Origin of the sequence: Mucilaginibacter terrenus (assembly GCF_003432065.1) — a bacterium.
Taxonomy (GTDB): Bacteria; Bacteroidota; Bacteroidia; order Sphingobacteriales; family Sphingobacteriaceae; genus Mucilaginibacter; species Mucilaginibacter terrenus.
The window spans coordinates 403700-461370 of sequence record NZ_QWDE01000001.1 but is presented as its reverse complement, the minus strand read 5'-3'; the positions used below and the strand labels follow the sequence as shown (position 1 = coordinate 461370).

The 57671-nt window shown below is 44.0% G+C and carries 43 protein-coding genes (2 of these 43 running past the window's edge); 25 read left to right on the top strand and 18 right to left on the bottom strand.

Annotated features, from left to right (window positions below):
• From DYU05_RS01930 to DYU05_RS01870, 13 genes are all read left to right on the top strand, one after another.
• Positions 1 to 864, top strand: the 3' portion of a protein-coding gene (locus tag DYU05_RS01930; protein WP_117381297.1) for a glycosyltransferase family 1 protein. It extends 321 nt beyond the left edge of the window; 864 of the gene's 1185 nt are visible here — the last part of the coding sequence; the start codon falls outside the window, past its left edge; it ends in the stop codon at positions 862 to 864.
• A gap of 53 nt (positions 865 to 917) precedes the next feature.
• Entirely contained in the window at positions 918 to 1622 is a 705-nt protein-coding gene (locus DYU05_RS01925; RefSeq protein ID WP_117381296.1) for a DUF421 domain-containing protein, read from the top strand.
• Position 1623: 1 nt separating this feature from the next.
• On the top strand, positions 1624 to 2310 hold the full coding sequence (locus tag DYU05_RS01920; RefSeq protein WP_117381295.1) for a YetF domain-containing protein: 687 nt from the start codon (positions 1624 to 1626) through the stop codon (positions 2308 to 2310).
• Between the two features lie 69 nt (positions 2311 to 2379).
• Positions 2380 to 2871, top strand: a complete 492-nt coding sequence (locus DYU05_RS01915) for a BON domain-containing protein (RefSeq protein ID WP_133300146.1) — start codon at positions 2380 to 2382, stop codon at positions 2869 to 2871.
• A gap of 390 nt (positions 2872 to 3261) precedes the next feature.
• Positions 3262 to 3690, top strand: a complete 429-nt coding sequence (locus DYU05_RS01910) for an EthD family reductase (RefSeq protein WP_117381293.1) — start codon at positions 3262 to 3264, stop codon at positions 3688 to 3690.
• Positions 3691 to 3896: 206 nt separating this feature from the next.
• The gene (locus tag DYU05_RS01905) at positions 3897 to 8072 is read left to right on the top strand and encodes a hybrid sensor histidine kinase/response regulator transcription factor (RefSeq protein ID WP_133300145.1); all 4176 of its coding nucleotides are present in this window, start codon (positions 3897 to 3899) and stop codon (positions 8070 to 8072) included.
• Positions 8073 to 8433: 361 nt separating this feature from the next.
• A complete protein-coding gene (locus DYU05_RS01900; RefSeq protein ID WP_205771768.1) occupies positions 8434 to 11622 on the top strand; it encodes a SusC/RagA family TonB-linked outer membrane protein in 3189 nt (1062 codons plus the stop codon).
• 19 nt (positions 11623 to 11641) lie between these two features.
• A complete protein-coding gene (locus tag DYU05_RS01895; protein WP_165851978.1) occupies positions 11642 to 13339 on the top strand; it encodes a RagB/SusD family nutrient uptake outer membrane protein in 1698 nt (565 codons plus the stop codon).
• 119 nt (positions 13340 to 13458) lie between these two features.
• On the top strand, positions 13459 to 16827 hold the full coding sequence (locus DYU05_RS01890; RefSeq protein WP_117381290.1) for a VCBS repeat-containing protein: 3369 nt from the start codon (positions 13459 to 13461) through the stop codon (positions 16825 to 16827).
• A complete protein-coding gene (locus tag DYU05_RS01885) occupies positions 16824 to 18146 on the top strand; it encodes a vanadium-dependent haloperoxidase (protein ID WP_117381289.1) in 1323 nt (440 codons plus the stop codon). Before DYU05_RS01890 ends, DYU05_RS01885 begins: the two co-directional genes overlap by 4 nt.
• 1 nt (position 18147) lies before the next feature.
• Positions 18148 to 19272 carry a glycoside hydrolase family 43 protein gene (locus DYU05_RS01880; protein WP_117381288.1) on the top strand — a complete coding sequence of 375 codons (1125 nt, stop codon included), beginning with the start codon at positions 18148 to 18150 and terminating at the stop codon, positions 19270 to 19272.
• Complete coding sequence (locus tag DYU05_RS01875; protein ID WP_117381287.1) at positions 19272 to 20882, top strand: FG-GAP repeat domain-containing protein; 1611 nt, start codon at positions 19272 to 19274, stop codon at positions 20880 to 20882. Before DYU05_RS01880 ends, DYU05_RS01875 begins: the two co-directional genes overlap by 1 nt.
• Before the next feature lie 7 nt (positions 20883 to 20889).
• Positions 20890 to 23283 carry a sugar-binding domain-containing protein gene (locus tag DYU05_RS01870; RefSeq protein ID WP_117381286.1) on the top strand — a complete coding sequence of 798 codons (2394 nt, stop codon included), beginning with the start codon at positions 20890 to 20892 and terminating at the stop codon, positions 23281 to 23283.
• 112 nt (positions 23284 to 23395) lie between these two features.
• On the opposite strand, the gene DYU05_RS01865 is transcribed toward DYU05_RS01870, so the two are convergent.
• Genes DYU05_RS01865 through DYU05_RS01830 form a run of 8 tightly spaced genes read right to left on the bottom strand, consistent with a single transcriptional unit; the run spans position 23396 to position 37529 of the window.
• A complete protein-coding gene (locus DYU05_RS01865; protein ID WP_117381285.1) occupies positions 23396 to 24595 on the bottom strand; it encodes a glycoside hydrolase family 76 protein in 1200 nt (399 codons plus the stop codon).
• 11 nt (positions 24596 to 24606) lie between these two features.
• On the bottom strand, positions 24607 to 26973 hold the full coding sequence (locus DYU05_RS01860; protein ID WP_117381284.1) for a GH92 family glycosyl hydrolase: 2367 nt from the start codon (positions 26971 to 26973) through the stop codon (positions 24607 to 24609).
• A gap of 38 nt (positions 26974 to 27011) precedes the next feature.
• Entirely contained in the window at positions 27012 to 28238 is a 1227-nt protein-coding gene (locus DYU05_RS01855; protein WP_117381283.1) for a glycoside hydrolase family 76 protein, read from the bottom strand.
• Positions 28239 to 28298: 60 nt separating this feature from the next.
• Positions 28299 to 29417: a SusE domain-containing protein gene (locus DYU05_RS01850; protein ID WP_117381282.1), complete on the bottom strand. Its 1119-nt coding sequence runs from the start codon at positions 29415 to 29417 to the stop codon at positions 28299 to 28301.
• A gap of 21 nt (positions 29418 to 29438) precedes the next feature.
• On the bottom strand, positions 29439 to 31070 hold the full coding sequence (locus DYU05_RS01845; protein ID WP_117381281.1) for a RagB/SusD family nutrient uptake outer membrane protein: 1632 nt from the start codon (positions 31068 to 31070) through the stop codon (positions 29439 to 29441).
• Positions 31071 to 31098: 28 nt separating this feature from the next.
• A complete protein-coding gene (locus DYU05_RS01840) occupies positions 31099 to 34248 on the bottom strand; it encodes a SusC/RagA family TonB-linked outer membrane protein (RefSeq protein WP_117381280.1) in 3150 nt (1049 codons plus the stop codon).
• Between the two features lie 45 nt (positions 34249 to 34293).
• Positions 34294 to 35718 carry a sugar porter family MFS transporter gene (locus DYU05_RS01835; protein WP_117381279.1) on the bottom strand — a complete coding sequence of 475 codons (1425 nt, stop codon included), beginning with the start codon at positions 35716 to 35718 and terminating at the stop codon, positions 34294 to 34296.
• 5 nt (positions 35719 to 35723) lie between these two features.
• A complete protein-coding gene (locus tag DYU05_RS01830) occupies positions 35724 to 37529 on the bottom strand; it encodes a class I mannose-6-phosphate isomerase (protein WP_235853935.1) in 1806 nt (601 codons plus the stop codon).
• Positions 37530 to 37800: 271 nt separating this feature from the next.
• On the opposite strand from DYU05_RS01830, the gene DYU05_RS01825 reads away from it, so the two are divergent.
• Positions 37801 to 38529 carry a GntR family transcriptional regulator gene (locus tag DYU05_RS01825; protein ID WP_117381278.1) on the top strand — a complete coding sequence of 243 codons (729 nt, stop codon included), beginning with the start codon at positions 37801 to 37803 and terminating at the stop codon, positions 38527 to 38529.
• Positions 38530 to 38718: 189 nt separating this feature from the next.
• On the opposite strand, the gene DYU05_RS01820 is transcribed toward DYU05_RS01825, so the two are convergent.
• The 4 genes from DYU05_RS01820 to DYU05_RS01805 form a co-directional block, all read right to left on the bottom strand.
• Positions 38719 to 39621 (bottom strand): Nif3-like dinuclear metal center hexameric protein, encoded by a 903-nt coding sequence (locus DYU05_RS01820; RefSeq protein ID WP_205771766.1) that lies wholly within the window; start codon positions 39619 to 39621, stop codon positions 38719 to 38721.
• A gap of 106 nt (positions 39622 to 39727) precedes the next feature.
• Entirely contained in the window at positions 39728 to 40249 is a 522-nt protein-coding gene (locus DYU05_RS01815) for a c-type cytochrome (RefSeq protein ID WP_117381277.1), read from the bottom strand.
• 97 nt (positions 40250 to 40346) lie between these two features.
• On the bottom strand, positions 40347 to 41189 hold the full coding sequence (locus tag DYU05_RS01810) for an SDR family oxidoreductase (RefSeq protein ID WP_117381276.1): 843 nt from the start codon (positions 41187 to 41189) through the stop codon (positions 40347 to 40349).
• 119 nt (positions 41190 to 41308) lie between these two features.
• Complete coding sequence (locus DYU05_RS01805) at positions 41309 to 42523, bottom strand: BaiN/RdsA family NAD(P)/FAD-dependent oxidoreductase (RefSeq protein WP_117381275.1); 1215 nt, start codon at positions 42521 to 42523, stop codon at positions 41309 to 41311.
• Between DYU05_RS01805 and DYU05_RS01800 the strand changes: the two genes are divergently transcribed.
• The 6 genes from DYU05_RS01800 to DYU05_RS01775 all read left to right on the top strand — a co-directional run bounded on the left by DYU05_RS01800 (position 42522) and on the right by DYU05_RS01775 (position 47821).
• Positions 42522 to 43145, top strand: a complete 624-nt coding sequence (locus DYU05_RS01800; RefSeq protein ID WP_117381274.1) for an NADH-quinone oxidoreductase subunit A — start codon at positions 42522 to 42524, stop codon at positions 43143 to 43145. The genes DYU05_RS01805 and DYU05_RS01800 overlap by 2 nt on opposite strands.
• Positions 43135 to 43614, top strand: a complete 480-nt coding sequence (locus DYU05_RS01795) for an NADH-quinone oxidoreductase subunit B (RefSeq protein WP_117381273.1) — start codon at positions 43135 to 43137, stop codon at positions 43612 to 43614. Before DYU05_RS01800 ends, DYU05_RS01795 begins: the two co-directional genes overlap by 11 nt.
• A gap of 104 nt (positions 43615 to 43718) precedes the next feature.
• A complete protein-coding gene (gene accC, locus DYU05_RS01790) occupies positions 43719 to 45197 on the top strand; it encodes an acetyl-CoA carboxylase biotin carboxylase subunit (RefSeq protein ID WP_117381272.1) in 1479 nt (492 codons plus the stop codon).
• A gap of 146 nt (positions 45198 to 45343) precedes the next feature.
• Entirely contained in the window at positions 45344 to 46021 is a 678-nt protein-coding gene (locus tag DYU05_RS01785) for a cytochrome c biogenesis protein (RefSeq protein ID WP_117381271.1), read from the top strand.
• Between the two features lies 1 nt (position 46022).
• Positions 46023 to 46232 carry a CcmD family protein gene (locus tag DYU05_RS01780; RefSeq protein WP_117381270.1) on the top strand — a complete coding sequence of 70 codons (210 nt, stop codon included), beginning with the start codon at positions 46023 to 46025 and terminating at the stop codon, positions 46230 to 46232.
• 152 nt (positions 46233 to 46384) lie between these two features.
• Complete coding sequence (locus DYU05_RS01775; RefSeq protein WP_117381269.1) at positions 46385 to 47821, top strand: Glu/Leu/Phe/Val family dehydrogenase; 1437 nt, start codon at positions 46385 to 46387, stop codon at positions 47819 to 47821.
• A 62-nt stretch (positions 47822 to 47883) separates the two neighbouring features.
• Here DYU05_RS01775 and DYU05_RS01770 read toward each other — a convergent pair whose 3' ends face one another.
• Complete coding sequence (locus DYU05_RS01770) at positions 47884 to 48540, bottom strand: NAD(P)-dependent oxidoreductase (RefSeq protein ID WP_205771764.1); 657 nt, start codon at positions 48538 to 48540, stop codon at positions 47884 to 47886.
• Between the two features lie 224 nt (positions 48541 to 48764).
• Between DYU05_RS01770 and DYU05_RS01765 the strand changes: the two genes are divergently transcribed.
• The 5 genes from DYU05_RS01765 to DYU05_RS01745 all read left to right on the top strand — a co-directional run bounded on the left by DYU05_RS01765 (position 48765) and on the right by DYU05_RS01745 (position 54162).
• Positions 48765 to 50396 (top strand): sensor histidine kinase, encoded by a 1632-nt coding sequence (locus DYU05_RS01765; RefSeq protein WP_165851976.1) that lies wholly within the window; start codon positions 48765 to 48767, stop codon positions 50394 to 50396.
• Complete coding sequence (locus DYU05_RS01760; protein ID WP_117381267.1) at positions 50389 to 51087, top strand: response regulator transcription factor; 699 nt, start codon at positions 50389 to 50391, stop codon at positions 51085 to 51087. The genes DYU05_RS01765 and DYU05_RS01760 overlap by 8 nt, the downstream gene beginning before the upstream one ends.
• Before the next feature lie 88 nt (positions 51088 to 51175).
• Entirely contained in the window at positions 51176 to 51532 is a 357-nt protein-coding gene (locus DYU05_RS01755) for a BlaI/MecI/CopY family transcriptional regulator (RefSeq protein ID WP_117381266.1), read from the top strand.
• 11 nt (positions 51533 to 51543) lie between these two features.
• Positions 51544 to 53490: a M56 family metallopeptidase gene (locus DYU05_RS01750; protein ID WP_117381265.1), complete on the top strand. Its 1947-nt coding sequence runs from the start codon at positions 51544 to 51546 to the stop codon at positions 53488 to 53490.
• Positions 53491 to 53820: 330 nt separating this feature from the next.
• A complete protein-coding gene (locus DYU05_RS01745; RefSeq protein WP_117381264.1) occupies positions 53821 to 54162 on the top strand; it encodes a hypothetical protein in 342 nt (113 codons plus the stop codon).
• Between the two features lie 130 nt (positions 54163 to 54292).
• On the opposite strand, the gene DYU05_RS21385 is transcribed toward DYU05_RS01745, so the two are convergent.
• The 5 genes from DYU05_RS21385 to DYU05_RS01725 form a co-directional block, all read right to left on the bottom strand.
• Positions 54293 to 54613: an acyltransferase family protein gene (locus DYU05_RS21385; RefSeq protein WP_262511244.1), complete on the bottom strand. Its 321-nt coding sequence runs from the start codon at positions 54611 to 54613 to the stop codon at positions 54293 to 54295.
• Positions 54610 to 55398, bottom strand: coding sequence for an acyltransferase family protein (locus DYU05_RS01740; RefSeq protein WP_262511243.1), 789 nt, complete (start codon positions 55396 to 55398; stop codon positions 54610 to 54612). Before DYU05_RS01740 ends, DYU05_RS21385 begins: the two co-directional genes overlap by 4 nt.
• Before the next feature lie 218 nt (positions 55399 to 55616).
• Positions 55617 to 56162, bottom strand: a complete 546-nt coding sequence (locus DYU05_RS01735) for a DUF4199 domain-containing protein (protein WP_117381263.1) — start codon at positions 56160 to 56162, stop codon at positions 55617 to 55619.
• A 26-nt stretch (positions 56163 to 56188) separates the two neighbouring features.
• Entirely contained in the window at positions 56189 to 56857 is a 669-nt protein-coding gene (locus DYU05_RS01730) for a hypothetical protein (RefSeq protein ID WP_117381262.1), read from the bottom strand.
• A 2-nt stretch (positions 56858 to 56859) separates the two neighbouring features.
• A protein-coding gene (locus tag DYU05_RS01725; protein WP_117381261.1) for a dihydroorotase crosses the window boundary here: on the bottom strand, positions 56860 to 57671 show its 3' portion. The gene runs 448 nt beyond the window's last position; 812 of the gene's 1260 nt are visible here — the last part of the coding sequence; its start codon lies beyond the right edge, outside the window — the gene reads right to left on this strand; the stop codon is at positions 56860 to 56862.

Below are 57671 nucleotides of genomic sequence, written 5' to 3'. Positions count from 1 at the left end.
AAAGACCTATCTGAATATGCATTTTGGTATTACACTCCTATGGCGCTTGATTTCAGCCGTAAATACTCTCCTGATCTGATCATATTTGATTGCATGGACGAATTATCAGCATTTAAGTTTGCGCCGGAGGAATTAAAGAATCTTGAAAAAGAAATGCTGAGCAAGGCGGATGTAGTATTCACAGGCGGTCATTCTTTGTACGAAGCAAAAAAGAATCAGCATGCCAATATACATGCTTTTCCTAGTAGTATAGAGAAAGAACACTTTGCGAGAGCGAGGGAAATAACTGAATGTCCGGAAGATCAGGCGCACATCAGCGGACCGAAACTTGGTTTCTACGGCGTAATTGATGAACGCTTTGATATTGAATTAATAAGAGATATTGCTAACGCACGTCCTGAGTGGCAAATATGCCTGATAGGCCCGGTGGTTAAGGTTGATCCTGAGACGCTACCCCGCAACAAGAACATCCATTACCTTGGTCCAAAAAGCTACCAGCAATTACCAGAATACCTGGCACACTGGGACATTGCACTAATCCCTTTCATGCTGAACGAATCTACAAAGTTCATCAGTCCAACAAAAACTCCTGAATACCTGGCTGGCGGCAAACCAGTTATATCAACTCCGATTAAGGATGTAATAAATCCTTATGGCAAGAACAGCCTGGTGCACATTGCAAATGATGCACAAGGATTTATTGAAGCAGCTGAAATGGAATTAAGCAACAACCAGAAAGCGAAATGGCTGTCCAAAGTTGACTCTCATTTGAAACAAAACTCATGGGATAAAACCTGCAGCAACATGCTTCATCTAGCAAAAGAAGTGATCAACAGGAAAGCTTATTCATCAATCGCACAGTAAGGCGTATCAAACATTAAGTTTTTGATGCAGGTGCATAGCTTGATTGAAATGTTATGAAAAAAGAGGCCATTCACTTTGATGACATCTATCGCATACTTATAGGTAACGCTCCACCCATCTTTCTTTTAGAAGTGTTCTTGCGTACGCTGGTTATCTACGTAACCCTCCTGTTCGCTATTAGATGGCTTGGCAAACGCATGAGCGGTCAGTTAACTATTATGGAACTGGCGGTAATGCTTACGCTCGGTGCTATCATTTGTGTGCCAATGCAAATACCGGACAGAGGCTTATTACAAGGAATTGTATTACTTATCTGCGCGGTCTGGCTTCAAAGGGGAGTAAGTTATCTTGGTGTCAAAAGCACTAAAATTGAAGACTTCACCCAGGGTAAGCTAAGCATGCTTATAAAAAACGGTGTGCTTGAGCTGGATGAACTCAGAATAAACCGCATTTCTCACAACCAGCTATTTTCTCAACTACGTCAGCTCAACGTATTTAACTTGGGTGAACTGGACAGAGTTTACCTGGAGGCAAATGGTGTTTACAGCATATTTAAATCTGATGAACCAAGGCCCGGCTTGCCGATACTACATGTTGATGACGCAGAAATTGTTGAGAAACAACAACATGCAGGGAATAACGAAAATGAGAACAAACCGCTACAGGCTTGTACCAATTGCGGCAACGTACAGCCCGAACAAACAGTAGCCAGGTGCGGGGTATGCGGCAACGATAATTGGATTAAAGCAATAGTATAATATGCAGCCAGATCAGATTAAGTTAGAAGACTGGAAACGCATATTGATTGGCGATGTTCCATCAAGCTTTTTTTTAGAGTTAGTTATACGGTCCATTATTATTTTTTTACTGTTGCTGTTTTCTATGCGATTGATGGGCAAACGCATGAGCGGTCTGTTAAGCCGCAACGAATTGGTGGCCATGGTATCGTTGGCTGCTGCTGTTGGCATTCCTTTAACTGCGCCGGATCGCGGCATTTTACCTGCGTTTATAATCGCACTGGTAGTAGTTTTTATCCAACGATGGATTTCCGCGAGGGCGATGTCCAACTCAGACTTTGAGCAGTTTGCACTTGGGAAAATGGATGTGCTGGTTAAAGATGGCGTGATAGACCTGAAACGGATGGAAAAGGTGAGAGTTTCCCGCGAACGTTTGGTAGCGCAATTACGTTCACAAGGGGTAAAACAACTCGGCACTGTTAAACGGCTTTTCATGGAGGCAAATGGTTCTTTTACCTTGATCCGCACGGAGAATAGCACTCCGGGGCTTACGTTGCTCCCGCATTGGGACAAAGAGTTTAATGACCGCCTTAAGCATCATCAGGAGTTGACTACCTGCGAAAATTGCGGACTAACTATAAAAACTGAAGAAAAGCCGGAAAAATGTCCGCACTGTGGTTCACACGATTGGACTACTGCGGTTGAATAACCGCAATACCAATCAGGATTTAACTAGCCCTTGTTAAAACTACAAGGCCTGCGTGAGTACCCAAAAGTTATGAATATAATTAAAGCGTTTAAAGCCTCTTCAGCCCGTCTATCAGCCATTCTCGTACTTACGGGTTTAATGGTGTCTGCTGGTTGTACCACCACCGATAAGGACATTAAAGCAGAGATCACCCAACTAGCTAAAACAGATGTTAATTTTGCCGATGTAAAGTACACTGTTGAAGATAAAAGAGTAACGCTTACAGGAAGCTGCCCTTCAAAAAAGTCGAAGGATGAGGTAGAAAAAATAATAAAGGGAATACGTGTTGTAAAAGATGTGGTTAGCCGGTTACAAATAGCGCCGGTTACGCTAACTAACGCTTTCCCCATAAAGCAAGGTGTAGATAGCATATTAGCGGGGTACCCCACAGTAATAGCTGATGTAAGCGAAACGGAAGTAACCCTGTCCGGCAAAATCACAAAGCCGGAAGTAGTTCCGCTTTTAACCGCTATCCGAAAATTGAATCCGCCCACTATTAACAACAAGCTTCAGGTAAAATAACCTGAAGCTTGTTGCTTTAATAACGAAGAGGATCGACGGTAGAATTCCCTACTTCCCAATCAGGTGTCCCGCTTAGGAAGTGGGACAAGCGAGACACCTTAAATCATTAAAAGCCTGACTTATACACATTTGCGCCAATAAAGCGGGACACTGCGGGACACTGCGGGACAGTACAAAAGCTTCAGGTTATCAATCATAACAATTTCACTAATAGCAACTTATACGTTTACTGACTGTTTTTAAAAAAATTGATGGGACACCCTGGATTTATTAATTGGGACACTCTTTGAAGGCTTGATAATATAGAAAAATATCTAAATTGTCTAATGTTTAAGATTTGGTTGTCAGCTTGAAATTTTCAACCGAACTTCACCAATAAAAAGCCGCAATATGAAGATTATAGCCATTATCTCCTTTTTGATTTTAACATCCGGTTATGCCGCATTTAGTCAGGAAAAGCAAAATAGTGACACCAAAGAGCGCAATATGGCTGTTGCTGAGAAGGGCTTGATCAAAGTAACGGTTATGTACCCATACGCAGAAGGCAAAAAGTTTGATATAGGGTATTATGAAACTAAGCATATGCCTATGGTTGCCGGTTTTCTTGGATCAAACCTGGTGAAATATACAATTGAAAAAGGATTGGCCAATGGCATGCCCAATCAACCATTACCCTTTGCAGCAATCGGAACGTTTTACATCAGGAACCTTAAAGATTATCAATCAGCTGTTGGTCCACATAGAGACGCTATCAGAGCCGATTTTGCCAATTACACGGATATAGTTCCTACAATTTTGGTAAGTGAAGTTGTAAGATAATCTTGTACATAACATAGCTTTATGGTTATGTATTGCACAAACGCGCGCGGTTTAACACTCGTACCCCCCTTCACTTATAACCTCATCAAGTTTGTCGTTTAAGGTAAAACATACACGTGCCTTTGCCTTAAAAACAAAATATTTTGCCGATAAAGTTTATAAATGCTAATTTGACATTTATAAACCAGGGTAAATCTGCCACGCTTATGAGAAAACTTATACTAACTGCACTTGGTGTATTGCTTAGCATGTGCAATTTTGCGCAAACCACACCCAACAGAAAGGTTATAAAGTACTCGCTAAAAGATGGCCTTTCCTTCGGTTTTGTAAACAGCATTATACAAGATAATAAAGGTTTTATGTGGTTTGCTACCGCAGATGGCCTAAACCGGTTTGATGGCATAAATTTTAAAGTTTACAAGTACGACCCAACTAAACCAGAAGGCCTTCCGGGAAACTATCTTGAAATGATGTTTAAAGATCCGCAGGAAGAAATATGGGTATCAACCCGCCGCGGCTTGTTTAAGTTTAATACCAGTACCGAGCAATTTACCCCATTCTACTTAACGGGTAATCCGGCTGACCGCATCAATAGCGTTAATCACATTTCTGTTGCTGATAAAAATACTTTATGGTTTTCGTGCAACAACCTGGGCATGTTCTCTTACAACAAAAACACCCGGCAAATAAAGGAATTTAGCAAGCGCAACGTGCCCGCCATGTCCAACAATAGCATAAGTATGTCACTCCAGGATTCGCACGGGCTGTTATGGCTGGCAGAACAGGGTGGCACATTATCTGTTTATCATGTAAAAAGCGGCGTAATCTTAAGTAAAGCAACGGAAGTTGATGCAAGCAGGGTAAAAGCCGGGCGTTTAAACGCCATCTGCGAAGATCATAATCAAAATGTCTGGATAGGCACCAGCCAGGGCCTCGCCTATTACGTCCGCAACGAGAATAAATTTTATTTAATCAACGGCCCAAAACATCATCTCCGCAGCAACTATTTCTATTCGCTTTTAGAAGACAGCCAAAAAAATCTGCTTATTGGTTTGCAGGATGGTGGCTTGTATAAACTGGACCTGCAAGAGCTGCAAAAGACCACTCCCGAAAAAATTGGCATAGAACCGGTAAGATCAGAAGACAACTACAACATTACCGAGCGGACAATCCAGTCGTTATACCAGGATAAGGACAATAACGTTTGGGCGGGCACCTACGGCGACGGCATTTACATGGTGAGCAGCGTACCGGAAAAATTTATGAAGTTTCAAACCAAGCAAACCAGCGGCTACAGCACCAGCCTGCTGAGATACTACGGTATGTGCCTTGATGCTGATGGTTTGTTATGGCTGGGCAGCGATGGAGACGGCATTTACAAAAAGAACCTTAACGGAGATGTTTTAAAGCATTATTATGCCGACGGCAAAAACGGCTCGTTAACCAACAACGCAATACTATGCGCGGCAAAAGACAACGCGAATAACCTATGGTTTGGCTCGTATGAGCAGGGATTGTTTAGGTACGACAAACCTACAGACAAGTTCATCAACTTTACACACAGCGGCGGCAACCCGGCCAGTTTGTGTTCCAATGATGTTAGGGTGATATACCCTGATTCACACAATAGCTTGTGGATAGGTACAAATGGTGGTGGCATAAGCCGGATGGCAGGCAATGGAAATACCTTTATAAACTACAACAACGGCAACAGCTCTTTAGGGAGCAACAACATTAGGGCTATCTGCGAAGACAACGACGGCAACTTGTTTATAGGCACTTATGGCTCGGGGTTGTGGTATTACGACAGGGTTAAAGATAAGTTCTCCAATATTTCTGCTGATAAACAGATGGCTGAATATCTGCCAAGCAGGGTAATATATTCTTTGAAGATGTATCCTGGTAACAAATTGCTTATCGGCACAGAAGACGATGGCCTGCTTTTTTTCGATATTAAAACAAAAAGCCTGAGCCGTATCACCGAAGCTAACGGATTGGCCAACAATACCATTAATGCTATACAGCCTGATGAAGATTACAATATTTGGGCAAGCACCAACAAAGGCATCTCCAAAATAGATGTTAACGGTAAAATAGTCAACTATGATGCCTCTAACGGGTTACAAACCGGCCACTTTAGCCCTAATGCGGTGATGTACAGCCTTAAGGATAAGTTTATTTGTTTTGGCGGTACCGAAGGCTACAACATCTTTTTTCCACAACAGGTAAAAACCAGCAGCTTTAAACCAAATATTGTGATTACAGCCCTTCAGCTATTTGGCAAAGAAGTAGAGGTTGGTAAGAAGGACAACATCCTGACGGAGGTAGTTGCCGACGCGAGGCAAATAACCCTGAAGCCCGATCAGTCTGTATTCTCTATACAGTACGCTGCGTTAAATTATGCCTATACTGATAAAAGTGAATTTGCGTACCAACTGGAGGGGCTTGACAAAAGCTGGAACTATGTAAAAAACCAAAAGTCTGCTACTTACCGGTACCTTAACCCGGGCACTTACAATTTTAAGGTCAAGGCAGCTAATCAGGACGGGGTATGGTTTGATAATTATACGTCTTTAAAAATAGTGATACTGCCGCCCTGGTATAAAACGTGGTGGGCATACCTCTGCTACTTTGTTATTGGTGCCGTTTTGGTATACTATTACCTTCGCTATAAAAGCAATCAGGCAAGGCTTAAGTACGAAATACGCATAGCCAATATATCTGCCGAAAAAGAGAAAGAACTGGTAGAAAAGAAGCTTTCATTCTTTACCAATATATCACATGAGTTTCGTACGCCGCTTACACTCATCATAAATCCGGTAAAGGAGATGATCGCCAATAATAACGATGAGACCGATAACATCAACAACCTGCATCTTATCTACCGCAACTCAAGAAGGTTACTTAGCCTGGTAGATCACCTCCTTCTGTTCAGAAAGGCAGATACCGACGGCGACAAGCTCAAAGTAGTTAAGCTTAATTTTGTGAATCTTTGCCGCGAAGTTTTCCTTTGCTTTAGCTTTCAGGCTAAAACCAAAAACATCAATTTCAATCTCGAGTGCAGCTTAGAGACTATAGAACTTTACGCGGATAGAGAAAAGATGGAAATTGTGCTGTTTAACCTTCTTTCTAATGCAATTAAATTCACACCAAAAGGTGGCAGTGTATGTTGTACCCTTACCGAAGATGAAAAAGGCGTAAACCTTTACATTAAAGATAGTGGCGCAGGCATACCGCCAGGCACCGGCGATCAGCTTTTCGACAGGTTTTATCAGGTACAGGACGCAGCGCAGTCACAGCCCGGCTTCGGGATAGGGCTTTACCTCGTAAAAATGTTTATAAACAGCCACAAAGGGGCAATCAGTTATGAAAGTAAACCTGGTGACGGCACTACATTTAAAATTGAGCTCCTAAAGGGCAAGGAACATTTTGGAAGCGCTTTTGTATTTGAAGACGTAGTGGAAACATCAGTTTTCCTGGATGAACTGATGGATTTTAACGAGCCGGAAACAGTTGTTTTAGAAAGCATTAACACGGTAAAGGTAAACACCTATGATACTTTGCTGGCAGCCAAAAATACCATGCTTATCATAGAAGATAACCTACAGATAAGGCAGTATGTAAAACAAATTTTTCAAGCAGAATTTGAGGTATTTGAAGCAGACAACGGGCTTGATGGCTTCGAAATGGCAAGTAAACTTATCCCATCCATTATCATTTGCGATGTTATGATGGATGGAATAAGCGGTATTGAGTTGTGCAGCCGGGTAAAAGAAGATGTCGCGCTGAATAATATTCCCGTAATTTTATTGACCGCCAGTACCCTGCCGGAGATAAGGCTGAAAGGTATAGAGGGCGGCGCCGACGATTACATAACAAAACCCTTCGAGAAGGAGGTATTAATTGCCAGGGTTCACGGTCTTTTAAGGAATAAAGAAAACCTGCACAAATACTTTTATAACGAGATTACTTTTAAGACGAACGACTTTAAAATATCAGCTGATTATAAAGAATTTTTAGAGAAGTGTATCAAAATTGTAGAGGAACATCTTGAAGACAGAGATTTCTGCATTAAAGATGTGGCTGACAGGATTGGAATGAGCCATTCTAACTTCTATAAAAAGATTAAATGTATATCGGGCAGTTCTGCAAATGAGTTCATCAGGTTTGTACGCCTGCGCAAATCTGCAGAGCTTATGATCACTACAGACTGCTCTGTTGCCGAGGCCGCCTACAAAGTGGGCATTAATGATAAAAAATATTTCAGGGAAAAGTTCAGTAAGCTTTTCGGGCTTAACCCGTCGGACTATATCAAAAAGTTCAGGCAGCCTTATCACAACCAAAACGTGCGCAGTATAGCCAATAGTCGGCGCAACTCCTAATATAAAAAAAGCCCTTGCCACCTTGGTAAGGGCTTTTTTTTACGATATACCCCCGCTACAAATCCGAGTTTACCCCCTTTTCAAATGCGCTGATATCATCAAATTAGCGGTACCAATTATTACCTGTATAAATAACAGTAAATAAATTTTTGCCTTAAGGTTGTTGCTGCTGCTATCCGCACATAAACTCCTTTAATCCTTATGCAACTATTTGCTACCTGGTTATACGGCTGTTCTTTCAATTAAAAACCAACATTAACCAAATAAAACAAAAATTATATGAGAAAGGCTAGCAACTTATAACCAATTACCGATCCTTTTAAACTTAAAGCAGCATTAATTATCACCTAAAAAACCAACTATGCAACATAACTTACTTAAACCTTTTTACCGGCCAAAGTTTAGCAAAGCGGCAATTTGCGCTCTTGCTGTGCTGATGTGCCTGGGAAATGTTACTTATGCTCACAGCGGCCCCTATGCTATCTCCGCAGCAGCCAACGTGCCACCTATAACCATTAAGGGAAAGGTTATTGATAAAACAACAGGCGAATCGCTGGTGGGTGTAACCATCAGGGTTAAAGATGGTACAGGCGGTGTGGTAACCGATGTGAACGGCGACTTTACCCTAACCGCCCCCGACAACGCTACGCTGATAGTGTCCTACATTGGTTACGAAACTTCAGAAATTGCCGTAGGTGGACAAACTGTACTGAGCATACGCCTGCAACCTGCCGGCAAAAACCTTAACGAGGTTGTTGTAGTAGGCTATGGTACCCAGAAAAAAACATCTACCACGGCAGCTGTATCTACATTAAAAGCCAAAGATATTGCGCTAAAACCAGTTGTAAACATCTCTAATACATTGGTAGGCCGTGTGTCGGGCTTAATTGTTACCCAAAGCAGCGGCGAACCTGGTTTCGACGGATCAAACATACAAATCAGGGGAACAGGCTCATTGGGCGGCAGCGCACCTTTACTTGTAGTAGACGGCGTACCGCGCGACTTTACCCGGTTAGACCCAAATACCGTTGAAACTTTAACCATATTAAAAGATGCCGCCGCTGTTGCACCTTATGGTGTTGCCGGAGCGAATGGTGTAATTTTGGTAACTACCAAAAGAGGACGAGTAGGGTCACCTACCCTTACTTACAACGGCTATGTTGGTTTTCAAAACCCTACCAAGGTGCCAAAGTTTGTAGGCTCATATGAGTACGCGCTGATGCGTAACGAAGCCAACAAGAACGAAGGACAGCCGGTGGCTTACACCGCTGAAGAGCTGCAAAAATTTCTGGATCATTCAGATCCGGACAGGTATTCAGATGGCCATCCTTTACAAGAGATTATCAAACCTAACCGCCTGCTTACCTACCACAACCTTACCTTGTCAGGTGGTGCCGAACGTATAAAGTACTTCGCATCCCTAGGCTACACGCATCAGGATGGTATGTGGGATCCCACCTATCTCGATAAATACAATGGATCAATAAATTTAACAGCCGATGCTACTAAAACTACCAAGGTTTCATTATCTGTAAACAAATGGGTAGAAGATCAGCACTTCCCGGCACAAAGCGCAGGTACAATTATTGGCCAGGCGCAAAGGCAGGCACCTACTACACCGGTATACTATAGCAATGGCTTGTGGTCCGGCTACATCGGTCAGTCGTTAATCGGCGAGATCTACCATAGCGGTACTCAGTTTAACGAAAACCCGGGCCTGCAAACGCAGTTTACTATAGAGCAGCAACTACCTATAAAGGGGTTAAGCTTAAAGGGTGTTGCCAGTTATGATGAAGGGCCCGACGCATTGTTCCCTGGGCAAACTAATTCATTCCAGCGTACATATGCCACCCCTATCCCCTTCTACAATCCGGACTTTAGCACTACCCCTTACACTTTCAAAGAAGGTATACAGGGTAACTCAAAAGCAAGTTTTACGCAGTCATACGCGCAAAACCACTCTTTTACTTACCAGGGTTTGTTAAACTACCAGGGTAATTTTGGAAAAAACTCCATTACTGCATTAGGCGTTGTGGAATATCGCCGGGTAAAATATCAAACGTTCAGCGCTACCCGTATCAATTATAACCTTGATCTGGACGAGTTGAACTACGGCGGACCTGCTCCGTCAGATGCTACTAACTCTGGCTTTTCAAACGGGCAAAAACAGTTAGGTTATGTTTATAGGGTAAGTTATGCCTATAGTGGTAAATACCTGCTGGAAGCTGCCGGTCGTTATGATGGTAGTTACCTGTTTGGCCCGGGTAAACGCTTTGGTTTCTTTCCTGCGTTCTCAGCCGGATGGCGTCTATCAGAAGAGAAGTTCATTAAGGACAACTTCAACTGGATAGATAACCTTAAACTTCGTGCATCATGGGGCCAGTCTGGTGCTTATCCACGCCAGGGAGGCGGCATCAGAACATATGATTACCTAAGCCCTTACAACGTTTACGGTAACTCAGCTGTACTAAACGGAAGCGCTACACAAGGCATATACGAGGCTCTGCAAGGTAACCCTAACATCACCTGGGAAAAATCAGTAAAGACGGACGTAGGCTTTGAAGCCACGTTATGGAAAGGCGCTTTAAGCATCGAAGCCGACTACTTTTCAGACAAAAGATCAAACATGCTTGTGGGTGTTTCCGGAGCTTTACCAGGTGAGTATGGTATAGGACTGGGATTCGAAAACGGTGGAGAAATGGTAAACCGCGGTGTCGACCTCACCGTAAGCAGCTCTCACACATTCTCCAATGGTTTACGCTTAGATCTTACCGGAACTTTTACGTATGCCCGCAACAAACTGCTTAAGTTTTTTGAGAACGGCGCAACCTTTAATAACCCTAACCGCAGGCAAACCGGCAGGCCATTGGGTACGCAGTTTGGTTTAGAAGCGTTAGGCTATTTCTCTGCAAACGATTTTAATGCCGACGGATCCCTGAAGGCAGGTATTCCTGTTCCATCTTTTGGTGTTGTAAACCCAGGAGATATACGTTATGCTGATATAAGCGGACCAAACGGCACACCTGATGGTAAAATAGATGCAAATGACAACACGGTAATAGGCCACCCGCAAACACCGGAGATCATCTACGGACTTGAGCCACGCATTGCCTTCAAGAACTTTGATCTCGACGTATTGTTCCAGGGTACTGCAAACTCAAGCATCAACCTTAACAGCTACTTCGTTCAGCCATTCGCGGCTTCCGGTTCTCCGTCGGAACTATCGTTTACAGAATACTGGACGCCGGAAAGGACCAACGTGCTTTACCCAAGGTTAACAGGTACCCCTACACCGAACAATACGCAAACATCGTCATGGTTTTTGCGCAACAACGCTTACCTCCGCCTAAAAAGCGCCGAGATTGGCTACACCTTTTCAAGCAAATTATTGCATAACAAGATCCAGTCGCTCAGATTGTACCTGGCAGGCCAAAATATATTTACCTGGACACCAAACATCAGGGAGACCATTGACCCGGAAAACAGCGGCAGCAATCAAAACTATTATCAACAGCGCGTGATCTCGGTGGGTGTTAATGCTACTTTTTAATATTAATAATTTAGAAAAGATGAAACAGAGATATAAGATATATACACCAATACTTTTACTGGCTGTGCTTGCCATAAGCTTCAGCGCCTGTAAAAAAGACGGTTTTCTTGAAGTACCGCCAAAAGGTGCGTTAACTGATGTTACCACTTTCAGCAGTGAAAGCAATGCAGATCTATTCTTAAACGACATATACAATCAGTTGCCCGATCTAAATAACGAGTATCAAACTTCTGAGCAGTATTCAGATAACAGCTTCTGCGGTGCAGCATGGGAGACCGGCCAATCTGTAGTACGGGCGGGCTCTATAAATCCAAACAACGTGCCAACAGGTCCAGGCACCAACGTTGGGCCGGGGATGTGGGATTGGGAATCAAACTACACCAAGATCAGAAAGTGCAACGTGTTTTTACAGCAGGTTGAAAAGTACAAAACAAACTTTTCAGCTGACTGGATTAAACAGCGTACTGCCGAGGTTACCTACCTGCGCGCATTCTTTTACATGTGCTTATTTGAAAGCTACGGCGGCGTACCTTTAATCACCGTTCCGCTGGATAATAAAACGCAGGGCGATGACATATTCTTCGGAAGAGGTACTACTGATGAAACGCTTGCTTTTATAGAGAAAGACTGCGATGCAGCGGCTGCCGTATTGCCGTTGACAGCATCACAAGCAGGCAGGCCTACCAAAGGTGCAGCACTGGCCCTTAAAGGGTGGGTTGAGCTATTTGCTGCCAGCCCGCTGGCAAACCCAAGTAACGACGCTACAAAATGGGCTAAAGCCGCTGCTACCAATAAAGAGGTAATGAACCTGAACCAGTATTCCCTTTTTCCGGATTACGCGGCTCAGTTCCTAGCTGTTAACAATAACAACAGCGAAACCATCTTTGCACGTCAGTACGCTACTCCTGCAAAAGGCGGCCACCGCGAGGGCTACCTGGGGCCGGTAAAGGTGAACGGTGTACAGCAAGCCTGGGGCAATCTTGCGCCAACACAAGGCCTTGTGGATGACTACAGCATGGATAACGGCTTGCCAATAACTGATCCGGCTTCGGGGTACAATCCGCAGGATCCGTACAAAAACCGCGAGCAGCGCTTTTATAAATCGATCATTTATGATGGTTCTTCATGGCAGGGCGATGTTATTACAACCCGTGTAGGTGGTAATAACGAAGTTGACCTGGGCTCTAACAGCGACATTACCAATACAGGTTATTACGGAAGGAAGACCCTGGATGAATCCATACTCGGGCAAACCAGCTTAAACCTGGGTGCCAGCACGGCAAACTTTATTTACTTCCGCTACGCAGAAGTATTGCTGAGCTATGCGGAAGCACAAAACGAAGCTGCCGGACCGGATGCATCAGTTTATGACGCGGTGAACAAAGTAAGAGCCCGCTCGGCCCTGCCTGGTGTGAAACCCGGCCTTAATCAATCGCAAATGCGCGACTACATACGCCGTGAACGCCGTATAGAGCTTGCCTTTGAAGATAAGCGATGGTTTGATATCAGACGTTGGAAAATTACGGCAGGTGCTACAGGGGTGCTGAATACACCGGTATACGCAATGAAGATTGTGAAGGACCCGGCAACCGGAAAACTTACCTACACTCAGGTTAAAATATTCCAGAATGTTTACTTTGATCAGCAAAACTGGATGCCTATACCACAGGTAGAAATAGACAAGAACAAAAAGCTTGTACAAAACCCCGGATATTGATTACATATATATTGGTTGGATCGCGCCCCGGATGTAAAAGTCCGGGGTTGCGATTTTTTACGGCAGGTGGTTTTTGTGATTGTTCTGTTTAACTTAAGCCTGTTGTTTAGCTTATTTCTATGCAAAAATATTTCCTCTCTCCTGGTCAATTTACTTATTCCTATTCAGCCAACTTGCACAAGAAGCTTTGGTTGTGCCTGATCGCCGTTCTTGCGCTTTTCAGCTGCGGAAGATCTCATAAGGACGAACAGCAGACCCACACTTTATTTAAGCTGTTAAGCCCTCAGCAAACACATGTAGATTTCAGTAACACCCTTACTGAAGGTTTAAATACCAACGTTTTAATGTACGAGTACTTTTATAACGGTGGCGGTGTTGCTATAGGTGATCTTAACGGAGACAATCTGCAGGACATCTATTTTACCGGCAACATGGTAGATAACAAACTTTATTTAAATACCGGCCACCTGCAGTTTAAGGATATTACTACCTCTGCTGGTGTGGCTGGTCGTCCAGGTCCGTGGAAGACCGGGGTAACTATGGCGGATGTAAATGGCGATGGCAAGCTGGACGTCTATGTTTGTTATTCTGGCAAAATACGGGCGGAGAAGCGGGTCAATCAATTGTTCATCAATCAGGGTAACGATAATAACGGTACTCCGCTATTTAAGGATATGGCAGCGGAATATGGACTAAATTTCCCATCATTCAGTACGCAAGCTTATTTTTTTGATTACGACCGGGACGGCGACCTGGATATGTTGCTGGTTAACCATAATGCGCAGCGAATTAACAGCCTTGATGATGTATCTGTTAAGGTTTTAATGAACAAACCGGATGCGGAAGCCGGTATACGGCTACTACAGAATAACAATAATCGATTTAGCGACATTACTGCAAAAGCGGGTATTATAAATACTTCACTTTCTTACGGCTTGGGTGCCGGTATAGCAGATGTTAACAACGATGGCTGGCCGGATATCTACATCTCTAACGATTACAACGTACCGGATAGATTGTACATTAATACAAACGGAAAGTTCACAGATCAGCTGCCAAAGCAAATTGGCCACACTTCCTTTTACTCAATGGGTAATGATGTGGCGGACATTAACAATGATGCAACACCCGACATCTACACGCTTGATATGCTGCCGGAAGACAACAAACGGCAGAAATTATTATTTGGTGCAGATAACTATGAGGCGTTTGACTTAAACCTGCGTGTTGGCTTTTATTACCAGTACATGCGCAATATGCTGCATCTGAATAACGGCAATAATACATTCAGCGAGGTGGGGCAACTATCGGGCGTTTCTAATACAGATTGGAGCTGGGCGCCACTATTTGCCGATTATGATAACGACGGATGGAAAGACCTTTTTGTGAGCAATGGCTACACCCGCGATTACACCAATATGGACTTTTTGAAGTATATGGGCGACAATCTTCGTGACCGGCGTGTGATGCGACAGGACCTATTGAACATAGTTAACCAAATGCCCTCTTCCAAAGTGCAAAGCTACTTGTTTAAAAATGATGGTAACCTTGGCTTTAGCAACACCAGTTCGGCATGGGGAGTTACCCAATCATCCAACAGCAACGGAGCCGCCTACGCCGATCTGGATAACGACGGCGACCTTGACCTGATTGTAAACAATATAAATCAGCCTGCTTTTATATACGAAAGCGGGGCAACCACTCAAAACAAAAATCATTTTCTCGAGATCAACTTAAAAGGAAATACAGGTAACACCCAAGGCATTGGCGCAAAAGTCACCATCTATAAAGGCAACAAAAAGCAGTATCTGCAGCAAATGCCTACCCGGGGCTTTCAATCAAGTGTTACACCTGTGCTTCATTTTGGATTAGGGACAGATAGCGGTATAGACTCTTTACGAATAACCTGGCAGCAAGGTGGTACGCAGCTGTTAACTAGCATAAAAGCAAATCAGCGTATCACCATCAGTGAAAAAGATGCTGTGAAGACAACAACGCGGGTAAACAGTATAGTGCCGGTGTTTAAAGAGGTTAGCTCCCCTATTTCGGCTACCAAAAACATCAACACAACTAATGACTTTAAGCGGCAGCCGCTATTAACCAATTCGTTGTCGTTTTCTGGCCCATGCCTGGTGAAAGCAGATGTTAATGGCGACGGATTGGAGGATGTATATGTTGGTGGCGATAATGGTCGTCCGGGTGCACTTTACCTGCAGCAAAAAGGTGGCGGCTTTATATTGAAACCTACATCAGCTTTCATAGCAGACAAAGCAAGTACCGACGCTGCAGCAGTGTTTTTTGATGCCAATGGCGATGGCAAGCCTGACCTGTATGTAGCCTCCGGCGGCTATGGAGATTACCTGCCGGATGACGCCGCGTTGCAGGATAGGCTTTATCTTAACGATGGGAAGGGCAACTTTGCTAAGGCAACGAACGCTCTCCCTAAAATGTTGAGCAGTAAAGGTTGTGCAAAAGCAGCTGATATAAATGGCGACGGGAAAATAGACCTATTTGTTGGAGGACGCGTGATACCTGGCAGATACCCTGAAACTCCGCAAAGTTATCTGCTGATTAATGATGGCAAAGGCAACTTTAGTGATAAAACCGCTCCGCTGGCTCCAGCATTGCAACATATAGGGATGGTGACAGATGCGGCGTGGGCAGATATGAATGGCGATAAAACGCCCGACCTTGTGGTAACAGGTGAATGGATGCCGATAACCATTCTTATTAACAGTGCAGGCAGGCTTACGGATGAGACTACCAAATTTTTAAGCAAGCAATACACCGGATGGTGGAACTGCATAAGCGTAAGCGACATTAACAATGATGGACATCCTGATATTATAGCGGGCAACCTTGGCCAAAACACCCAGTGTAAAGCTACAGACAAAGAACCTGCTGAATTATATTACAAAGACTTTGACGACAATGGCTCGATAGACCCGATACTTTGCTTTTACATTCAGCACAAGAGCTATCCGTACGTAACGCGTGATGAACTGCTGGATCAGATCAGCATGATGCGTACCCGCTTTCCTGATTACAAAAGCTACGCGGATGCAACAATAAACCAGGTTTTTACTACCGAAGAAATGAGTGGTGCCAAACGTTTAACGGCCAACCATCTTTCGACAGTTTGCCTGCTAAGTAATAAGCAAGGCAAACTTCAAGAAACTGCATTACCTGTCCAGGCCCAATACGCGCCTGTATATACCATAACTATGCTTGATTTTGATAAAGACGGCAAAGAAGATATGCTGCTTTGCGGAAATATAAACCATGCCCGCATACGGTTTGGAAGGTACGATGCGAATTATGGCACCCTGCTAAAAGGAGATGGTAACGGACACTACGCTTATGTAAGCCAGCTTCAATCCGGGTTCAAGTTGTCGGGAGACGTAAGAAGTGTAGTGCCGCTTAGTAATCTGATCCTTTTCGGTGTAAATCAAAGCGGTATTAAAGCTTATAAACTAGCTGGTAAATGAAAAAGCAATTTATTTTGATGGTGCTGGTGGGGTTATCTGTGATCATTAATAGTTGCGGCAACACCGCTAATCCTAAACTTACGGCTAACGATATTGCTAAAGTGATTGACGGGATGACCGATTTGATGATCCATGATGTAACTAATCCTCCCCTCGCATCGCGGTTTTTTACTTATACCTGCTTGGCTGGTTATGAGGTTGTATCTCAAAATGATAAAAAAACCAAAAGCCTGCACGGCGTGCTGAACGAGTATCCTGTTATAGATAAGCCAGCCCGGTTTAAAGAATACGACTATCACCTGAGTGCTATACTGGCGATGTACGAAACTGCCGGAAAACTACAGCCATCAGGAACCGAAATGATTAAACAAGAGCAAGCTTTTGTAGATTCCTGTCGTAATCTAGGCTTTGATGACGCAGTTATTGACAGCTCAAAAAGCTACGCTAAATTCATCAGTAAGAAGATACTGGCTTACGCAAAATCGGACAAGTATAACCGCATAAGCAATTACGCGCGCTATAAGGAATCAGCCGCGGATAGCGGCTGGCATCCCACGCCGCCGGCGTACATGCTTCCGGTAGAACCCTATTTTAATACCATACGTACGGCAACCCTTGATTCTGCTTCGCAATTTTTGCCCCCTCCTCCTATTCCATTCTCCACAAACAAGGGCTCGCCATTTTACAAGTTCCTGCAACTGAGTTATCAAAAAAGTGGCAAGGGACTAAGCGAAAAAGAACGATTGACCGCCGCATTTTGGGACTGCAACCCTTTTGCTGTGGAAAGCGACGGACACATGCAGATAGGTTTAAAAAAGATCTCTCCCGGGGCACACTGGATGGGCATAACCAGCATAGCCTGTAACAAAGCCAAAGCCGATTTTAACAAAGCAATGCAAGTGCATACGGTTGTAGCCATTGGCCTGCTGGACGGTTTTATTTGTTGTTGGGATGATAAATACCGCACTAACCGAATCCGGCCGGAAACTGCCATACGGAAATATATTGACCCTAATTGGAAACCACTTTTGCAAACCCCTCCTTTTCCTGAATACATTAGCGGCCACTCAGTTATATCTGCCGCATCAGCCGTGATACTTACTCATTATTTTGGTGACAAGTTTGAGTATATAGACAACGTGGAGCAGAAGTATGGTTTGGCACCTCGCAAGTTTACATCTTTCACGCAAGCGGCCAATGAAGCTGCGATCTCAAGGTTTTACGGCGGAATCCATTTTATGGACGCTATTGACAACGGTGTTATACAGGGAAGGAAAGTAGGTAACTGGGTAATAAATAAAATCAACAGCAACAAATAACATGTATAAAACCATTTGCCAAATAATCTTACTCCTGCTGTTTACATCCACCCGTTCCCTTGCGCAAACCAGCCAAAATGATAGCACGGCCACAAACTTCTACCCGGGTAAAATTTGGCCCGACAACAACGGCGTACACATCAATGCGCATGGTGGTGGCATCATTTACGAAAAGGGAACTTATTACTGGTTTGGCGAACACAAAATTGCAGGCCCCAAAGGCAACAGTGCACAGGTAGGTATACACTGTTATTCTTCAAAGGATCTGTATAGTTGGCGTGACCAAGGGATTGCGCTAAAGGTGTCTGACGACCCTAAAAGCGACATCACCAGAGGAGCTATTATTGAGCGGCCAAAGGTGATATTTAATAAACGAACCGGCAATTACGTTATGTGGTTTCACCTGGAACTTGCCGGTAAAGGGTACGGTTCGGCATTGGCTGGTGTAGCTGTTAGTAAAAAAGTCACAGGCCCATATACATTTTTAAAAAGCACCAGGGCAAATGCGGGCAAAATGCCTTTTTACCCCATGGGAACTCCGGAAAGTGAAAAAGTAAACTGCTCCGATACCACGAAAAAAGACGACAAGTTTTTCTGCCGTGATTTAAAGCCCGGGCAAATGGTGCGTGACATGACCTTGTTTGTTGATGGTAATAAAGCGTACCACATATTTTCATCAGAAGAGAACTACACGGTGCAAATAGCCGAACTAAATGATGATTACACTGGCTACACCGGCAAGTTTGTGAGGATGTACATTGGCCAGCAAACCGAAGCTCCGGCAGTGTTCAAGCGTAAAGGTACATATTACATGATCGGATCGGGCTGCACGGGCTGGGCACCTAACGCAGCCCGCTGGTTTACTGCAGCTTCTATATGGGGCCCATGGACATTCCACGGCAACCCGTGCAAAGGGCCAGAAGCTAACCTGACATTTGGCGGTCAAAGTACTTATGTACTGCCGGTTGCTGGAAAAAAAGATGCTTTTATTTTCATGGCAGATAAATGGACACCGAAGAACCCTATAGATGGCCGTTACCTATGGTTACCCATAACGTTCAAAGGCGGCAATCTGCAGATAGAATGGAAAGATAAGTGGAACCTGAGCTCATTTAACGGTCTTTAATGAATGCAAAACCAACAAATGAAAAGCCTAAGTCTCGTTTAGGTAAGCGGGTTATATTTTCCGTGTTGTTGCTGTTAATTATTATTTGCGCATATGTTCTATTAAAGAAGCCGCAGGCTGATAAAGACATAGTATCCAGTGCTGGTTACAGTACAGTAGCTACTACCAAAGCCATTGCCGATGGCAAAGCACTTTCGGCGGTTTACTGTAAGTCCTGCCACATGTACCCGGAACCATCGCTGATAAATAAGGCAAAGTGGAAGAATGTATTCCCGCAAATGGGCCTAAGATTAGGAATAAAACAGCACCGGGGTGAAAGCTACATGGGTTCACTCAGGGGAACAGACCTGGTGGTGCCTAGTAAACCTGCAATGAACGATGAGCAATGGCAGCATATCATAGATTTTTACATAGCCGCTGCACCAGAACATCTTTCTTCGCAGTCACGTAGCATACCAATTACACGGCAGCTTCCATTTTTCAACATTATAGCCTCTCCTGCCAAGTTCTCAGCACCAAAAGTACTTGCTACGTATGTGAAGATAGATACCACAGTAAAACCAGCCAGGATATTTGTTGCAAACTCCTTAAAGAACCAGCTATTACTTTTGGACCAGCACTTGAAAGTCATAGACTCAATTGCAACGAACGGTCCTGTGGTTGATATGTCATTCTATAAAGGTGATATGCTGGTTTGTACCATCGGAAAAGAGTTAGGCGCTAACAGCGATAAGTTGGGCAACGTTTACCGCCTGCATGTAAGCCATTCCGGCAAGCTGAATTTTGATGCTAAGCCTATGTTCAGCAATCTGGCCAGGCCGGTGCAGGTGTTGGCAGCAGATATAAACGGCGATAGTTACACCGATTACCTCCTATGCGAATTTGGCTCTCTAAAAGGTGATTTGTGCTGGATGGAGAACAAACATAATGGCAGTTTTACAAAGCACGTCATCAGTGATTTGCCGGGTGCTATCAAGGCTTACGTAGAGTATGCACCTGGTAAAAAACTGCCTGATCTGTGGGTGATGTTTGCACAAGGCGAAGAGGGAATCTATCACTTCATCAACAAGGGTGACGGCCATTTTGAGAAGCAACAGATACTAAGGTTTCCCGCTGTATATGGCTCCTCTTACTTTGAACTCACTGATGTAAATCGCGACGGCTATAAAGATATTGTTTATACCTGCGGGGATAACGGCAATGCTTCACTTGTACTGAAGCCCTATCATGGGGTCTACGTTTATGTAAACGACACACATGGAAGATATACAAAACAGTTCTTCTACCCCATTAATGGCTGCTATAAAGCCATAGCACTTGATTTTGACAACGATGGCAAGGTTGATTTAGCAACTGCAAGCTTGTTTACAGATGCCCGCCAGCCCGAAGAAGGCTTTGTGTATTTACATAACACAGGCGGCGAGCACTTCAAACCTTACGCCATGCCACGCGATACTGCTTTTGAACGAGCTGTAACCCTTGATGCGGGAGACCTCAACGGAGATGGCAAGCCTGATCTGCTTATTGGCAATGCTTATTTTGACATAGGGCCATTTGGCTATCATATAAAAGAACCGCTCTTCTACTTGCTTAAAAACACTACAAAATAAACCTGCTATGAAAAAATCATCTATCCTTCTCTGGTTGCTATTGGCTTTATTTTATTCTATTGAAAGTGTAGCGCAACCCACCCGCAGCAAAGTTCTTTTCAACAACAATTGGAAGTTTTATAAAGGTGATATCGCGAATGCCGAAACAAAGGGCTTTAATGATCACAACTGGCGTACGCTGAACCTACCCCACGACTGGAGCGCAGAAGGTCCGTTTGACAGCAAGTGGGCAAGTGCTACGGCGTTCCTGCCTGGTGGAGTCGGCTGGTATCGTAAGGTATTCAACCTGCCGGCGGATATGAAAGAAAAAAAAGTTTTTGTGTATTTCGATGGGGTTTATAACAACAGTGAAGTTTGGATTAACGGTCATTTGCTGGGTAAAAGGCCCAACGGCTTTATAGCTTTTCAGTATGACCTCACTCCGTATCTTAGCAAAGGCAATAACCTGATAGCTGTTCGGGCTAATCATTCAAAGTTTGCCGACTCACGCTGGTATACTGGTTCGGGTATTTACCGTAATGTTTACCTTATTGCCACCAATCCTGTTCATGTGGGTTTATGGGGAACCGCTTTCACTAATGAAGGCAGCCAAGGTAAGATAACTGTTAGTGTGGACAACACATCCGCCACCAGGCAGAATGTACTTGTGAAAACTGCCTTGTACGATGCTGCTGGCAAGCTTGCAGCGCAGAACAGTAACTCAATTAGCATTGCAAAAGTTGCTCAAGGCAAATTGTCACTCTCTTTACGCGTGCCGAACGCGACGTTGTGGTCTGTCGATCAGCCTTATTTGTACAAGATGCAGACGTCAGTGTATCTTGGTGCTAAAAAGGTAGATGAGTACACCGAAAAGGTAGGTTTTAAAACAATTAAGTTTGATGCCGACAATGGCTTCTTCTTAAACGCTAAGAACCTTAAAATAAAAGGTGTATGCCTCCATGATGATGCCGGCGTGCTCGGCGTAGCCGTACCTAAGGAAGTTTGGAGAAGAAGATTGCTACTGTTGAAGGCAGCAGGCGTGAATTCTGTTAGGATGAGCCACAACCCGCACGCTGATTATTTTTATGATCTGTGTGATGAATTAGGTTTGCTGGTAATGGACGAAGCCTTTGACGAGTGGGAATATGGCAAAAACAAGTGGATAGCAGGCTGGAACGTAGGAAAACCCGGTCAGGATGGTTATCACGAATATTTTAAAGAATGGGGCGAACGCGACCTAACCGATATGGTTAAGCGCGATCGAAACCATGCCTCAATTTTCATGTGGAGCATTGGTAACGAGATAGACTATCCGAATGACCCCTACAGCGCCCCGGTACTTAGCACAGGCAGAAATCCGCAAATTTATGGCAGAGGTTATTTGCCCGACCATCCTGCGGCAACTGCACTCGGCGAAATTTCTGCAAGGCTGGTTAGGGCTGTAAAGCAGATTGACGTTTCGCGACCAGTCACTGCAGCACTCGCCGGAGTTGCTATGTCCAACACGACTACTTACCCACAAAATTTGGACGTTGTTGGTTATAATTACCAGGAATATCGTTATGATGAGGATCATAAACAATATCCCGGAAGAATAATATATGGTAGCGAAAACGGAATGAAAGCAGGTTACTGGGCGGTGGTAGACAGTAACAAATATATTAGTGCTCAATACCTGTGGACAGGTATTGACTATATGGGCGAGGCGCACAAATGGCCGGAACATGCAAATGGTGCGGGTTTACTGGATATGGCCGGGTTCCCTAAAGCCGAGTATTATTTCAGGCAAAGCATTTGGACGAACAAGCCGATGATTTACATAGGCGCATCACGCCCGGCAAGCAATGGTGACAACAGCATTTGGGCACAAAAAGACGCACAACCAATTTGGAACTGGACAAAAGAGGAAAAAGTAGTTGTAAGTTGTTTTAGCAATTGCGACGAAGCTGAGTTATTTCTAAACGGCAAATCGCTTGGCCGTAAGGCCGTAAAAGATCATACGCTTACCTGGAGCATCGCTTACCAGGAAGGTACACTTACTGCTAAAGGATATAAAAACGCGAAAGTGGCTGCAACTTATGCCATTAGTACTGCAGGTGAGCCGTATACTATTAAAGTACATAAATTTGAATCCGCATCTGTTGTTAAGCCCGAATTGACGCATTTGGAAATACAGATTGTTGATGCAAAAGGAGTACCCATATCAACAGCAACTAACAATATAACTGTTATAGTAACCGGCCCTGCAAAATTGCTAGCACTGGAAAGCGGAAGTTTAACCAGCACCGAAAGTTATAATACTGACACCCGCAAGGCTGTCAACGGAAAGTTGCTGGCCTACATAAAATATAGCTCAACAACCGGCAAAGTAAACGTAAAAGTATCCGGGCAAGGTTTAAAAGATCAAATTATAGCATTGTAGCTGGTTACAGTGTCAAGTCAATCACCAGCATATAAAAGGATAACATATTTAATAAAAAAGCGCCACCGGCTCTCACAACCGGCGGCGCGTATAAATCAACTAAATCAAATACTTACTTCTTTTTAATTAAGCTTAACCGGGCATAAAGCTCCGCAATGCAAGCTTCGTCTAAAAGCCATTTAGGTTTATTCAGCTCTGGTTTTTTGGGTAGCCAGCTGTGGGTAGTTAAACCGTACTTGTCGCGTGAATTCATCCAGGCATAGTTTAAATCGTGCTCTATAGCTCCCAAATATTTGTAGTTGCCATCTACTTTATACAGAGCTTCATATCCTCTGAACAATACAGTAACAAACCATGGCAAGTCAATGTGTAGCACCAGATTACTATCGTGTGGCACACCGCTGTAATATTTGTAGCTATCAGCGGCTAATTGCTGCGCCTGTTGCAAGTATTGCTTTTGTCCCGTAAACTGGTAAAGCAACACTGCCGCTTCTATCAATGAGCCTGTGTTATACGTCCAAAAGGTGCGGTTTTGCTTCCCGTCGAGTTTTACATCATTGGTGATAATACCGGTCGTTGTATCCCGTAGGGTTTTATACATCCAGCTGTAAAAGCGCTTGCCTTGCTCCAGATAGTACTTATCCTTGCTGCCCTGGTATATTTTAAGCGCAGTTAGTGTGGCCATGCCATTTGTGCAGGCGGGTTTCTGGTCTTTATGGCCTTCCAACCAGGTCACTCCGCCGCCCACATCGTCATTCCAGCCGCTTAAAATAAATTTGAACACATTTTTAGCGCGTTGCAGATAAATCGGGTTTTTGGTGTTAAAGTAGGACTCCATGTAATCTATGCCAACCAGCCCGTTATCATCATAGTACCTGTCAGCCTTTTCAAAGTTAACAGGATACGCCTGGTATCCTGCCGGCTTTCGCACAGTATCGCGGTACTGCTCTATTCCCATCACCAAACTATCCTGATAAGTTTTGTATTTGGCTTTTAAGGCTGGCGATTTCATCAGCGCGTTAGTTGCCGAAAAAACGCCCGAGAACGGCCACAAAAAACTTACCTCTTTCTCTTTCACGCTCTCGCCCTGAAAATAGTTGAGTGTATCTTTTTTGCTGGAGGGATAATTTTCTGAAAACAACCCAACCTGAGAAGACACACGGTAATGTTTCCAGATATTGCTATACACTTTCTCGGCACGGTGCAAGTACATTTTACTGGTTGCATTTTGTTGAGCCATGCAGGAAAACGTGTAGCTGATAAAGCCGCCGAAAGCTATCGCGTAGCGTAAATACTTGTTGGTAATTTTCATCTATTTGTGTTTTACTGCGCCGAAGGAGGAGGTATTTTTACTCCCCAGTTAGTATTTGGCTGCTTGCCCATTATAAACGTTAGTTTGCCGCCCTTCATTAACTCATCACGATATAGCCAGCAGTTATCAAGCGGTTGGTTATTAAATTGTGCCGATTGTATATAGAGGTTGTCTTTTGAGTTATTTTTAGTTTGAATGATAAGCATACGGCCGTTACCCAGCGTAATAGTTGCTTTGTCAAACAATGGGCTACCCAGTTCAACAATTGGCCTTAGATCTGTAAAACCTTTCACATCAAATAGTCCTAGTGCATTAATAACGTACCACGAACCTAATTGTCCCTGATCTTCGTCCTGGCCATAGCCATAACCATGGATAGGCTCAGTACCATAAAAATCGCGACCAATAAGCCTGGTCCATTTTTGAGTTAGCCATGGCTTGCCAGAAAAGTTAAATAGCCAGCTAATGTGCAAGTTAGGCTGATTACCGTGGTTGTAAATGGAGTTTATCCCTGCAAAGGCATCAATTGTTTTGCCACCGCCGAAGCCAAGTGTTTCTGACACGGTGAAAATGCTGTCGAGCCGTTTGTTAAAGTTAGCCTTACCAATAGCGTCAACAAGCCCGGCCGGGTTCTGAGGTACGTAAAAGGTATATTGTATGGCGTTACCTTCCTGAAAACCTCTCCAGGGCTGGTACGGATCAAACTTTTCTATAAAACTGCCGTTTGCCCGTTTCGGCTGCATTAGTTTGTTTTGCGGATTAAATATTTGCCGCCACCCATTAGAAAGTTTGATAAGCTGGTTGTAATCTGTTGTTTTATCCAACGATTTTGCCATTTGCGCCGCGGCAAAGGCGCTGTAGCTATACTCTAAGGTATGTGATCCGGCAAAGTTTGAGCCTGTTGAATCAGTTACGAAATCGCGGCCCCTCTGGTCGAAAAATGGCACATAGCCATGATCAACAAAGGCTTTGGTATCCAGCTTACCCGAACCAACCGGTCGGTTGTGGTAATTTAATTCGTTAGCTCTAACTGCTTCGTAAGCCAGGTTAACATCATAATTGCGAATGCCTACATTGTATGCACTGGCCACTGCCAGGGCTACAAAGTTGGTACCTACGCCGGATACATACTCGCTATTGGCAACACCATCACTAAACCAGCCCTTGTCTTTGTATATCTGCAATTGAGTGTTTACAAAGCTACCATACCATTCAGGGTATGAGAGAGACCAAAGCTGCGTAAGGTTCCAAAATCCACCCCAAATAGCATCCGTGTTAATGAACTCAGCTTTGAGATTTTTATCTGTTTGGACAGGTAGCTGACCGATTAACCCACCATGTTTAGGATAGTCGCCGTTTACATCACTGGCTATACCTCTTCCAAGCAGGGCATGAAATAAGCCTGTATAGAACTTTGTCTTATCCTGTAAATTGCTGCCTTCAACAGCTATTTTACTTAGCTGTTCCTCCCAAACCGTTTGTGCTTTCGCTTTAGCTTGTTTGAATGATAAATTACTTGCCTCAGCAATAAAGTTGGCTTTAGCATTAGCGTTAGACGTGTAAGACAAGCCGGTTTTCACCTCTATAACTTCGTCCTGGTTAGTTTGATAATTAAGTACTAACCCAGCGCCTTTACCAGTGGCAATAGTTTTATTTTCCGTGACAACGCCACTTACGAAGGCATGTACCGTTACAGGCTTTTTACTCAATTCGCCATAAAAATACATGTTCACTTTGCCCTGTGGGTCATATATCTTCACGTACTTTGGATAAGTGCTCACAAAGCCTTCAAAGTGGGTTTCATCAAGCATATTAATACTTGCATCGGTAACAATATCGCTTTCTCCCTGCTTGTTGCCGATGTCTAAAATGATGTGCGCCTGATCATTTTTGGGGAATGTATAGCGTTGAAAGCCAACCCGCTTTGTAGCGGTAAGCTCGGCTGTAATGCCGTAATCATCCAGCAAAACTTTGTAGTAGCCTGGTTCAGCAACCTGGTTCTTACGATCGAACCTGGAGCGATAGCCGTTATTAGGACCTTCCAGGTCGCCAGGTGTAACCTTTAGGGTACCTGTAGTAGGCATATAGCTTACACCACCCACCTGCCACTCATGAAAATGTACAAAGCCTTCTATAGAGTTTTGGCGGGTATCATACCCAACAGCTTCCCAACCAGAAGGGTTACCATAATGCCCGTTAGTTGACGGAGCTAGTTTAGCCATACCATAGGGTACCGCTGCCGGTGTATAAAAGAACCACCTGCTATGGGCCGTACCAATGTTTGGGTCGACGTATTTGGATACACTTTCACGCTTAACGCTACAGCTTGATAATAAAACAGCCAGCATTGCAGCAGCAGGAATAAATTTAACTTTCATGTATATATTATATAACAACCAACTAAGCTTCAGATTAACTATTTATCGTAAACAGACATCATAGCCTGTACCCTTTGCATCCAGGCTTGATCTACCCCCTCTATTTCCGGCGAGCGGCTTGAACCATCAAAGCTTGCAAAAAAGTAGTAAGCGCGAGAGTCGGCATTGCGTGTTGCTTTGTTTAAGGCAGCAATATTATTGCGGGCAAAGGTAAGCCACTTTTGATCTTTATCCTGTTCGTACAGCCTGATCATTCCCTGAGTGCCCCAACCGCACCATGCAGGGTTAACACGTGTTTGTGTGGGGTCAGTATTGAAAATGTAGCCTTTATATTGCGAATTCCAGAGAACCGTGTTCATCGCGTTGCCAATAGCCTGCGCCTTCGCTAAATAAGACGCATCGTTTGTCGCCTTGCCAAAAAGTATATCCGCCTCCAGCATCACTGCGTTGTCGTACGTGAATTTTTCAAAGTGTTTTGTACCTGAGCCACCTCCATCAATTTTCCAGATGTAAAGGCCACTTGCAGAGTCGTACATGGTTGTACGCAGCCAGTTGTTCACCTGGGTAGCCCAGTCACGGTAAATAGTTTCACCTGTAATAGTGTACAATTTGGCGAAGAGCTGCATAGCCACACCGTTTGATTGCGTTGGCTTATCCGGTTTAGAGGTGTTCCACCAAAAACCGCCGCCGTATGTACTATCCCATAGCCCGCTGTTTATTAGCCAGTCAGCACAAGCTTTGGCCTTAGCTAAATACGCTGCTTTGTCTGTTCCGTTAGTTATTTCGTACGCTTCAAGGTAAACCATACCGGTCAAGCCGTTATCATCTACATATTTATCGCCGGCAGCGCCGCTGCCGTCTAGGTTTACAGAAGCAAAATAACCACCCCGCATGTCTGCCTTGTCCCAAAAGTTCTCCATAAACTTAAAGGTATTATTCATGTAAGGCAAAGCGGACGCATCTCCCGCTGCCACCAAAGCAGCATCAGCATATATCTGGCTTACGTTGTACCACTCGTAACAATTGTTAGCATGAGATGTAGTATTTGCGCGATAACTAAAGTTTGACGTAAGCAGGTTACTGCTTATAAAGCTGCGCGTTTGCTTAGCCAGATCAAAGTAATTGACGGTGGTTGCAGGTGGGTTAACCACCACAGGCGGTGTTGTGCCACCGCCGCCGGGACCGGGTGTTACTCCTTTATCTTTACTACACGATGCTGCCAATACAGTTGCAACAGCTGCCAACCCAAAAAGTACTTTTTTCATAAGGTAAAATTTAATTGAACACCCGCAGCCACAGCCGCGAGTGCTTAAATGTGCAACAGTTTAAAGAACAGTCACTTTGTGTGTATAAGCGTTAGGTTGTAACATTACGTCAACTTTAACATTCTTTCTGTCGGCAGATGGATCAAACTTGTACGTATTATCCCACTGCGAATTGGTAACCGGAACCAGGTAAAAGTAGGATGCTGCCTGGCCTGCCGGCGAAACGTTGTTAGCGTTAGTACTTCCTTTATATTCTAATCCTGTTGCAGTGTGGATGATGAACTTGTATCGTTCGTCACGGCCCCAGGAGAACTGATAGAATTCAACAGGGATGCTTGCCGCTTCGAATACACCGTTGCCAATGTAATTAAGGGTGCCTATTTCGGTATTGTAAGCCGACATATACAACCCAATAGATTGTATTTCTGACGACTTGGTAGTAGCCGATGTAAAATCATAATTTAAACGGTAAGTTTTGGCAGTACCTGTAACAGTTACTACGTTCGCTCCTTCTTTTATCACACTGTTTTCGATATAGTATTTTTTACCTCCATCGGCATTTTTATCTGTGAGATAGTAATCACCGGCTTTTAGTGAAGTGTAAATCTCAAACACACCGTCTTCTACCTTTTTTAGCTTAACTGCTTTGCTTAGATCAGTACCACCCTCCGTAGCCGATCCGGTGATGTATAAATCGACAGGGTTTTCAGCAAAACCGGCGGGACGTTCCAACTGTAACGTGCGCGATGCAGAAGAAGGCAAAGCATTTGTACCTTTAGATGCTATAACTGTCCACTTTAACTTTCCGGTGCTTGAAGAAGCGATACCTACCGCATTGGCAATCTTATTAAGGTCCTTATGTGTTATGGTGATCTCTGTTTTTACACCCCCGCCATCAGAAACAGCTTTGTAAACAGGTTTGCTGAAATCGCCACCTTCTTTATCAAACGCTATTTCGTAAAGTATCAAGCCACCATCATCAGTAGATGCCGCGTCCCACTTGAATAATATATTCGCGGAACTTGTAGGGTCAAGTTTTACATCCGCATTGTCATTAGGTGTAGCCAAGGTCCCAACCGGAGTTAGGCTAAGGTCTAGAGGTCTGTTTTCTTTTTTGCAGGAACTTGCTGCAAATACCACCAGCAGCATTATACCTGCCAGCTTTATTATCTTCTTCATAATATTTATGGTTTGATTAAATTATTGAGTGTAGCCGGGGTTTTGAACAAGGTTTTTATTCAGATCGACATCATGCGCCGGAATGGCCCACAGATAATCACGATTAGGGTTGAACTTACGCAGCTGTACCCTTATATAACCGTTATCTGTATTTTGGTCATTAGAGAACTTGGCTCCGTGGATGTAACCATTCATTGCTGTTTCGGCGGTCTTCCATCTGCGGATATCATCAACACGCAAGCCTTCCATCGCCAGCTCTACCCTTCTTTCGCGACGGATGATGTTGGTCATGTTGCCTGTTACCGGGTAGTTTAAGGCGCCTGCATCCGTGAATCCGGCCCTTGATCGCAATGCACCAATAGTTTTCGCCCAAACGCTGGCATCCATCTGTCCAAGGCTTTGTTTTGCTTCTGCATAATCTAAAAGGATCTCCGCATACCTGATAAGGTGCAGGTTGTTGCCTGAAACGAAGTTGGCCAGCGCGCTTGGATCATAGTACTTTCTCCAATAATATGCCGTAGCTGATGCCGCCTGCGAACCTGCGTTATATTCATCTAATCCAGGCTGAACAGGGTCGGTGCCTGGTTTGATGTAAATGGTTTTCGTAATATTATTTGCGTTTACCCAGGTATAACGGTCATATACTACGGTTGCAGTTAAACGGGGGTCGCGGTTTACGTAAGGGTTAGTTTCCACATAGCCAGAGCCAGCTTCTTTGATTCCTTTGCCGTTTAGCATAATATAATCATCAACCAACTCCTGTGTAGGTGCCATGTTACTTACACGGCCACCAACAGTGCGTGGAGCAAAATCCCAAAAGTTTTGCCATGTACGTAAAGTGGGTACATATTGCAAAGAGAGTATGCTTTCTTTGGTGGTTTTATTAACATTGGGATCGCTAAATAAAGCGCTATAGCTTGTCTCCAACCCATATGAGCCGTTTGTACCCTGGTCATTCATGAGTTTTTCACAAATGGCCACTACATCGGCCATACGATTTCCCTCATACAACAATACCCTTGCTTCTAACGCCAGTGCTGCACCTTTGGTTATACGACCGTTCTCGGTAGCCGGGATCGCGTCTTTTGATGGCAGATCATTAACTATAGCTTCCAGTTCTTTGACAACAAAGTTTATCACTTCTGCTTTTGGTGAGCGCGAAATGGTTTGGGCTTCCTCGGGAGTGGCATCGTGATCTACAATTGGCACATCACCATACCATTTAGTTAAGTTAAAATGCTCAAACGCACGAATAAAACGGGTCTCTGCTACCAGCCTGGTTTTTACCGCGGCAGGCAATGTTGTGTTTTTATCTATGTTTGCTAAAAATATATTACACGATTTTATCGCCGAGTAATAATTGTTCCAGTCGCCGGCAAATTTACCTGTTTGCGATGTGGCATTGCCACTGGCAATAACATTAAGGTCGCCTGATGGTGAGTAGGCATTGTCAGATAATGCCTCTGCATCAAAATACAAACCGCTGTTATAAATTAAGCTGTAGTTGTTGTATAGTGCGTTATAAACGTTTGCGTCGACTTGCCAAAAGGTAAGGTCGGAAAACCGGTCTGTTGGAGCGATATCGAGTTTTTTACAACCCAATGCTGCTAAAACTGCAACAGATACGATTAAAAGCTTTTTAAAAAATCTCATTTTCTTATGTTTTTAAATTATCTGTTCTTTAGAATGAAATGTCAAGGCCGGCACCGTAAAACACAGGCAGCGGGTATTGCCTTGCACTGTTAGAAGCTGAACCAGGGTTAAGGTTGTTACCAAACTCAGACGTTTCCGGATCGATAAACTTTAATTTGCTCAGTGTGGCCAGGTTTTGGCCAATAAGTGATACCCTTAAACGCTGTATGCCTAACTTCTTGGTAACACTGTTGCTGAAATTGTAGCCTATGTTTACGTTTTTCAACCTTGCGTAAGCTGCATCATATTTGTACAGATCAGATCCTGTACGCCAATTATTTGTATTTGACGGAGAACCAATGTTAGCCAATATTGGATAACGGGCATTCGGGTTGGTTGGCGACCAGATATCTGTTTGATGTTCGTAAACTGTAGCGCCATAACCATAGTGAAATGGCTCCACCAGTTCGCCGCGCAGGAACGCATCACGTTTGCCTACACCCTGTATAAAGAATGATAGATCGAAACCTTTATAAGCAACACGATAAGTGAAACCAAATGTGTAGCGCGGGAATGGATTACCTAGAACGGTTTTATCTTTTTCATCAATAATGCCATCGCTGTTGCGGTCTTTAAACTTCAAATCGCCAGGCTGTACGTTATTACCTGCAAGTTTCGGCGAGTTATCAATATCCTGCTGATTTTGGAAGAAACCGTTTGTTTCATAACCGTAGTACTGCGTAATGGGTTCTCCAACCCGCCTGATCAATTGAAAAACGTCCTGATTGTAAATTGTCTCCGTAGCACTTCCGGTTAATTTCAACAGTTTATTTTTGTTATCAGCAATGTTTACGCTAAAGCTTTGGCTAACTTCTTTACCTCTTAAATTATAAGTTAATGAAGCTTCCCATCCATTGTTACGAACTTTAGCAACGTTATAATCAGGCGAAGCTGCACCATATACGAATGGCACATCTGCTCTTGCCGCTAAAATATTACTGGTGGTAGAGTTGAAATAATCTAATGTAGCCACCAGCCTGTCATCAAATAATCCTGCATCAACGCCAATGTTCAGTTTGGCAGACTTTTCCCATCCAATGTCACGGTTAGCGATGTTTGTACCTGCACCACCAACTATATTGTTACCAAAGCCGTAAGCATTTGGATAGTTAAAATAAGTTGTTTGATATTGATAATTGCGAACGTTTTGATTACCTACTGTGCCGTATGAAGCTCGTAATTTTAAAGTACTTACAGTATTTTTAAGAGATTCCATAAAGGATTCTTTGCTGATTATCCAGCCTGCACTTACCGATGGAAAAAAACTTGCCCTGTTGCCCTTTGCAAATTTTGATGACGCATCATTACGAAATAGGGCCTCCAATAAAAACTTATCCTTATAAGAGTAATTAAGACGACCAATTACCGACAGTAAACTAGTTGAATTAACTCCAATACTGTTGCTTGAGTTCTGTGTATCAACTATAGTACCTGTAGTAGGCGTACCTAATAAAGGATCAGTAAGCGTCTTTTGCAGTTGAAAGCCACGTTGATTGTATGTTTCGCTCTCTACACCAGCTTGTATTTTGAAGGTATGGTCACTTATCTTTTTGCTGTATTCTGCGTACACCTTGGTGTCTGTCAAAAACGATTTGCTATTACCATCCAATACAGTTAAATCATTGCCATATACACCAGCCGGTAAGTAATCAACTTGGGTACGGCGGAAAAAAGTGCCATTATTTTGGATAGTACCACCAAACTGACCTGTAAGTTTTAGATCTTTAGTGATACTTAACTGCCCGGTAAAAGAGCCGAATACCTCATCGTTATCAGCCTGGTTATATCCGCCTTTTTCAAGCACACCATACTCGTTGTATTGAGAAGCAACCGGATTAGTTAAATAGTTGCCATTCTCGTCAAGCCAATTGTAGTTATGTGGCACGCGGTTAGCATCTGCAAAAATGTTATTGTCACCAACGCTGTTTGTTTTGTTACGAGTTTTGGTATAATTCAAAATGATATTGGACCTGAACCTGCCTATTACAGACGTTTGGTTCAACCTCAGGTTATACTTTTGATATCCAAAGTCTGCACCCGAACCGCCATTACCAATAAGGTTGCTTCCTTGATTCTGATAACCTGCAGAAATGTAATATGAGTTGGTTTCGCCACCGCCGGTGATACTTAAATTATGTGATTGCAACGGTGCTTTTTTAAGCAAATGTTCAATGTCCCATGTACCATTTCCCGCATCTTTTAAAGCCTGAATTTGGTCGGGGGTATAAGCTGCTGGTAAACCGGAGTTTATAAGCGATTGGTTTTTGTAATATGCGTTATCCCACGCATCCACTTTGTGCACCAAAACTTGCGCATCCTGTAATCCGTAGTTGCCATTATAGCTGACTGTCGGCTTAGCGTTAAACCTTCCTGCCTTTGTAGTCACTAAAATTACACCATTAGCAGCGCGTGAGCCATAAATGGCGGCAGACCCGGCATCTTTTAGCACCGATACACTTGCTATATCATTAGGGTTAATGGTGTTTAAGTTCCCACCAATAATTCCATCAACAACCACAAGTGGGGTATTATCACCTAAACTGTTTATGCCACGTATGTTTACAGTTACATCGCTGCCAGGGTTTAGGTTTGTCTGTTGTATAATCAAGTTTGGAGATTCGCCTTGTAATGCTTGATAAGTATTCAGCACAGGTTTATTCTCGATGCTTTTAGAGCTAATGGTACTTACCGCACCTGTAACGTTGATGCGTTTTTGGGTGCCGTAACCTACAACCACAACCTCATTAAGGCTAGTGCTATTCGTTTTTAAGTTTACATTGATTTCTGTTTTACCCGAAATAGCAATATCCTGTTTGATATAACCGATGAACGAGAAGCTTATGCTCCTGCTTGCGTAAGCATCAGGTATGTTAAGTGTGTAGCGGCCGTTTACATCAGTTATGGTGCCAATGGTGGTGCCGGCAATACTTACATTAACACCGGGTAAGGGCTGATTGGTTTCGTCAAATACCCTACCAGTTACGGTTATATCAACAACCTTTTTTGTGTAGAATTGTGGTTTTGTACCCACGGCATAAGCAGCGCTGTTAAAGGCGGCAATGCCCAGCATACCTGCTACAATAGGTTTGCTGTAAAGCCATTTAAGCTTTTTAAGTTTTTGTAATAGTTTTGATCTCATAATTACAGACTGATAATTTATAATGGTTTGGTTTATAATGGCTTGTTATAATTTAGGTCTATTAAGGTGATAGTCTTCTTTCCAGTAACGCTCTATGTTTTCCAGGGAGCGCCCCTTGGTTTCGGGAATTAACTTCCAGGTGATCCACAATGCCGGTGAGCAGCAAAGGGCAAAAAGCCAAAAAGTCCACGATGAACCCAGGCTTTCCAGCATAACCGGCGTTAACTGGCCAACTAAAAAGTTGCCTATCCACAAGGATAACGTTGCAAGTGCCATGGCTTTACCACGCACCGCGTTGGGAAATATTTCGCCAACAACTACCCAGCAAACCGGGCCGAATGAGAACGCAAAGCAGGCGATAAAAGCCAGAATGAAAATGAGTATCCAGGGGCCGGAGGTAACACCCAGCGCAAATAGAGCCCCTATGATAAGAAGCGATAGTACCGCGCCGCCAACACCTGCATAAAGCAGCGGTTTACGGCCCCATTTATCTATGGTGAAAATTGCAACAAAGGTAAATACTACGTTTACAAGCCCAATTGTCACCTGACCACCTAAGGCATTGTTGAGCGTAAAACCGGCTTGTTCTAAAATGCGCGGACCGTAGTAAATCACTGCGTTTATACCGCAAACCTGGGATAAAAAGGGCAGCAGTAAACCAATCCATAACGCTTTGCGGTAAACAGGTTTAAATAGCTCTTTAAGGGATGTATTGTCCGCATCGTCCTGGTCTTTAAAAGCTTTGATCTCATTTGCTGCAGCGGCCTCTCCATCTATTTTGATCAGTATAGTTCGTGCCTTTTGCTCCTCTCCTTTTAACAAAAGCCACCTTGGTGACTCTGGCACCATAAATAATGAAAGTAGAAATATTGCTGCAGGCAAAGCCCCCAAGCCCAGCATTGCGCGCCATACCTCAGCTGAGAAAATGTTTTGCAGTAACCCCAATGAGTAGCTATCATTTACGTGATTAGCTAGATAAGCATTAGAAAAATAAGCCAGCACAATCCCAATTGTTAAAGCCAATTGATAAAGCGACACCATCATACCACGGTATCTAGATGGAGAAAATTCTGATATGTATAGTGGCGACACCATTGATGCTACGCCTATGCCTAAGCCACCTATCAGGCGAAAGATGATTAACTCGGTAAACGAATTAGTAAGCATGCAACCCAACGCTGATGCCAGGAACAACACCGCTGACAGGATCAGCACTATTTTGCGCCCATACTTATCACTTAACTTGCCGGAAAAGCTTACCCCTATTATACAACCTAATAAGGCACAGCTTACAAACCAGCCTTCACTTACGGCAGTAAGGCTAAAATCCTTTTTAACCAGGCTCACGGTGCCTGATATTACGGCAGTATCAAACCCAAATAAGAATCCGCCAAGAGCAGCCACAAGGCAAACGAGGTACAGGTATGTGGTGCTTTTTTTGGCACCAGTATAGTTTATCGTGTCGATCATGGTGCTTATTTTAAAAATGCTTTTACAACTTTAGCTCTGCCTTTACCCAGGTTGGTAATGGTGTAAGATCCGGCTGCTGCAGGAATAACGAAGGTTTCAGCATAAGCAAAATCATGTTTAATGCCATTGGCGGTTTGTATGGATATTGCTTTCCCTTCAACCAGCATTAATACGTGGCACACGTTGTTAGTCTCCACTGTTACGGTGTTATCAAATTCTAAGCGGTGCACATCATAAAAGTGTTCGGCGTGTGTTGGTACATGTACCAACTGATAATCGGCCGTTTGATCAATAACCTGGGGTTTTGATATCAGTTCACGGTGAACCTGTTCACCTTTGCGGTTAAAATCAAGATTATTAAAGGCGTGATCTATATTTATCGGGCGCGGATTTCCGTCGAGATCAAGCCGTACCCAATCGTACATTTTAAAGGTGAAAATGTAGGGAGTAGCACTTATCTCCAACACCAGGTTACCGGCACCGGCGCTATGCACAGTGCTGTTTGGTATTAGAAAAAGATTGTGCTTGTTTGCAGGGTGCGATTGCACATACTGCTCTATTTCTAACGCCTCGCCGGTTTGCTGACTTTGCTCTAACGCCGAACGGAAATCGGCAGGATCAATGCTTTCCTGAAAACCAAGGTATACCCGAGCGCTATCCTCACAATCTAATATATAGTAGGTTTCATCCTGCGTAATGTTTTCGCCAAAGTTTTCCCGTATATATTTCAGTTTAGGGTGGCACTGAATTGAAAGGTTACCACCCTCATAAGTATCCAAAAAGTCAAAGCGGATTGGGAATTCATCACCAAAACGTTCTGCGTGTTTGCCAAGAATATTTTTGTTGTTGCTGAACATTAGCGTGTCGAACGACACCTCCAGCAGATTACCATCACTTTCAAAAACTAAACCATTTTCAGGTACTATCAACTCAAACGACCACGCGAGGTTCACCACATCGGTATTCAAGTTTTTGATGTGCCTCTTCATCCATTGGCCGCCCCAAGCACCCGGCTCAAACCAGGGACGAACACGCAGTACAGATGTGCTTAAATTATCAAGTGCTTTAGTCAGTTCAGTTCTGTACATCCAGTTGATGCTGTCCGGCCACTGGGCATCTGCAACAACCGCAATTTTGTTCAGGATATTTTTTTTATGCTCATTGAGCATCACCCAGTCCACAAAGTAGAAACGTTTGTACATCTGGAAAGGCTCGTGATTTTCCGCAGCACCAAGATTTGTAATGCTGCCCGCACGCATCCTGAACTGGATCTCGTTCTTCGGCAGATCGATGTAGATAACCGGAGCTTCCCAGCCTGACAAGGCGGCACCAGTCCCAATTATAATGTTCAGGTCACTATCATTATTTGCACTTTGGGATGTTAGCGCATTTTCAAACAGATCCGATAATTGTAAATTTGTTTTAGTACCCCACACAGATTCATGTTCGCCTAAAAAGGGTTTTACCATTGATGTTATCACATCAGCAGGTTTCAATAGCTCGCTAGTTCTTATCCAGTTTACTTTCAAACCGACATCGTCAAAGCAATCCTGAAGGTTTGCTTGTATCTTGTCCCAAAACACACCACCGTAACCATCTATTACAACTGTTTTTTTATTGATGATATACTCAGCAAGGGAATCAAAGCCATTATAGATTTTGCCTGCACCAAGTGATGCAGTTGGATAAATGTTATAATCTCCTTCAACTTTCAGGGCATCGCCAATCTTATCGGGCATTAAGAATTGTGATGTTTTTCGCAACTGCATGTTAGTTTCTGGATATGTTTTAATAGTGGTATCGATATTCATTTATTTGTAGTAATGTATGTACATATTATAAATCAAATAAAAAGACCTAAAGCGGTATTTTAGTTGATAATAATTACAAAATGCTTGTTTATTTATATTGGTTATGTACAAACATATGAACAAATTAATAAATTCAAAATTATTTCGGTATAAATTTTTCCTTGGTGTTAAGCATACACCTAAGCATTTATTGCTTAGGTGTATGCTTAATATGTATGTACAATGGGCACAACAAATTGAAAATTATTATCATTGCAGTAGCATACCTGTCATGAAATACACCATAGATCATAAGAGCCCCATCCCCTTACATATACAGGCTGAAGAACTCCTAAGAAAACTAATTGCTGAGGATGACTTTCAGAATGGCAAGCTTTTACCAAATGAGGTTGAGCTAGCTAAGATGTTGGCAATATCGCGCACTACACTCCGCCAGGCTATAAACAAGCTGGTGTACGAAGGTTTGCTGATAAGAAAAAAGCGTACAGGAACCAAAGTAAACCAGGCCACAGTAAGTTCAAAATCTAATAATTGGCTTAGCTTTTCGCAGGAAATGAAACTGCGGGGCATTACCATAAAAAACTTTGAGCTGCATGTTACCTGGGTGTATCCCGATGAAATACTGGCCAATTTTTTTGAGATTAAAACAGACAGGAAGGTTTTGAAAATGGAACGTGTACGTGGCAAAACCGACGAACCATTTGTTTACTTTATCTCATACTTTCACCCACGCATCGGCCTTACCGGAGATGAAGACTTCAAACGACCTTTATATGAACTGCTTGAAATGGATTATTCCACCACGGCCACCCTATCCAAAGAGGAGATAAGCGCCCACGCAGCCGAAGATGAAATTGCCGCTAAATTAAGGATTGCTAAAGGCTCCCCGGTGCTTTTCCGCAAGAGGTTTGTTTTTGACCAAGGCGAGCGCCCGCTTGAATATAATTTAGGATATTATAAAGCTGACAGCTTTGTTTATACTGTAGAAAGCAGGCGGTAGAAGTAATCCTCAATGTTGAAGGTGGAACAATGTGGATTACTTTCAATGCAAAGCGTTTAAAATAGAAGTCGATTGTTGTTGAGCTAGCTATATATATATGTGCTAATTATTCAGTGATATTTTACACTGGTAAACCGAAATCATCTTGAACATCGCGCTAATACGTCGACAAGTACCGTAAAAACTTTATCACACCCATTTAAACGGTTCTCCGGATGCTATGTGCGTTATCTTTATGCCAGGCAGCTTAGGTTGCAGCCATTCTACAAAATACTCCATACCTGGTTCTTCGCTGTAAGAGTGCCCCAGTACAATAAGCGCCATTTTACGGCCCTGCAGGTTACCGTCGCGGAAGTATTCGGCAGTTTCCCATTCAGACACTTCGCCCACCACCAACACATCCGGCTGATCAGCTACCGCAGCGGTCATTTGCATCAGTCCTCCGGCGGCTCCCGGGATAAGGGTGACGCGGCGGCACTGTTGGTTAAGATCGCCTACCACGCGCAAGTGCGGTATATTCAATGTCTGCTTTAAATGCTGCACCATTTGCTGCAAGGTTGCATCAGGCAGAGTAATGGTGTATTTATCAGTTGGTTTATAGTATTGCAGCCAGTTGGTCTTTTTCAGGAAACCGTAGCCAACAACATCCGGCTTAATGCTGTGAATGTAGTCGTGACAGCGCCAAACGGCTATGTTGTGCCTCGCGAGCAGCTCGGCTTTTTGTTTTACCACCGGGTTGTTCGGAACCATTTCCTTATTGTCGACATGATTAAAAAAGGTTGGTTCGTGCGCAATAATAAAGTTGGCGCCTAGCTTTACTGCCTGTTCTATAACAGCTGTGGTAGCAAACATGGTGGTTACAATGCCATTCACTACCATCTCCGGGCTGCCGCTTTTTAGGGTGTCAACAGTGTTCGGGATAGGCTTTAAGTTACCTGCTTTTAACACCATATCTATAATCTGCTGTACGGTTTTGGCACTTTGTGCCTTAAAGTGCGCATTTCTATCAGATGCAAAGGATGATGTAACCCCTGCAATGGCCAGCCCCCCTGCTGCCGTGAGCGTATTGTTTACAAATTTCCTGCGGTTCATTGTTATTGATCTAGATGAATTAAAGCTATGAATAATTGCGGAGTGATGGTGCATTATCCTCGTATTGGCATAAAAAAAGCTGCTTGTTAAGAGCAGCTTAATAGTTTTATTTTTGGCCACCACTTGGCGGCGGAGTTGCGGGTGTACCAACTTGCCCGCCTGCAGGAGCAGGGCCGCCCGGACCGCCGGGGCGTGGGCCGCGGTTAGCTGATGCTTTTACCACCTCCGGGTGAGAGTTACCGCGGTGACAGGTATTGCAGTTGATACCGGTTTCGGCCATCATGCCTGTGCTGTCCTTTTTAGCCTCAAAATATTTTTTATTGATAGCAGCAGTCATTTTAAACATATGACGCGCCATCTCTTTTTCTGGCTTGGCATCATTGGCCCAGTCCATTTTCTTCGTTTCCTCATTACGTACATGGCAAAAGCTGCAGCGTGCGCCCAGGGCATGCTCCCACTCTTCCATAATATCGTGAAGTTGTTTGTCGCTTATATCTTTAGGAAGCACCTTCAGGTTAGTAAATTTCGGCTTTTCTTCCTGCTGCTGTTGTTTAGCCGGCGACATGGCCATAAACACTACTGCAGACAACAGGCCGGCGGTAGCTAATAATTTTTTGTTGATCGTCATAAATGAGGGGCGTATTGAGCTACTAAAATAAACAATGTTTTTAATTTGTAACAGAAAAGTCAAATTAATGGTGTTCCAACACGAAAATGTTACACTGCTAACTAAACGGTTCTATCATTTCTGTGCTTAACTCCCATAAAGTTTGGCGCGCCTTTTCATCTGCAGCAGTAGCAGATGTTGCTGCAACTTCCTGCTTTTTGAAGTATTTGCCGCTTTTAGCATCTATCCGTTGCGCTGTAGCCAGGTATATAGTAGTTTTGGCACCTTCTTCAGCCGTTATCATAAACGGACTCGCCAGCCACATCAGCGTTTTGTTAAACCCGGTAAGTCCAGCCCCAAACTCCGTGCTTACCACGCCAGGGTGCAATGCAAATGAAGATATTCCCTTTGGGCCGAATTTAGTAGCCAATGACCGTGTGAAGTAGATGTTAAACAGCTTTGCCATTCCGTATGCTTTCATGGCCGAATATGGCGTGTGTTCCCAATTAATGTCGTTAAAGCGGGGCTTGCCCAGGCGATGGCCTTCGCTGCTTACGTTAATGATACGCGCCTGTCCGCGTTCCAACTGCGTCATGAGCGCATTGGTGAGCAGGAAGTGACCCAGATGATTTACAGCAAAAGTCATCTCCAAACCATCCTTAGTTATTTCCTTTTGCGCGAAGATACCGCCTGCATTATTGATCAGTACGTTTATAGCCATCAAGCTATTGCGGAGGGTGTCTGCCGCGGTACGTACGCTTTCCATGTCGGAAAGGTCACAATGCACTATGTATACACTGTTGTTCTTACTATGGGTTATAATCTGCTGCCTTACTTGCTCACCTTTTTCCATATTACGCACCAGCAGGTAAACGGCGTGTCCTTTTTTGGCGAGGGCCAAAGCTGTCTCTTTACCTATTCCGGATGTGCCCCCGGTAATTACTGTGGTAGTAAAGGCCATAATATTGATAGTTTAAGATCTGGTGACTCAAATCTAACATTTTATAAATGTACAGCAAATCAGAGCTACTATATTTCAGATATCTACTGCCTGATTGACAAAATGGTTACTAGTAACGCTTACAAATTCTGCGCTATAACAAAGCCGCTGGCCCAAGCCCACTGGAAGTTATAACCACCCAGCCAGCCAGTAACATCAACACACTCACCACCAAAGAATAAGCCCTGTACTTTCTTACTTTCGAGGGTTTTGGAGGATAGCTCGTTGGTATCTACGCCGCCGGTCATTACTTCGGCTTTGTCGTAACCTTTGGTGCCGGCCGGTTTTACCTTAAACTCATGTATCAACATTTCTAGAGCATCCAGTTCGGCGTTGGTGAGGGAAGCCAGGTTCTTCTCTGCGGGCAGGTAATCGCTGAGTGCTTCGGCAAATTTGCGCGTAAACAACCCTGAAAGGTACGCCAGCAGCATTTTTTTACCATTCTGTACACGTTCCGCAGCAATCAGGTCTGCAATGTTCTGGCCGGGCAGCAGGTCTATAAAGATGTGTTCGCCGGGTTTCCAGTAAGAGGATATCTGCAGTATTGCAGGCCCACTTAATCCCCAGTGGGTAAAAAGTATATTTTCCTCAAAGCTGGCGCGGTCGTTCCATACACGGCTAAAAATGCTATTGCCAGAAAGTTTCTCGTACCAGGGCTGGTCTTTACCGGTAATGGTAAGCGGTACCAGTGCGGGTGAAGTGGCAGTAACTTTCATCCCGAAACTACGCGCAATACGCATGCCCAGATCCGTAGCGCCCAGTTTCTGTATAGGTAAGCCGCCCGACGCAACTACCACTTTGGCCGCAAAAATATTCTCCTCGGTATCGTATTGTTTATAGCTAATGCTAAAGCCTCCATCCTGCTGCTCCAGTTTGACTACCTCTGTATTGTACCATATCTCCTGGCCAAAATCGGTGCAAAGGGATGTAAATACATTTACAACATCCCTGGCCTTATCACTTACCGGGAACAGTTGTCCTAGTGTTTTCTCCTTACCTTCAATCCCGTACGCCTCAAAGAAACTTATAGAGTCTTCTACGGTCCATTGTGCCAATGCCGACCGGCAAAAATGTTCGTTTTGAGAAAGGAACTGTTTATAAGAGGTATGCAGGTTAGTATAGTTGCAGCGCCCGCCCCCGCTTATAAGGATCTTGGCACCTGCACGATCGTTCTTTTCGAGTATTAATACACTTTTGCCTAAAAAGCCCGCTTGCACTGCGCACATGAGTCCGCACGCACCGGCGCCTATAATTATCGCATCAAAGTGGGTTTGTTTTGTTAAATTTGCCGTCATGAATGATGTTTCGCAAATATCAGAATTTGGAAAGACTTTGATCTTTTTAATTACGGGCGCTATTTTCATAGGCCTGCTGTTTTTTGTGAACCGCCTTTTGGCTCCCCGCAACCCTAACACCGAAAAACTTACCTCCTACGAATGTGGTGAAGACCCCGTTGGCGACGCATGGATACCCTTCAACTCCCGCTTTTATGTAGTGGCCCTGGTGTTCCTGTTGTTTGATGTGGAGATGGTGTTCGTTTTCCCGTGGGCTACAGTTTTTGCTGATAAGCAAATTATTGCAGCCGATTCACGCTGGGGATGGGTATCCCTTATAGAGATGTTTGTATTTTTGGGTATACTGATACTTGGCCTTGCCTATGTTTGGGTGAAAGGCGACCTCGACTGGATTAAACCAACCCAGGCCATCCCAAGAACCGACACCAACGTACCCGTATCTTTATACGAAAAACTTAACCTGGAGCAAAGCAGCTACAAGCTCCGCACATTTGCTGCGAATATTGCAGAACCTGTGGTTGCTACGGTTGTTGATAAGCCTACTGCTGCAGCTACAGGAGATGCGCCTGCGCGCAAACCAATGTTTAAACCCAACTTTAAAAAACCCGGTAATGACGCCTAATCTGACTAATGAAAGCGGTGGCATTGTGGTCACCAAAATGAACGACCTGCTTAACTGGGCAAGGCTCTCATCGCTGTGGCCGCTTAGCTTTGGCATTGCCTGCTGCGCTATAGAAATGATGGGCAGTATGGCTTCTACCTATGACCTGGACCGCTTTGGCGTGTTCCCCCGCCCTTCTGCGCGCCAATCGGATGTGATCATTATATCGGGTACGGTCACCTTCAAAATGGCCGAACGCATCAAACGCTTGTACGAGCAAATGCCCGACCCCAAATACGTTATCTCTATGGGGTCATGTTCTAACTGCGGCGGCCCGTATTGGCAACACGGTTACCACGTGGTAAAAGGCGTAGACCGCGTGATACCTGTAGATGTTTATGTACAAGGTTGTCCGCCCCGTCCCGAAGCACTTATTGGAGCTATACTGGAATTACAAAAGAAGATTGAGACCGAAAGCCTGGTAGGATAGTGATCGCTGCTTTTTCTTTGATGTTTTCACACCTGTTACGAAAATCATATAATTACGTCTTCATATAATTTTGCCCTTTCGCCAGAATAATTACATTTGTTTCTATGCAAAAAATTCTGGTTGCTAATCGCGGTGAGATAGCCCTTAGGGTAATGCGCTCTGCGCGCGAAATGGGTATCAAAACGGTTGCGGTATACTCAGCTGCCGACCGAAATGCCCTACATGTACGCTATGCAGACGAAGCGGTTTACATTGGCGAAGCGCCATCCAACCAATCTTACCTTGTTGGCGAGAAAATAATTGATGCCTGTAAAGTCACCGGCGCAGAAGCTATACACCCTGGCTACGGTTTTTTAAGCGAGAACGCTGCATTTGCACGCGCCGTAAGAGAAGCAGGATTAACGTTGATAGGCCCTTCTCCTGAAGCGATGGAAGTAATGGGTAATAAGCTCTCTGCCAAAGCAGCAGCCTTAAAGTATAACATACCAATGGTGCCCGGTACCGAAGAGGCCATAACCGATATTGCTGAAGCCAAACAGCGCGCAACAGAAGTTGGCTTTCCTATATTAATTAAAGCAGCGGCGGGCGGCGGTGGCAAGGGCATGCGCATAGTGAACAATGCAGATGTTTTTGAAGAGCAGATGAACCTTGCCGTGTCCGAAGCTACTTCGGCCTTTGGTGACGGATCGGTATTTATAGAACGGTATGTTTCCTCCCCGCGACATATAGAGATACAGGTAATGGGCGACACTCATGGCAATATCGTTTACCTTTTTGAGCGGGATTGCTCCGTGCAGCGCCGTCATCAAAAGGTGGTGGAGGAAGCGCCCTCGGCCATCCTCACCCCTGCCATTCGCGAAGAAATGGGCAGGTGCGCCGTAAATGTCGCGCGATCGGTAAACTATACTGGTGCCGGTACTGTGGAGTTTATTATGGATGAACAGCTTAATTTTTATTTCCTGGAGATGAACACACGCCTGCAGGTAGAGCACCCAGTTACCGAGCTCATAACCGGCATTGACCTGGTAAAGGAACAAATAAACGTGGCGCGCGGCGAAGCGTTAAGCTTTACCCAGGAGGACCTTAAGATAAGCGGCCATGCCATGGAACTGCGTGTTTACGCCGAAGACCCGGGCAATAACTTTTTGCCGGGCACGGGCACACTACAGGTATATGAAACACCAAAGGGCCCGGGCGTACGCGTAGACGACTGCTATGAGCAGGGCATGGAAATACCTATTTACTATGACCCGATGATTGCAAAGCTGATCACTTACGGGAAAGACCGCGAAGAAGCTATTACCCGTATGGTCCGCGCTATTGACGAATATCGCATCACCGGCATACCTACTACTCTTGCTTTTGGCAAATTTGTAATGCAGCATGAGGCTTTCACCAGCGGGAATTTCGACACACATTTTGTAGAAAAGCATTTTACTCCCGAACTGCTGCAGAATGACAACGAAGAGGAAGCGCTGATTGCCGCATTGATAATGGATAAGCTAATGCAGGCACCCGTCGCTAACATCAGCCAAACGGCTGTGGCGCCGGTATCTAACTGGGTAAAAAACAGGAGAAATTAAGTGGCGGTTCAACTGCAAACATATTAAGCTTTCTTGCAAAAAAGGGTAATAATCACAACATAGAAAATGCGCTGGTACAACTATAGCAATAATTGCATTGCTGCCTGCCAACAATAAAGTTATTACTACCTTTGCCGCACTGTAACATGAAGTTTATTTACCAAACCTGGTGGAAAGTACTGGCTGTTGTGCTGGTATTTTATACGCTGATTGCCGGCCTGCTACTCAGAGTGCCGCGGCTGGACATTTTGCACGAGACTATTCGTAACCTTTACTTCCACGTACCTATGTGGATGGCTATGCTAACGGTATTTGTTATATCGGTATTCTTTAGCATACTTTACCTGCGAACCGGGAAAGAAGAGCATGATCTTGCTGCTGTAGAATGTGTTAATACCGGAATGATCTTTTACGGGCTGGGCCTGCTTACCGGCATGCTTTGGGCAAAGTATACCTGGGGCGAGTTCTGGAGCAACGACCCTAAGCAAAACAGCGCTGCCATTGCGTTTTTACTATACTGTGCGTACCTGGTGCTGCGCAACTCTATAGATGAGGAGCAAAAGCGCGCTAAGATATCAGCCATTTACAACATCTTCGCCTTCCCTATCATGATTGTGTTGTTGTTTGTGCTGCCACGCATGACCGACTCGCTGCACCCTGGCGGCAGCGGAGGCAACCCCGGCTTTAACAAGTATGACCTGGACAGCCAGATGCGCGTTGTACTTTATCCGGCTTTTATTGGCTGGAGCCTGCTTAGTTTGTGGATAGCAACTATACGTTACCGCATCCGTTTAATAGAATACAAAAAGAACACTATAGATTAACATGAAGAAGCTTGTTGTTTTAGCCATTATGCTGCTTTGCTTTAGCGGCGTTTACGCCCAGGTCGCACACAATGTTGAGATGGCCGATGTGCTGCGCGGCTCGGGTAAAATATATGTTGTGGTAACCACCATAGCTATTGTGTTTGTAGGGCTGGCCATTTACCTGTTCAGCATTGACCGCCGCCTGACAAAAATAGAGAAGGAAGATTAAACCAATACCGCTTATTATCTGTTTAAACCACGTACTTGTTCAACTTTACACTTTAAACAGATTTCTACTCCTTAAAATTTGCATTATTGGCAAAAAAAGCATCAACTTTGAGCACTTTTTTGAGGATATAATTATTTACCCAATACTAAATTATGAACATTAACAATCCTACTGCAAATCAGGATACACACTTCTTTGGTGATGTGTGTAAAAACTTTGATCATGCAGCACAATTTACCAAGCACGATGCCGGTTTGCTCGATCAGATCAAATCATGCAACAGTGTTTACCGTTTCCGTTTCCCTATACGTAAAGGCAATGGTTTTGAAGTGATAGACGCCTGGCGTGTAGAGCACTCTCACCACCAGTCGCCAACCAAGGGCGGTATCCGTTATAGCGAAATGGTTAACGAGGATGAAGTAATGGCCCTTGCCGCGCTCATGACCTACAAGTGTGCTATTGTTAACGTACCGTTCGGCGGAGCTAAAGGCGGCATTAAAATAAACCCTAAGAACTATACCGTTGGCGAGTTGGAGAATATCACCCGCCGTTACACCGTAGAGTTGATCAAGAAAAACTTTATTGGCCCCAGCATAGACGTACCTGCACCTGATTATGGTTCGGGCGAGCGTGAAATGAGCTGGATTGCCGATACTTACGCAACAATGAATCCAGGCCAACTGGACGCGCTTGGCGCTGTAACAGGCAAGCCAATTGCGTTGCACGGTATTGCAGGCCGTCGCGAAGCTACCGGCCGTGGTGTGGCAATTGCCGTACGCGAATGTGTTGGCGTAGCCGAAGACATGCAGAAAATAGGCCTGACCAGTGGCCTTAGTGGAAAGAAAGTTATCGTACAGGGACTTGGTAATGTAGGCTACTACTCGGCTAAGTTCCTTTCAGAATTTGGCGCGCTTATAGTCGGTATTTGTGAGTTTGAGGGCGCTGTATACAACGAAGACGGACTGGATGTTGAAGCATTGTTCCAGCACCGTAAGGCTACCGGCTCTGTTTTAGGATATGCAGGCGCTAAACAGGAATTTAAAAATACCATGGACGGCCTGGAACAGCCTTGCGATATATTAGTACCTGCCGCTCTGGAAAACCAGATAACTGTTGAGAACATCCGTAACATCAAAGCAAAAATTATTGCTGAAGGTGCTAACGGGCCAACCTCACCTGAGGCAGAAGCTATATTTTACCAAAACGGTGGCATGATCATCCCGGATATGTATGCCAACGCTGGTGGTGTTACCGTTTCTTATTTCGAGTGGTTAAAAAACCTTTCGCATGTTGCGTTTGGCCGTATTAACCGTCGTTTTGAAGAGAACTCGAACCTCAACCTAGTTAACATGGTGGAAGGTATCACTGGTGTTGCCCTTACCCCTATCCAGCGATCTACTATTATTAAAGGTGCGTCGGAACTGGAACTGGTAAATTCGGGTTTAGAAGATACCATGATCCGTTCTTACCACGAGATCCGCGAGATATACAAAAATAACCCTAAGGTAGAGACCCTGCGTAACGCAGCCATGGTAGGCGCTATCAACAAAATAGCGGTATCATACATGAACCTTGGTGTTTGGCCGTGATCGCGTTGTTACGACATAATAACAAAAAAGGTTGGAGCTCAATGCTCCAACCTTTTTTGTTATTATGAGCCGGTGTTTGCCAAAAAGGGTGCTTTTTTGCTAAACGAACTGCTACCGAGTTGATCGACGATCCATTTGCCGAGTGAAGACGCACTAATGAAATCTCCTGGACAGTCTTCCAAACTGGTTATTACCTCCGGTAGTTCATCTGTTTGCTGGATCATTGGTAAGCGTATTAAGGTCCAATCTACATTTCTTGCACTTAACACGTCGTACTCCACCTGTTTGTCGGCTGTTGTTTTCGGATAGTTCTGGTACATCCAATCCGTACCAAATTTTGTTTTTGCACTTTTAGTATCAAATGGTGTATCAACGTTTAAGCCAGTGAGGGAAATATACCTGCTAACGCCGAGTTCCTGCATGGCATCCAAAATGATTTGTGTAGTCTGGCTGAATATAGGCGGCTCTCCCGCAGGCTGCCCTACAGCACTAATTACTACGCCGCACCCACTTAGTAGTTCTGCGATCGCTTTCGGGTTTCTTGCATCGCCTGTTACAAATTCAATTAATGGATTGTTTATCGGGACGCTTGATGGATCACGGTGCAGGAATTTGATTTGATATTGATGTTGCAGTAATTGCTTAACAATGTATTTACCGGCTTTTCCGGTTCCGCCGATGATGGCGATAGGTGTATTTTGCATAATAGCTCTTTGCATAAATAAAACATAGAAGATCTGTTCGACCAATTGGTCAAGGTACTGCAAGCGAGGCTTGCAGATAAAATTGTTTTATTTAGAAAGAGACCCTAATAGCATAAATGTACAAAAAGGTTGCGAAAAGTCTTCCACATAATTAACATTCCTTATTTAATGTTAACGTATGTTAACGAACACGCATGGTTGCTATTGAGAGAATTACTTTTACCTTAAGCAACTATAAAATGAAAAAGAAACTAACCTTTGTTCTGTTCTTAACAACCTTATTACTTACCGGCATTATAGCGCTGCAAGCTTACTGGAGCTTTAGCGCTTATAAACTCAATAAAGAAAAGTTCGATGGCGACATTAACGTGGCCATGCTGCGTGCGCTGGATAGCTGCAAAAAGGACTACTTCGATTCAATACGGGTGGTACTGGTGAAGCGGCTTTCCGATCCGGGCACCAAAATAAAGCTGGATACTATTCGCAACCAGGACACTATTCACCCTTTACTATCTATAAGTATCGCTAATAAATACATGAGTATGAGCCAGCCCTTCCAAACGACTTTACCGACGTTTGACTGGTATCGGAAAAAGATAGCGCATAAAGCAACAGTGCCTGAGGTAGTAACCGAAATGTCGTTTTATGTACCGCAGTTATTAGATATGATAAATATGTCGCTTAGTTTTGAAGACATCTCATCTCATAGCAGGGAACTTACGGCCTTTTTAAAGGCTCATAGCAACGAACCGCGTGATAGTGTTATGGTACATAACAAGATAATTCAAAGCGGCACCTTTGCTATGCCGCCAAACTACCGCAAAGCAGATAGCATAAGACTTTATCACTATTATGACCAAGAGCTGCATAAAATGCACCGCTATGCAGATTTTAGCCTAAAGTTTTCTGATAAGCCCATTCCGGCCGACGAGTTTGACCCGCACCATTTAAAACAACTACGCTACAGCGAGACCGACGAGTTCATTTATAAATACCACGGCTTTTTGTTCCTGCAGCATACCACCAAAGAACAGTTATTCGTCAGGGCCGTGTTCGACCGGGCACACGTAGGCGTGCTGAAAGAGATGATACTGGCATTGGGCGCTTCCGGAATAATCATCGTTTTCACCATTATTTGCCTGTGGTACATTATCCGTACCCTTATTAAACAACGGAAACTATCGCAACTCAAAGATGACTTTGTTAACAACATGACCCATGAACTAAAAACTCCCATCGCAACCATCACCGTTGCCCTTGAAGGTTTGCAGAAGTTTGACGGCCTGAACGATCCTGATAAGACGCGACGATATCTGCAAACATCACGTAATGAACTGCAAAGGCTGGATCAGCTCGTAAGCAAAGTGCTTAACGTGGCTGCCTTTGAAAACAAACAGGTTACCATAAATAAAGAGTTTATCGCTGTAGATGAGCTTATAACGCAACTGATTGAAGAAGAAAGGCAAAAAACAGACAAGCAAATAGAAATCAGTTACACCAATGTTGATAGCATAAAGGAGATACCGGCCGACCGGGTGCATTTCAGGAATGTGATGTTCAATCTGATAGATAATGCAATTAAATACTCCACCGAGCCTGTCATCATCAGCATCAGTTTAAGAAAAGAAGATACTTACGCCGTTTTTACCGTGCGTGACAACGGCAGCGGTATACCCGCAGGCCACCTGAACCGAATATTTGATAAGTTTCATCGTGTGCCGTCAGGCAGTGTACATAACGTTAAAGGCACCGGATTAGGACTAAGCTATGTAAAGTATATAGTTGAAGCACATGGCGGCCACATCAGCGTTAAAAGCGAGTTAAACAAAGGAAGCCAATTCACAGTTACCATCCCCCTCAAACATGGATAAGATACAGGTACTTCTTGCTGAGGACGAATTATCGCTGTCGCACATCGTCCGCGAAAGCCTTGAGCATTCTGGGTTTGCGGTAACACTTTGCAGCAACGGCGAACAGGCGCTACAGAAATATCGGGAGTCTCCTCCCGATATTTTGGCGCTTGATGTAATGATGCCCAGGATAGACGGATTTGAAGTGGCCCGCCGGATCCGCGAAACGGATAAACGCACACCCATTATCTTCCTCACCGCACGTTCTCAGCCGAAAGACGTAGTAGCCGGCTTTGAACTAGGCGCAAATGATTATTTGAAAAAGCCTTTTAGTGTAGAAGAACTTATTGTAAGAATAAAAGTATTACTAAGCGAAGGTCGGCTGCTGAGGGCCACTCCTGCATCGAAACCAATAAGCCAAAACTATCAGTTAGGCAACATCAGCTTTAACCCTGCCCGCAACAGCTTGCAGTTTGGTATCAGCACGTGGCAGCTTACCGCCAGAGAAAGTGATATACTGGCCTTGCTTTGTAAAGAGCAGCACCAGGTTATCCCCCGCTCTAAATTGCTGAACGAGATATGGGGTGACAATAGCTTTTTTAACGCCCGCAGCCTGGATGTTTTCATCACCAAGCTGCGCCGGCACCTGCAGGTGGACCCTGATATCCAGATCATCAACATCCGCGGTGTTGGATATAAGTTGGTGTGGTAATTCCTTCTCCTAAAAAATTAGTTAAAAAGTGTTAAATAATTTGGCTAATTACGAAATAGTCGTAGATTTACGAAATAATCGTAGAAAGATGGAAAAATTATCACAACAGGAAGAAGAAGCAATGCAGGTTGTTTGGCAGGCAGGATCGGGTTTTATAAGGGAGTACCTTGATAAATTTGGCGAACCCAAGCCGCCTTACACCACCCTTGCATCTACCATAAAAAACCTGGAGAACAAAGGCTTCTTAACCAGCGAAAGGTTTGGCAACTCCTACCGCTACACTCCTGCTATAAAGGAAGAGGAATACAAAAAAAAGTTCATGAGCGGTTTCGTAAGCGACTACTTCAAAAACTCTTATAAAGACCTGGTGACCTTTTTCGCCAACGAAAAAAAGATCAGCGCCAAGGATTTGAAAGAGATCATCAAACTAATTGAAAAACCCTAAACAACACCAATATGCCGGCCTTATTTATCTTTTTAATTAAAGTGAACGTAGCGTTACTTGTATTTTGCGCAGGTTATTACCTGGTGCTTAGGCACCTTACGTTCTACACACTTAATCGGGTTTATCTGATTACCGCTATTGCGTTTTCTACCATTTACCCTAAAATAGACCTTACTGCATTTGCAGAACGGCACGAGAATATTGCCGTGCCGGTACAAACCGTTATTTTAAAATGGCGGGCACCAGCTGTTAAACTAATTACACCTCTCGCCCACCCCGATTACTGGCAATGGGCCACCCTGCTGTTTTGGACAGGCGTAGTACTGCTTACAGTGCGGTTTACCGTGCAGCTGGTATCATTAATAAAATTGCACCGCAATTCACACGCTGCAAATGTAATGGACCACGACGTACGTTTAATGAGCGGCGATGCAGCCCCGTTTTCATTCTGGCGAAGTATATATGTAAACCCTGCTAATCATACCCCGGCAGACCTCAGATCCATTCTGTTGCATGAGCAGGTGCATGTGAACGGCTGGCACACGCTGGATATTTTGCTGGCCGAGCTCAGCAGCATCTTCTACTGGTTTAACCCTGGTGTATGGCTGATGAAAAAAGCCATTCGCGAAAACATCGAGTTCATTACCGACCGCAAGATCCTGAACAAAGGTGTGGATACCAGAGCGTACCAGTACAGCCTGGTGAATGTGAGCTTTAACACAACTACCCCGGGCATTGTAAACCACTTTAATATATCAACCATCAAAAAACGTATAATTATGATGAACGCAAAAAGATCTTCGAGGGTAAACCTCACCCGTTATGCCTTTATACTTCCGGCCATAGCGCTTTTAATGGTATTCAGCTTTTCAAAAGCTGCTATTGTAAAAACAAGCCGTAAAGCAGTTAAAGACATAACTTACAAGCTAAAAGCTGATATAAAAGAAGTTATTCCGCAGGAGCTGGTGGTGGGTGTAACGTTTAATAAGACCACTAACACTCCAAATAAAATTGCACCTACAAACACGAATAAAAACGCTGTAGGTGTACTTATTGCCAGTAAAAGAGATGATCTGCTGCCAGCATTAGCAGGCCCGGTAAACCTGCAGTTAGGAAGGGCAGATACTAATTCCAAATCTCTTTTCTTTGCTACAACCCTTTTGAAAAAAGGCGACACACTTACTTACATTCTTAACGGAAAAAAGATAAGCGCTGCCGAGTTCAACAAAACAGACCCGGAGAAGATCATTTCTATAAACATTACAGATGCAGCTTCTGCTAAACGCATGCTTAACGACTACCCTTCTTTAGGGTTAAAAGATGAAGGAAAAGTTCTCTTCGTAACTACAAAAGACTCGCCGGAGGGTAAAAAGATTACTGATTTGCTCGGCACAAAGCGCCAGATTACCCATATTACGGTGAACAGAAATGGCGATATACTTACTCAAGACTTTAAACAAATTCCGGCCGATACTTTCGTAACTGTTACTGGCTCCCTATCTCCTTTAGCTTCAACAGTTTACAGGAGCAGCAAAGAGCCGGGTGACGTTATCGTTAGAGGTTATGGCAGCAAAAAAGGAGCACTTGCATCAACCGGTGATAACCTGGTGTACAAAGAAGTAGTGGTTAGTGGTAAGCCGTCAAAAGCTTTGACGTATTCTTCGGTAGGTGCACCAGGTGCCGCAAAAGTTTACACTACAAGGCCAGGAGCAGATTTAGCAGAGGTAAGAAGCATAAACCGTAGCCTTACGTTTACAACAGGAAGCGTTAACCGTATATCCGATAAGCTTATTGTAATTGATGGCAAGGAAGCGTCTGAGAACGATCTAAAAAAACTTACTGCTTTCGACATTGACAGGATGAACGTATCGTCTGATGCTGATACTGTAAAAAAGTACGGTGAAAAGGCGAAATATGGTGTGGTTTACATTTATACAAAAAAAGGCAGCAAAAAATAAGCACCAGTTATAGTTAATAAATGTTAAGCCGGGCGAAGCGATTTTGCCCGGCTTCTCTGTTTTATTTTTGATGCTGATTGTATGTTAAATTATTCAGTTAAGAAAACTTCCAACCATTTTAGGATTCAGGTAATATCCTGGTTGCAAAATAACCTATTAGCAACTTGGCAAAAAAACTCCTTGAGTAAGTTGGTTTTCAGGTATTTACTTTTACTTAGTTTAACATTTAAATAATAAACTACGTAAATACGAGATTCATCATGATAAAACATCCACTTGGCAGGGATTTTGATTATTAGTTAATAAGCATAACTAATTACTAATACGAATATGTCAATTGTAGCCCATCAACAAACCGCAGACGTACAGCTTAAAGTTGTTACAGTAAATAAAGGCCAAGCCGAACAAACAAGCACCGGCACTGCGTCATCAAAAATATTTACTATTTCATTCAGCTATCTTAAAAAAGCATACCGCACTAAAGTAATGAAAGTGATTTATGCTAATAAAGAACCCATGTACAAAGTGGTGTTACCATGTATAGGTGAGACTGAAAATTGCATGTACTGGCTTCAACGCGAGAATAATGAGTGGACAGTTGCCCTTGGCGATACCGCTGTAGATAATAAAGTATTTAAGGCAGTTACATCTGCTATTGAGTGCATGGAATAACGGCAACGTTATCCTTTCTAAACCATACTAAGAGAGCCCCGGTTTACCGGGGCTCTTTTAGTATGGATAAAAACCTTTAGCATCATTAAACTTACTAGCAAACCAAGCGACGATTGCCTATCCTTTTACATCAGGCAAGCTTTTTCCGCAACCATCTTCGAACAGGCTCATCATACCATTTCAATGCGGCGTATGCTAAACAAATCGCGCCGACTAAAATAAGCAAGATATAGGGCCACGCCTGCACAATGGTTGTACCTTTATGGTTGCTGATCCAGGCTACATAAAAATAAACCAGTGGGTAATGTACCATGTAAAGCGGGTAAGATATATCGCCCAGGAATTTGCATGTCCTGCTCTCCCACTCGGTGTGCATCACACCGCCAGCACCTATGTATACTATTAGAGGAAAAACTATTATAATGCAAACAGATTCATATATACCATTCATCCAAAATGCGTGGCACCACCTATACGAGGCATGTAAAGCACAACGGCTATTAACAAGCTGCACCATAAAAATGCATTTTTGATTTGGGTAGGCTTAGCTACTCGGGAAAGCAATAATCCGGCAAAGAAAGGGTACATAGTGCGGGTAAACCCAATACGCACCTGTTCTAGGTTTAGCGTCCAGCCGCCGCTAACATCCCCGTTTGTGATTGCAAGGCGAGCCAGCGCAATTGCGGCAACCCCCACCAGGATACCTAATGCTACTTTAGAGAACTTTCTGATCCAAATGGCATAAAGAATGTTGGCTATGTACTCGAAGAACAACGACCATCCTACGCTATTTAAAGGGTGCATTTCTTCCCAGCCGCGTATGTCAAGCGACAACGGTACCGGCAGAATGGTATACCCAATTAGCATCACCAGCAGCATTTTCCAGACCGGAACGGTATGAATGAGCGGCCAGAGTGTAGAGTTTGTATAATAAAAACCGATTGCGCCAAGTGTCATTCCCAGCACCACCATAGGCTGCAGGCGTTCTATACGGCGCCTGAAAAAGCCGGTGATAGTCATTTTATTCCAGCGGTCGTCATAAGCGTAGCCCATTACAAAACCCGATAACAAGAAGAAAAAGTCGACAGACAGGTAGCCGTGGTTTACCAAGATATCGAGGTGCCCGGTTCCTAAGGGTTCAGTCAGGTGAAATGTTACTACTATAATGGCAGCAATACCGCGAAGGCCATCTAAAATGGGATAGTGCGGCTTACTGGCCAGTTCATTATTGTTCATCAAAAAAGTTAAATAAATTGGATAGATAGCTGTCGCAAATTATAAAAAACTGTTTAGTAGCAGCGCCTGAGCGGTAAAACTGATATTAATAACTTGTAGTATTAAGATAGTCAATAGGTTTAATTCAAACTACAACATTATACATCAATAAAAGACCCGGTAACTCGGAAGTTATCGGGTCTTTTGAAACTTTTTGCTATGGACAATGTCCACTATATTTACACCGTTGCGTCGGGATTGCTATCCTGTACGTCGTAAACCGAACGCTCTTTTTTGAATATTGCTGCTCCTATTAGGGAAATGATACAGCCGAAAATAAGAGAACCAAGAGCTGTAGCGATCATGCCGAACAACGGACCCCATTTTTTGCCGATCTCCAAAGCTTTGTCTATCTGGTCCTGACTCATGCCTTTATCTGCCATAACCTGCTGTTGCTGTTCCAACGAATGCGCCAGCATACCGGGACTCAAAACCGCGAGGTATAAATAAACAAATATCGCTAGCAATAACCCTGAGAACAAAGAATATCTAAAACCCGTTGTAAACGCCTGCCCAAAGGTAATATAACCGCCTAACTGATCTTTAAACTCCTTTTGAGCCAAAAACAAAAACGCTATAAACGGTATATAGCTGATGTACTTAAGCGGTGACTCCGGCGCTATGTTCAGGAATTCGAACGTGTAAGTAAGCACGATAGATACCAGTACATAGAATAAGGTCCATTTGGTAGCTACCTTGGTTGGGTTAGCGGCAACATTTTCCATTTTGTAAGGATAAGGTTTATTAATTTTTATTTAAAGCTAAGTAATATTTCCAACACGGCCATATCAAAAGGGGCATTTACAGCATTTTCGGCAACTTCTTTCTTTTCGGCTTCTTCAGGATCAGTGTTCTGGAAAAAAGCAATCATCGGGTAGAACAGCTCTTTCACTTCCGAATCTTCGGGCAGTGTACCGGCAACCTTTTTCACTTCAGCAAGGGGGCTTTCAATTAATACCTGGTTGGCAATTACCGGTTCATAAATGCGGTGTTCGTCCTGGAACTCATCCTCGTCTACCAACAAAAACTCTTTCAGGTAGTCTTCCAGTTCCGGCTCTATGTCTTCGTCCTCACATTCGTTAAGGTACAGCAGCAGATTAAGCAATTCGGTGCCGCGGTCAAGGGTTTGCTCTTCTATCTTCTCCCACTCAGGGGTTTCCAGGTAATCGTCTTCCAGCTTTTTAACATCTTCGCTAAAGAAATTTACCAACAGCAGGTCAAAGAACACCTCTCGGAGTTCTTCTGCCTTTGGGGCATCATCAAATATTTTGTCAAGGGCGTCAACCTTGCTCATGAAGGTATCGTCAGAACTAAAAACCTTTTCTAATTCGGTTTTTAGCGTGGTGGTATCATAGCCATCGTAGGCAGTAAAAGCCTGCAGCGCGCCTGTAATAGCCGAACTTACTTTTGGGTCAGTCATTATTAGTTAGATTTAAAGAGTTGATTATTATTACAGGTTAACAAAACTTTTCCTTTTAAGTTCTGGCCCATGAACGGCGAGTTGTAGCTCTTAGAGCGGTTAAGTTCTCGTGTATACGCCCATTCCGCATGCGGGTCGGTAAGTACGAGGTTAGCAGGTGCACCTTCAGCAAAGGCGGGTACCTCAACGTTTAACAACCGGCGTGGGTTAACAGCTAGCTTCTCCACAATAATGTCTATCGATAAGCCTGCTTGTACCGCTAGTGAAAAGGCGGTCTGAAGGCCAATGATGCCATACTCCGCCACTTCAAACTCTACATCCTTGTATTCTATTTCATGCGGGGTGTGCTGGGTAACAATGGCATCGATTGTACCATCCTTCAGTCCTGCTATAAGCGCGTCTACATCATTTTTCGTACGCAAAGGTGGCTTCACTTTATAAAGACTGTCGAATCCGGTGAGGGCTTCATCTGTAAGTACAATATTGTGCGCGGCAACGTCGCAGGTTACGCTTAGTCCGCGTTTTTTGGCTTCTCTTATCAGCTCTACCGAACGGGCAGTAGATATAGTGGTAAAGTGGATAGCCGTGCCCGAGTCTTCCGCCAGGTAAATATCGCGGGCGATCATCAGCTCCTCGGCCAGTGAAGGGATGCCCTTCATGCCCAGCATAGTGCTTACTACCCCCTCGTTCATTTTTGCTTTACCGGCAATAAAGCCATCTTCAGGATAAGATATCACTTTAGCACCAAAACCCTGTACATACAGTAATGCGCGCTCCATAAGTCCTGCATCCTGTACTGGTCGGTTACCGTCTG

Coding starts and splice junctions, on each gene's coding strand:
- DYU05_RS01810 (WP_117381276.1), bottom strand. CDS start 41,189: ATGGCCTTTACTACCACAGTAATTACCGGGGGCACATCCGGAATAGGT.
- DYU05_RS01885 (WP_117381289.1), top strand. CDS start 16,824: ATGAAAAAGCAATTTATTTTGATGGTGCTGGTGGGGTTATCTGTGATC.
- DYU05_RS01780 (WP_117381270.1), top strand. CDS start 46,023: ATGAAGAAGCTTGTTGTTTTAGCCATTATGCTGCTTTGCTTTAGCGGC.
- accC (WP_117381272.1), top strand. CDS start 43,719: ATGCAAAAAATTCTGGTTGCTAATCGCGGTGAGATAGCCCTTAGGGTA.
- DYU05_RS01860 (WP_117381284.1), bottom strand. CDS start 26,973: ATGAAAGTTAAATTTATTCCTGCTGCTGCAATGCTGGCTGTTTTATTA.
- DYU05_RS01820 (WP_205771766.1), bottom strand. CDS start 39,621: ATGAACCGCAGGAAATTTGTAAACAATACGCTCACGGCAGCAGGGGGG.
- DYU05_RS01845 (WP_117381281.1), bottom strand. CDS start 31,070: ATGAGATTTTTTAAAAAGCTTTTAATCGTATCTGTTGCAGTTTTAGCA.
- DYU05_RS01875 (WP_117381287.1), top strand. CDS start 19,272: ATGAATGCAAAACCAACAAATGAAAAGCCTAAGTCTCGTTTAGGTAAG.
- DYU05_RS01745 (WP_117381264.1), top strand. CDS start 53,821: ATGTCAATTGTAGCCCATCAACAAACCGCAGACGTACAGCTTAAAGTT.
- DYU05_RS01795 (WP_117381273.1), top strand. CDS start 43,135: ATGACGCCTAATCTGACTAATGAAAGCGGTGGCATTGTGGTCACCAAA.
- DYU05_RS01785 (WP_117381271.1), top strand. CDS start 45,344: ATGAAGTTTATTTACCAAACCTGGTGGAAAGTACTGGCTGTTGTGCTG.
- DYU05_RS01850 (WP_117381282.1), bottom strand. CDS start 29,417: ATGAAGAAGATAATAAAGCTGGCAGGTATAATGCTGCTGGTGGTATTT.
- DYU05_RS01925 (WP_117381296.1), top strand. CDS start 918: ATGAAAAAAGAGGCCATTCACTTTGATGACATCTATCGCATACTTATA.
- DYU05_RS01865 (WP_117381285.1), bottom strand. CDS start 24,595: ATGAAAATTACCAACAAGTATTTACGCTACGCGATAGCTTTCGGCGGC.
- DYU05_RS01910 (WP_117381293.1), top strand. CDS start 3,262: ATGAAGATTATAGCCATTATCTCCTTTTTGATTTTAACATCCGGTTAT.
- DYU05_RS01770 (WP_205771764.1), bottom strand. CDS start 48,540: ATGCAAAGAGCTATTATGCAAAATACACCTATCGCCATCATCGGCGGA.
- DYU05_RS01730 (WP_117381262.1), bottom strand. CDS start 56,857: ATGACTGACCCAAAAGTAAGTTCGGCTATTACAGGCGCGCTGCAGGCT.
- DYU05_RS01835 (WP_117381279.1), bottom strand. CDS start 35,718: ATGATCGACACGATAAACTATACTGGTGCCAAAAAAAGCACCACATAC.
- DYU05_RS01920 (WP_117381295.1), top strand. CDS start 1,624: ATGCAGCCAGATCAGATTAAGTTAGAAGACTGGAAACGCATATTGATT.
- DYU05_RS01825 (WP_117381278.1), top strand. CDS start 37,801: ATGAAATACACCATAGATCATAAGAGCCCCATCCCCTTACATATACAG.
- DYU05_RS01740 (WP_262511243.1), bottom strand. CDS start 55,398: ATGAACAATAATGAACTGGCCAGTAAGCCGCACTATCCCATTTTAGAT.
- DYU05_RS01855 (WP_117381283.1), bottom strand. CDS start 28,238: ATGAAAAAAGTACTTTTTGGGTTGGCAGCTGTTGCAACTGTATTGGCA.
- DYU05_RS01805 (WP_117381275.1), bottom strand. CDS start 42,523: ATGACGGCAAATTTAACAAAACAAACCCACTTTGATGCGATAATTATA.
- DYU05_RS01900 (WP_205771768.1), top strand. CDS start 8,434: ATGCAACATAACTTACTTAAACCTTTTTACCGGCCAAAGTTTAGCAAA.
- DYU05_RS01890 (WP_117381290.1), top strand. CDS start 13,459: ATGCAAAAATATTTCCTCTCTCCTGGTCAATTTACTTATTCCTATTCA.
- DYU05_RS01915 (WP_133300146.1), top strand. CDS start 2,380: ATGAATATAATTAAAGCGTTTAAAGCCTCTTCAGCCCGTCTATCAGCC.
- DYU05_RS01750 (WP_117381265.1), top strand. CDS start 51,544: ATGCCGGCCTTATTTATCTTTTTAATTAAAGTGAACGTAGCGTTACTT.
- DYU05_RS01870 (WP_117381286.1), top strand. CDS start 20,890: ATGAAAAAATCATCTATCCTTCTCTGGTTGCTATTGGCTTTATTTTAT.
- DYU05_RS01800 (WP_117381274.1), top strand. CDS start 42,522: ATGAATGATGTTTCGCAAATATCAGAATTTGGAAAGACTTTGATCTTT.
- DYU05_RS01755 (WP_117381266.1), top strand. CDS start 51,176: ATGGAAAAATTATCACAACAGGAAGAAGAAGCAATGCAGGTTGTTTGG.
- DYU05_RS01830 (WP_235853935.1), bottom strand. CDS start 37,529: ATGAATATCGATACCACTATTAAAACATATCCAGAAACTAACATGCAG.
- DYU05_RS01735 (WP_117381263.1), bottom strand. CDS start 56,162: ATGGAAAATGTTGCCGCTAACCCAACCAAGGTAGCTACCAAATGGACC.
- DYU05_RS01895 (WP_165851978.1), top strand. CDS start 11,642: ATGAAACAGAGATATAAGATATATACACCAATACTTTTACTGGCTGTG.
- DYU05_RS01880 (WP_117381288.1), top strand. CDS start 18,148: ATGTATAAAACCATTTGCCAAATAATCTTACTCCTGCTGTTTACATCC.
- DYU05_RS01905 (WP_133300145.1), top strand. CDS start 3,897: ATGAGAAAACTTATACTAACTGCACTTGGTGTATTGCTTAGCATGTGC.
- DYU05_RS01840 (WP_117381280.1), bottom strand. CDS start 34,248: ATGAGATCAAAACTATTACAAAAACTTAAAAAGCTTAAATGGCTTTAC.
- DYU05_RS01760 (WP_117381267.1), top strand. CDS start 50,389: ATGGATAAGATACAGGTACTTCTTGCTGAGGACGAATTATCGCTGTCG.
- DYU05_RS01765 (WP_165851976.1), top strand. CDS start 48,765: ATGAAAAAGAAACTAACCTTTGTTCTGTTCTTAACAACCTTATTACTT.
- DYU05_RS01775 (WP_117381269.1), top strand. CDS start 46,385: ATGAACATTAACAATCCTACTGCAAATCAGGATACACACTTCTTTGGT.
- DYU05_RS21385 (WP_262511244.1), bottom strand. CDS start 54,613: ATGAATGGTATATATGAATCTGTTTGCATTATAATAGTTTTTCCTCTA.
- DYU05_RS01815 (WP_117381277.1), bottom strand. CDS start 40,249: ATGACGATCAACAAAAAATTATTAGCTACCGCCGGCCTGTTGTCTGCA.